General features: G+C 68.7%; 49 protein-coding genes (1 of these 49 running past the window's edge). 20 read left to right on the top strand and 29 right to left on the bottom strand.

Annotated features, from left to right (window positions below):
* Nucleotides 1–34: 34 nt before the first annotated feature.
* The 8 genes from LGM56_RS06090 to LGM56_RS06055 all read right to left on the bottom strand — a co-directional run bounded on the left by LGM56_RS06090 (nt 35) and on the right by LGM56_RS06055 (nt 8029).
* Nucleotides 35–1528, bottom strand: a complete 1494-nt coding sequence (locus LGM56_RS06090) for an efflux transporter outer membrane subunit (protein ID WP_226203527.1) — start codon at nt 1526–1528, stop codon at nt 35–37.
* A 10-nt stretch (nt 1529–1538) separates the two neighbouring features.
* A complete protein-coding gene (locus LGM56_RS06085) occupies nt 1539–2693 on the bottom strand; it encodes an ABC transporter permease (protein WP_226203525.1) in 1155 nt (384 codons plus the stop codon).
* On the bottom strand, nt 2690–3649 hold the full coding sequence (locus LGM56_RS06080; protein WP_226203523.1) for an ABC transporter ATP-binding protein: 960 nt from the start codon (nt 3647–3649) through the stop codon (nt 2690–2692). The genes LGM56_RS06085 and LGM56_RS06080 overlap by 4 nt, the downstream gene beginning before the upstream one ends.
* Nucleotides 3646–4620 (bottom strand): HlyD family secretion protein, encoded by a 975-nt coding sequence (locus tag LGM56_RS06075; protein WP_226203521.1) that lies wholly within the window; start codon nt 4618–4620, stop codon nt 3646–3648. The genes LGM56_RS06080 and LGM56_RS06075 overlap by 4 nt, the downstream gene beginning before the upstream one ends.
* Complete coding sequence (locus LGM56_RS06070; RefSeq protein ID WP_226203519.1) at nt 4617–5324, bottom strand: TetR/AcrR family transcriptional regulator; 708 nt, start codon at nt 5322–5324, stop codon at nt 4617–4619. The genes LGM56_RS06075 and LGM56_RS06070 overlap by 4 nt, the downstream gene beginning before the upstream one ends.
* Nucleotides 5325–5579: 255 nt before the next feature.
* Nucleotides 5580–6002, bottom strand: coding sequence for a cupin domain-containing protein (locus LGM56_RS06065; RefSeq protein WP_226203517.1), 423 nt, complete (start codon nt 6000–6002; stop codon nt 5580–5582).
* A gap of 10 nt (nt 6003–6012) precedes the next feature.
* Entirely contained in the window at nt 6013–6450 is a 438-nt protein-coding gene (locus LGM56_RS06060) for a carboxymuconolactone decarboxylase family protein (protein WP_089497072.1), read from the bottom strand.
* 94 nt (nt 6451–6544) lie between these two features.
* Complete coding sequence (locus tag LGM56_RS06055) at nt 6545–8029, bottom strand: PLP-dependent aminotransferase family protein (RefSeq protein ID WP_226203515.1); 1485 nt, start codon at nt 8027–8029, stop codon at nt 6545–6547.
* Between the two features lie 318 nt (nt 8030–8347).
* Between LGM56_RS06055 and LGM56_RS06050 the strand changes: the two genes are divergently transcribed.
* Nucleotides 8348–9265, top strand: coding sequence for a LysR family transcriptional regulator (locus LGM56_RS06050; RefSeq protein WP_226203513.1), 918 nt, complete (start codon nt 8348–8350; stop codon nt 9263–9265).
* A gap of 176 nt (nt 9266–9441) precedes the next feature.
* The gene (locus LGM56_RS06045; protein ID WP_226203511.1) at nt 9442–10191 is read left to right on the top strand and encodes an SDR family oxidoreductase; all 750 of its coding nucleotides are present in this window, start codon (nt 9442–9444) and stop codon (nt 10189–10191) included.
* Nucleotides 10192–10286: 95 nt separating this feature from the next.
* On the opposite strand, the gene LGM56_RS06040 is transcribed toward LGM56_RS06045, so the two are convergent.
* Nucleotides 10287–11924 (bottom strand): glycoside hydrolase family 32 protein, encoded by a 1638-nt coding sequence (locus LGM56_RS06040; RefSeq protein WP_226203509.1) that lies wholly within the window; start codon nt 11922–11924, stop codon nt 10287–10289.
* A 152-nt stretch (nt 11925–12076) separates the two neighbouring features.
* Nucleotides 12077–13663 (bottom strand): glycoside hydrolase family 68 protein, encoded by a 1587-nt coding sequence (locus LGM56_RS06035; protein ID WP_226203507.1) that lies wholly within the window; start codon nt 13661–13663, stop codon nt 12077–12079.
* A gap of 187 nt (nt 13664–13850) precedes the next feature.
* Here LGM56_RS06035 and LGM56_RS06030 point away from each other — a divergent pair, with 187 nt between their 5' ends.
* The 5 genes from LGM56_RS06030 to LGM56_RS06010 all read left to right on the top strand — a co-directional run bounded on the left by LGM56_RS06030 (nt 13851) and on the right by LGM56_RS06010 (nt 19011).
* Nucleotides 13851–14879 (top strand): substrate-binding domain-containing protein, encoded by a 1029-nt coding sequence (locus LGM56_RS06030; RefSeq protein WP_226203505.1) that lies wholly within the window; start codon nt 13851–13853, stop codon nt 14877–14879.
* Nucleotides 14880–15284: 405 nt separating this feature from the next.
* The gene (locus LGM56_RS06025; protein ID WP_226203503.1) at nt 15285–15971 is read left to right on the top strand and encodes a type 1 glutamine amidotransferase domain-containing protein; all 687 of its coding nucleotides are present in this window, start codon (nt 15285–15287) and stop codon (nt 15969–15971) included.
* A gap of 142 nt (nt 15972–16113) precedes the next feature.
* Complete coding sequence (locus LGM56_RS06020; protein ID WP_166894375.1) at nt 16114–17223, top strand: NADH:flavin oxidoreductase/NADH oxidase; 1110 nt, start codon at nt 16114–16116, stop codon at nt 17221–17223.
* Nucleotides 17224–17351: 128 nt separating this feature from the next.
* The gene (locus LGM56_RS06015; protein ID WP_226203501.1) at nt 17352–18422 is read left to right on the top strand and encodes an AI-2E family transporter; all 1071 of its coding nucleotides are present in this window, start codon (nt 17352–17354) and stop codon (nt 18420–18422) included.
* 214 nt (nt 18423–18636) lie between these two features.
* Nucleotides 18637–19011, top strand: coding sequence for a hypothetical protein (locus LGM56_RS06010; protein ID WP_175239356.1), 375 nt, complete (start codon nt 18637–18639; stop codon nt 19009–19011).
* 27 nt (nt 19012–19038) lie between these two features.
* Here the strand turns inward: LGM56_RS06010 and LGM56_RS06005 are convergent, their stop codons facing one another.
* The gene (locus LGM56_RS06005) at nt 19039–19833 is read right to left on the bottom strand and encodes an SDR family NAD(P)-dependent oxidoreductase (RefSeq protein ID WP_226203499.1); all 795 of its coding nucleotides are present in this window, start codon (nt 19831–19833) and stop codon (nt 19039–19041) included.
* A gap of 175 nt (nt 19834–20008) precedes the next feature.
* On the opposite strand from LGM56_RS06005, the gene LGM56_RS06000 reads away from it, so the two are divergent.
* Nucleotides 20009–20854 carry an AraC family transcriptional regulator gene (locus tag LGM56_RS06000; protein WP_226203497.1) on the top strand — a complete coding sequence of 282 codons (846 nt, stop codon included), beginning with the start codon at nt 20009–20011 and terminating at the stop codon, nt 20852–20854.
* A 10-nt stretch (nt 20855–20864) separates the two neighbouring features.
* On the opposite strand, the gene LGM56_RS05995 is transcribed toward LGM56_RS06000, so the two are convergent.
* The 7 genes from LGM56_RS05995 to LGM56_RS05965 form a co-directional block, all read right to left on the bottom strand.
* Nucleotides 20865–21452: a LysE family translocator gene (locus LGM56_RS05995; protein WP_089442578.1), complete on the bottom strand. Its 588-nt coding sequence runs from the start codon at nt 21450–21452 to the stop codon at nt 20865–20867.
* A gap of 104 nt (nt 21453–21556) precedes the next feature.
* Nucleotides 21557–22996: a heavy metal sensor histidine kinase gene (locus LGM56_RS05990; RefSeq protein ID WP_226203495.1), complete on the bottom strand. Its 1440-nt coding sequence runs from the start codon at nt 22994–22996 to the stop codon at nt 21557–21559.
* Nucleotides 22993–23688, bottom strand: coding sequence for a heavy metal response regulator transcription factor (locus LGM56_RS05985; protein WP_011355331.1), 696 nt, complete (start codon nt 23686–23688; stop codon nt 22993–22995). Before LGM56_RS05985 ends, LGM56_RS05990 begins: the two co-directional genes overlap by 4 nt.
* A gap of 28 nt (nt 23689–23716) precedes the next feature.
* A complete protein-coding gene (locus LGM56_RS05980) occupies nt 23717–25237 on the bottom strand; it encodes an efflux transporter outer membrane subunit (RefSeq protein ID WP_226204201.1) in 1521 nt (506 codons plus the stop codon).
* Nucleotides 25238–25242: 5 nt separating this feature from the next.
* Nucleotides 25243–26472: an efflux RND transporter periplasmic adaptor subunit gene (locus tag LGM56_RS05975; protein ID WP_226203493.1), complete on the bottom strand. Its 1230-nt coding sequence runs from the start codon at nt 26470–26472 to the stop codon at nt 25243–25245.
* Between the two features lie 36 nt (nt 26473–26508).
* Nucleotides 26509–29676, bottom strand: a complete 3168-nt coding sequence (locus tag LGM56_RS05970; protein WP_226203491.1) for an efflux RND transporter permease subunit — start codon at nt 29674–29676, stop codon at nt 26509–26511.
* Nucleotides 29677–29904: 228 nt separating this feature from the next.
* A complete protein-coding gene (locus tag LGM56_RS05965) occupies nt 29905–30660 on the bottom strand; it encodes a Crp/Fnr family transcriptional regulator (RefSeq protein WP_179254899.1) in 756 nt (251 codons plus the stop codon).
* Between the two features lie 168 nt (nt 30661–30828).
* On the opposite strand from LGM56_RS05965, the gene LGM56_RS05960 reads away from it, so the two are divergent.
* On the top strand, nt 30829–32484 hold the full coding sequence (locus LGM56_RS05960; protein WP_226203489.1) for an acyl-CoA synthetase: 1656 nt from the start codon (nt 30829–30831) through the stop codon (nt 32482–32484).
* A 36-nt stretch (nt 32485–32520) separates the two neighbouring features.
* Here the strand turns inward: LGM56_RS05960 and LGM56_RS05955 are convergent, their stop codons facing one another.
* From LGM56_RS05955 to LGM56_RS05940, 4 genes are all read right to left on the bottom strand, one after another.
* A complete protein-coding gene (locus LGM56_RS05955; protein WP_226203487.1) occupies nt 32521–34503 on the bottom strand; it encodes a methyl-accepting chemotaxis protein in 1983 nt (660 codons plus the stop codon).
* A gap of 159 nt (nt 34504–34662) precedes the next feature.
* Entirely contained in the window at nt 34663–35094 is a 432-nt protein-coding gene (locus LGM56_RS05950) for a YqaA family protein (protein ID WP_089497057.1), read from the bottom strand.
* Between the two features lie 69 nt (nt 35095–35163).
* The gene (gene kch / locus LGM56_RS05945; RefSeq protein ID WP_226203485.1) at nt 35164–36339 is read right to left on the bottom strand and encodes a voltage-gated potassium channel protein; all 1176 of its coding nucleotides are present in this window, start codon (nt 36337–36339) and stop codon (nt 35164–35166) included.
* Nucleotides 36340–36461: 122 nt separating this feature from the next.
* The gene (locus tag LGM56_RS05940; protein WP_226203483.1) at nt 36462–37109 is read right to left on the bottom strand and encodes a LysE family translocator; all 648 of its coding nucleotides are present in this window, start codon (nt 37107–37109) and stop codon (nt 36462–36464) included.
* A gap of 285 nt (nt 37110–37394) precedes the next feature.
* Between LGM56_RS05940 and LGM56_RS05935 the strand changes: the two genes are divergently transcribed.
* Nucleotides 37395–37877 (top strand): Lrp/AsnC family transcriptional regulator, encoded by a 483-nt coding sequence (locus tag LGM56_RS05935; RefSeq protein WP_011355315.1) that lies wholly within the window; start codon nt 37395–37397, stop codon nt 37875–37877.
* An 851-nt stretch (nt 37878–38728) separates the two neighbouring features.
* Here the strand turns inward: LGM56_RS05935 and LGM56_RS05930 are convergent.
* Nucleotides 38729–40378 carry an IclR family transcriptional regulator gene (locus tag LGM56_RS05930; protein ID WP_226203480.1) on the bottom strand — a complete coding sequence of 550 codons (1650 nt, stop codon included), beginning with the start codon at nt 40376–40378 and terminating at the stop codon, nt 38729–38731.
* A 177-nt stretch (nt 40379–40555) separates the two neighbouring features.
* Here LGM56_RS05930 and LGM56_RS05925 point away from each other — a divergent pair, with 177 nt between their 5' ends.
* The 3 genes from LGM56_RS05925 (at nt 40556) to LGM56_RS05915 (ending at nt 43734) form a co-directional block, all read left to right on the top strand.
* Nucleotides 40556–41515 (top strand): MBL fold metallo-hydrolase, encoded by a 960-nt coding sequence (locus tag LGM56_RS05925; RefSeq protein WP_089427583.1) that lies wholly within the window; start codon nt 40556–40558, stop codon nt 41513–41515.
* A gap of 179 nt (nt 41516–41694) precedes the next feature.
* The gene (locus LGM56_RS05920) at nt 41695–43044 is read left to right on the top strand and encodes an MFS transporter (protein ID WP_226203478.1); all 1350 of its coding nucleotides are present in this window, start codon (nt 41695–41697) and stop codon (nt 43042–43044) included.
* An 87-nt stretch (nt 43045–43131) separates the two neighbouring features.
* Nucleotides 43132–43734 carry an MFS transporter gene (locus LGM56_RS05915; RefSeq protein ID WP_226203476.1) on the top strand — a complete coding sequence of 201 codons (603 nt, stop codon included), beginning with the start codon at nt 43132–43134 and terminating at the stop codon, nt 43732–43734.
* A gap of 34 nt (nt 43735–43768) precedes the next feature.
* Here LGM56_RS05915 and LGM56_RS05910 read toward each other — a convergent pair whose 3' ends face one another.
* The 3 genes from LGM56_RS05910 to LGM56_RS05900 form a co-directional block, all read right to left on the bottom strand.
* The gene (locus tag LGM56_RS05910) at nt 43769–44065 is read right to left on the bottom strand and encodes a hypothetical protein (protein ID WP_226203474.1); all 297 of its coding nucleotides are present in this window, start codon (nt 44063–44065) and stop codon (nt 43769–43771) included.
* A gap of 114 nt (nt 44066–44179) precedes the next feature.
* Nucleotides 44180–46000, bottom strand: a complete 1821-nt coding sequence (locus LGM56_RS05905; protein ID WP_226203473.1) for a sensor domain-containing diguanylate cyclase — start codon at nt 45998–46000, stop codon at nt 44180–44182.
* A gap of 326 nt (nt 46001–46326) precedes the next feature.
* The gene (locus LGM56_RS05900; protein ID WP_089497050.1) at nt 46327–47127 is read right to left on the bottom strand and encodes an SDR family NAD(P)-dependent oxidoreductase; all 801 of its coding nucleotides are present in this window, start codon (nt 47125–47127) and stop codon (nt 46327–46329) included.
* Between the two features lie 136 nt (nt 47128–47263).
* Here LGM56_RS05900 and LGM56_RS05895 point away from each other — a divergent pair, with 136 nt between their 5' ends.
* Nucleotides 47264–48223 (top strand): GlxA family transcriptional regulator, encoded by a 960-nt coding sequence (locus LGM56_RS05895; protein WP_226203471.1) that lies wholly within the window; start codon nt 47264–47266, stop codon nt 48221–48223.
* 76 nt (nt 48224–48299) lie between these two features.
* Entirely contained in the window at nt 48300–49448 is a 1149-nt protein-coding gene (locus LGM56_RS05890) for an epoxide hydrolase family protein (RefSeq protein WP_226203469.1), read from the top strand.
* Between the two features lie 105 nt (nt 49449–49553).
* On the opposite strand, the gene LGM56_RS05885 is transcribed toward LGM56_RS05890, so the two are convergent.
* Nucleotides 49554–50045, bottom strand: a complete 492-nt coding sequence (locus LGM56_RS05885) for a 2,4'-dihydroxyacetophenone dioxygenase family protein (RefSeq protein WP_226203467.1) — start codon at nt 50043–50045, stop codon at nt 49554–49556.
* Nucleotides 50046–50213: 168 nt separating this feature from the next.
* On the opposite strand from LGM56_RS05885, the gene LGM56_RS05880 reads away from it, so the two are divergent.
* From LGM56_RS05880 to LGM56_RS05870, 3 genes are read left to right on the top strand one after another with little or no spacing between them, the layout of a single operon-like run.
* Nucleotides 50214–50684 carry a MarR family winged helix-turn-helix transcriptional regulator gene (locus LGM56_RS05880; RefSeq protein ID WP_089497046.1) on the top strand — a complete coding sequence of 157 codons (471 nt, stop codon included), beginning with the start codon at nt 50214–50216 and terminating at the stop codon, nt 50682–50684.
* A 45-nt stretch (nt 50685–50729) separates the two neighbouring features.
* On the top strand, nt 50730–51065 hold the full coding sequence (locus LGM56_RS05875) for a hypothetical protein (RefSeq protein ID WP_226203465.1): 336 nt from the start codon (nt 50730–50732) through the stop codon (nt 51063–51065).
* Nucleotides 51062–52300 carry an MFS transporter gene (locus LGM56_RS05870; protein ID WP_226203463.1) on the top strand — a complete coding sequence of 413 codons (1239 nt, stop codon included), beginning with the start codon at nt 51062–51064 and terminating at the stop codon, nt 52298–52300. Before LGM56_RS05875 ends, LGM56_RS05870 begins: the two co-directional genes overlap by 4 nt.
* 90 nt (nt 52301–52390) lie before the next feature.
* On the opposite strand, the gene LGM56_RS05865 is transcribed toward LGM56_RS05870, so the two are convergent.
* Entirely contained in the window at nt 52391–53341 is a 951-nt protein-coding gene (locus LGM56_RS05865; RefSeq protein WP_226203461.1) for a LysR family transcriptional regulator, read from the bottom strand.
* A 105-nt stretch (nt 53342–53446) separates the two neighbouring features.
* Between LGM56_RS05865 and LGM56_RS05860 the strand changes: the two genes are divergently transcribed.
* On the top strand, nt 53447–54802 hold the full coding sequence (locus LGM56_RS05860) for an aspartate aminotransferase family protein (protein WP_089497042.1): 1356 nt from the start codon (nt 53447–53449) through the stop codon (nt 54800–54802).
* 49 nt (nt 54803–54851) lie between these two features.
* Nucleotides 54852–56369, top strand: a complete 1518-nt coding sequence (locus tag LGM56_RS05855) for a CoA-acylating methylmalonate-semialdehyde dehydrogenase (protein WP_226203458.1) — start codon at nt 54852–54854, stop codon at nt 56367–56369.
* 156 nt (nt 56370–56525) lie between these two features.
* Here LGM56_RS05855 and LGM56_RS05850 read toward each other — a convergent pair whose 3' ends face one another.
* A protein-coding gene (locus LGM56_RS05850; RefSeq protein WP_089427567.1) for a hypothetical protein crosses the window boundary here: on the bottom strand, nt 56526–56593 show its final stretch. Its footprint extends 307 nt past the window's final position; only the last 68 of its 375 coding nucleotides appear in the window; the start codon falls outside the window, past its right edge — the gene reads right to left on this strand; the stop codon is at nt 56526–56528.

Here is a 56593-nt window from a genome sequence, read left to right as displayed (position 1 = left end):
CAGCATCCGGCCCGTGCCAATGTCGTCCATCCGATCACTCCGCCGCGTCATCCGTCCAGCTTCCCGCCAGCGCCTGAAACAGCGCCGCCGTATCGGCGAGCCGGTCGGCCTGCGCGCGCGTCCGGTCGAGCGCCGTCTGCAGCGCCTGCCGCTGCGCGTCGAGCAGGTCGAACGTGCTGATCCCGCCCGCCGCGTAACGGGCGCCGGCAATCCGGTTGCTGGCCGCCGCTTCCTGCGCGGCGGTGTCTCTCGCCTGCAATGTCGCCGCGTCGTGCTCGACCGCGCGCATTGCGTCGGCTACCTGCTGGAGCGCCTCGAGCACGGTTTCCCGGTAGCTCGCGAACGCCGCTTCGTATGCCGCTTCGGCCGCACGTTTCTTCGCGCGCAGTTCACCGCCGTGAAAGAGCGGTTGCGTCAGCCCGAGGCCGACATTCCACACATTGAGCCCGCTCACGAGATCCGCGATGCGCGTGCGCTCCGAGCCGATTCCCGCCGAAATCGACAAGCGCGGATACAGGTTCGCGGTGGCCACGCCGACGTTCGCGCTCGCCTGGTGCAGCAGGGCCTGGGCTGCGCGGATGTCGGGGCGTTCGCGTGCGAGCGTCGATGGCAGCGCGACGGGCAGTGTGCGCGGCAGTACGAGCGTATCGAGCGTGAGATCGGGCAGCACGGCATCCGACGGCGGCACGCCGAGCAGGATTGCGAGCCGGTGGCCGGCCTGAGCGAGGCGGGCCTCGAGCGGTGGCAGCGACGCCCGCGTCTGCGCGACCAGCGCGCGCTGCGCATGCACGTCGGCCAGCGAAACACCACCCGCCGCGAAACGCATTTCGACGATGCGCAACTGCCGCGCCTGTGCGTCGATCAGTTGCCCCGTGAGCGCGACCTGCTGCGCGAGCGACGCGCGCAGGATCGCGGTCGCGACGACGTTGCCCGCGAGCGTCAGGCGCGCGGCGTCAAGCGTGTACGCCTGGTAGTCGACTTGCGCGCGCAGTGCTTCGAGCGCACGCCGGTTGCCGCCGAACACGTCGAGCACGTATGACACGCTCACCGACGCGTCATACAGCGTGAACGGCCCCGGGCTGGGCACATTGGCGGGCAGGCCGAACGCGGTCGTATCGACTTGCTCGCGCGTGGCCGACAGGCTCGCATCGACTTTCGGCAACATCGTCGCGCCGGCTTCGGCCGCATGGTTCTGCCGCGCTTCGTCGAGTCGCGCACGGGCCTCGGCAAGCGTCGGGCTGGTGTGCCACGCGGTATCGACGAGGCGGTTCAGCGGTTCGGAGCCGAACTGCGTCCACCAGTGCCGCGGGGTATGCGTGGCCGATGCGAACGTCTGCGCATCGCCGGTCGGTCCGGCGGCAGAGGCCGTCGTCGCGGGCGCCTCGCCGCGCGTGTAGCGCTGCGTGGCGGGCGCATCCGCCGCGTGGAAATCCGGCCCGACCGCGCATCCGGCGGCGAGCAGCGCAACGGCGATCAGCATGCAACCGCGGGCGGCGGCGTGGAAGGGGCGACGCGAAGCCTGTTTCATTGTGCGGCACCTAGTCGAGCGTACGCCGGTAGAAGCGCAGCGCGACGCCCATCACGACAACGGTGAACAGCGCGACCGGCCACACCGACGGCCACAGGTCGCTCCAGCCGTTGCCTTTCAGCAGGATGCCGCGCACGAGGCGGTTGAAGTAGGTGAGCGGCAGCAGGTTGCCGATGAATTGCGCCCACTTCGGCATCCCGGCGAACGGGAACATGAAGCCCGACAGCAGGATGTTCGGCAGAAAATAGAACACCGCGAGCTGCATCGCCTGCAACTGGTTCTGCGCGAGCGACGACAGCGTGATGCCGACCGTCAGGTTCGCGGCGATGAACAGCAGCGCGGACAGGTAGATCGCGAACACGCCGCCGACGAACGGCACGTTGAACACGAAGCGCGCCGCGGCGACGATGATCGACACCTGGATCAGCCCGATCAGCACGTACGGGACGATCTTGCCCGTCATCACCTCGAGCGGCCGCACCGGTGTGGCGAGCAGGTTCTCCATCGTGCCGCGCTCGCGTTCGCGCGTGATCGCGAGGCCCGTCATCATCACCATCGTCATCGTCAGGATCACGCCCATCAGGCCCGGCACGACGTTGTACTGCGTGATGCCCTCGGGGTTGTACAGCCGGTGCAGCACGATGTCGAACGCGGCCGGGCGGCCGTTCAGGTAGGCGAGCGGGCCCGTCAGGTCCTTGTCGGCGACGGGCTGCACGAGGCCCGGCAGCGCGCCGATCGCCGACGCGGTCGCGACGGGATCGGTCGCATCCGCCTCGACGAGCAGCGACGGACGCTCGCCGCGCAGCAGCCGCCGCGAGAAATCGGCCGGCACGCTCAGCACGAACTGCACGTCGCCGCGGGCGAGCGCATGCCGGCCGGCCGCCTCGTCGGGCAGCGTCGCGACGATGTCGAAGTACGCGGAATTACGCATCGCGGCGACGAAGCTGCGCGCGAACGGGCTCGCATCGGCGACGATCACCGCCGTGGGCAGGTGTTTCGGATCGGTGTTGATCGCGAAGCCGAACAGCGTGAGCTGGATGATCGGCACGCCGACGATCATCGCGAACGTCACGCGGTCGCGCCGCAGCTGCAGGAATTCCTTCAGCACGATGCTCCACCAGCGGGCGACCGAGAACGAATCGCGCAAGCGCGCCCACGCGTTCATGACGACGCTCCGCCGGGCGGCCCGGATGCGCGGCCCATCATGTAGATGAAGACGTCCTCGAGCCCGGTGTCGATCGGCGCGACCCGCAGCGCGGCAGGCCCGTCGGCTTGCGCCGCGACCTGCGCGAGCGTCGCGTCGAGCCGGGCGGGATCGCGGCCGCTCACGTGCAGCGCCGAGCCGAATACGACCGTCTGGTCGACGCCCGGCATCGTGCGCAGCCGCGCGGACAGTTCGCTCAGATGCGCACCGGTGATCGCGCGGGTCACGAGCCCCTGCGACGCGACGATCTCCGCCGACGTGCCCTGCGCGAGCAGCTCGCCGTACGCGATGTACGCCAGCTTGTGGCAGCGCTCGGCCTCGTCCATGTAGTGCGTGCTGACGAGCACCGAGATCCCTTGCGCGGCCAGCCGGTGCAGTTCTTCCCAGAAGTCGCGGCGCGCGGCCGGATCGACGCCGGCCGTCGGTTCGTCGAGCAGCAGCAGCGCCGGCTCGTGCAGCATGCAGGCGGCCAGCGCGAGGCGCTGCTTCCAGCCGCCCGACAGCGCGCCGGTGAGCTGGTCCGCGCGGCTCGCGAGGCCGAGCCCGTCGAGTGCGCGCGCGACGGCCGCCTTGCGGTCGGGCATCCCGTACACGCGGGCGACGAAGTCGAGGTTCTCGCGGATCGACAGGTCTTCCCAGTACGAGAAGCGCTGCGTCATGTAGCCGACGCGCCGCTTGATCTGCGCGCTGTCGCGCACGATGTCGTAGCCGAGGCAGGTGCCGCTGCCCGAATCAGGCGTGAGCAGCCCGCACATCATCCGGATCGACGTGGTCTTGCCGCTGCCGTTCGGCCCGAGAAAGCCGAAGATCTCGCCGCGCGCGACGCGCAGCGACACGTCCTTCACGACGTGCTTGTCGCCGAAATGCTTGTTCAGGCGATCGACGTCGATCGCGTACGGTGCGGGCGGCGCGGTCATGGCACCCTCACGGCGACGGGCTGGCCCGGATGAAGCTTCGACGCGTCGACGACGGCCGGGCGCGCCTCGATCATGAACACGAGCTTGGTCCGGCTCTCGTTGCTGTAGATCACGGGCGGCGTGTATTCGGCCTCGCTCGACACGTAGGTGATGCGCGCGGGCACGTCGGCCGCACAGCCGTCGCAGTGGATCGCGACCGTGCGCCCCGGCGTGAGCGATGCGATCGCGGCCTCCGGCACGAAGAAGCGCACCTTCAGGTTTTGCGGCGGCAGTATCTGCACGACCGGATTGCCGGCCTGCACCCATTCGCCGACGCGGTACAGCGTGTCGTACACGCGCCCGGCGGCGGGTGCGGCGACGCGCTTCTGGTCGAGCTTCCATTGCGCCTCGGCGACCGCCGCCTGTGCGGCATCGACCTGCGCGGCCTGTGCGGCGACCTGCTGCGCGCGGCCCGGCAGGCGCGCGACGTCGACCTGTTTCCGCAGTTCGCGCCTCTGCGCGGCGGTCGTTTGCGCGGACGTGCGCGAATCGTCGAGCTGCTGTTTCGACAGGCCGCCGGCGGCGTACTGGCTTTCATCGCGCGCGAGTTGCGCGGCGGCTCGCGCGGCCTGCGCGGTGGACTGCGCGAGCTGCGCCTGCGTGACCGCGATTTCCGGCGGGCGCTTGCCCGTTTGCAGGTCGGCAAGCTGGGCGCGGGCGGCTGCAAGCTGGTGCTGCGCCTGCAGCAGCGCGGCCGTTTCGCTGACGGCTTCGAGCGAGAAGGCCGGCGCGCCGGCGGCGAGGGTCTGGCCGCGCGCGACCGACAACTGCGTCAGCGTGCCCGATTGCGACGACGACAGGTACACGAATTCGCCTTCGACGTAGCCCTGGTAGGTCGTGCCGTGGCTCGCTTGCCGTCCGCAACCGGCGAGCAGTGCGAGGGCGGCGACGGCAGTGGCCAGCGCGAGCGACCGCGCGCGGGGCGCGTTCATGACGGCCTCCGCGGCGAGGGCGAGCGGGCCCGTGCGCGCGGCGCGGCGGCCGGCGGCTGCATGCCCGACCCGAGCAGTGCGCGGACGTGCCGGTGCAGCACGTCGCGGTCGATCGGTGGCAGGCCGCCGCGCGCGCTTTGCCACAGCTTTGCGGTCGCGAGCGGCAGCATCACCAGCGCGATGATCGAATGAAACAGGAACGCCGGTTCGAGCGCGGGGTTCAGCGTGCCGGCCTGCTGCGCGCCGCGGATGCGTTCGGCGAAGCGCCCGACATGTTCGAGCGGAATGCGCCGAACCATCCGCTCGCGCAGCAATCCGCCCTCATGGACGATCTCGCGCAGCCAGATCGACGGCAGCCACGGCATGCGGTGCGTGACGTCGAAGAAGCGGTCGACGAGTTCGGCGACCAGCGCGAACGGATCGTTTTCGATCTGCGGCTCGGTCGGTCGCCACACGAACGCGATGACCTGCGCGAGCCGTTCCTCGACGATCGCGTCGAGCAGTTGCTCGCGATTCGTGAAGTAGTAGTGAACCATCGCCGACGTGACACCGGTGGCGGCGGCGATCTGCGCGACGGTCGTCGCGGCGATGCCGCGCTCGGCGAACAGCTGCATCGCGACGTCGAGCATGTGGTCGCGCAGGTCGAAATCGTCGACCGACGGGCGGCGCCCGCGCGGCCTGGTGACGGTGGATTTCGCGTTCATGAAATCGACGCTAATTGATGAGTTAGTTAATTTCAAGGGAGGGTTTCCGCCCGAGTTGATGGCGATCAGGCGAGCGTCGAAGGGGGACGCGGGTGGGCGAGGAGGCGACGTGACGCGGCACGGTACGGCAAGCCGGTGGCGGAGTGTAGGGAGCAGCTAATGGAGAAACCGGAGGCGTGGCGGCCCCACGGTATGGAAAACCGGTCGCGAAGCGGGGGCGCGTGCCTGGACGATCGCACGCCCCCCGGAAAGCGGTTACTGATCGATCGGCGACGTCAGCGGCACGTGTTCGCCGGTCAGCCCGAATACGACGAGTTGAGCCGGCTCGGTCGCGCTCGCGTTGCGCGACACCGTGTGGCGCGAGCCGGGCGCTTCATACCAGCCTTCGCCGGCGCGGTAGCGGAGCAGCGGGCCGCCGTTCACCTGCGACAGCACTTCGCCTTTCGACACGACCGCGAACACCGAGCCGAGGTGCCGATGGGCTTCGGAAGCCTGGCCGGGCGCGTAGTCGACGGTCGCGACGACCGCGAGCTTGCCGGGCGCTTCGGGCACGGCCTGCTGCAGGATCATGTGCACGTTGTCGCCGGCGTCGTGCGCCCGGGCGGCGGCCGGCAGCAGCGCGACGCCGGCCGCGAGCAAGGCGCACAGTGCGGCGCGACGGAGCGTGGCGTCCCTCATCGTCGTCTCCTTACTCCGGCATCTTGCGGAACGCAATCGCGAAGCGGTTCCACGAGTTGATCGTCGCGATCAGCATCGACAGGTCGAACAGCTCCTCGTCGGTGAAATGCGGCTTCACGGCTTCCCACACGGCGTCGGGCACGTGGTTGCTGGCAACCAGCGTCAGCGCCTCGGTCCATTCCAGCGCCGCGCGTTCGCGCTCGGTGAAGAACGGCGTCTCGCGCCACGTGACGACGGTGGCCAGGCGGCGGTCGGTTTCGCCGCCGTTGCGCGCGTCGGTCGTGTGCATGTCGACGCAGAACGCGCAGCCGTTGATCTGCGACGCGCGCAGCCGGACGAGTTCGGCGAGCGGCTTCTCGATCGAGCTCTTCGCGAGGAATTCCTCGGCGTTGCGCATCACCTTGATCGCATTCGGGCTGGCAGTGTAGAAGTTCAGGCGCGGTTGCATGGCAGATCCTTTTTCGGTTGGAGCGCGCGGTGGCGCGACAGGACCCACTTTAAGACGCATGCTGGCCTGCTTGAATGGCCAATTTCCGGTAAATTCAGGTAACCAGTGCCGAGCCGCCAATGGCGTCCGAACCCAGCAGGCCGGCCAGCGTCGCCAGCGCCGTGTCGATGCGCAGCGTGTCGATCCCGCCATAGCCGAACAGCAGCCCCGCACGCACCGGCACGCCGACGTGGAACGACGAGATGCCGTACAGGCCGATGTCCTGCGTGCGGGCCGCGCGGACCAGCGCCGCTTCGTCGAGCCCCGGCTTCAGGTAGGCCGCGAGGTGAATGCCGGCGGTCGGCACGATCGCGTCGAACCACGGCGCGAGTGCGCCGCGCAGATGCGCGATCAGCATCTTGCGGCGCGCATCGTAGTGCTTCTGCACGCGCTTCAGGTGCCGCGCGAAATCGCCTTCGAGCATGAAGCGCGCGAGCGCCGCCTGCGTCAGCGTGCAGGTGTGCCAGTCGACGATCTGCTTCGCCTTGGTCAGTGCGCCGCGCAGCGCGCGCGGCGGAATCGCGTAGCCGATCCGCAGCTCCGGAAAGATCGTCTTCGAAAACGTGCCGACGTACGCGACGAGGCCCGTGCGGTCGAGGCTCTTCAGCGATTCCACCGGCCGGCCCTCGAAGCGGAACTCGCCGTCGTAGTCGTCCTCGATGATCACCGCGCGGCGGCGCTGCGCCCATTCGAGCAGCGCGACGCGCCGGTCCAGCGTCATCGGCATCCCGAGCGGGAACTGATGCGACGGCGTGACGTAGACGAGGCGCGCGTCGTCGGGCAGCCGTTCCGTCACCAGGCCCTGCGCGTCGACCGGCACGCCGATCACCGTCGCGCCGAGCGACGCGAACGCGGCGCGGGCGGGCGGATAGCCGGGATCCTCGACTGCCACCACATCGCCCGGCCGCACGACGACGCGGGCGATCAGGTCGAGCGCCTGTTGCGCGCCTTGCGTGACGAGCACGTCGTCCCAGCCGCACGCGACCGCGCGGCTGAACGCGACGTAGCGCGCGATCGCGCCGCGCAATTGCGGATCGCCGGCCGGGTCGTGGTACTGGGCGGGGCCGCGCATCTGCTGACGCAGCGCGTGATGCAGGCAGCGCCGCCACGCGTCGAACGGGAACAGCGCCTTGTCGGTCATGCCGCCGCGAAAGTCGAAGCCCGGTGTGTCCTGCGGCGCGGGCATCGCGAGCGCGTCGGGCAGGTCGTCCCACAGTGCACGCGCGTCGACCGCGTCGATGCGCGGCGTGTATTCGACGAGGGAGGGCGCCGACATGGCCGCGGCGTGCGGCACGCGCGCGAGGCCGTCGGCGACGAACGTGCCGTCGCCCGCGCGCGTGGTCAGGTAACCCTCGGCGACGAGACGCTCGAATGCGTCGAGCGTGGTCTTGCGCGATACGCCGAGCTGTTTCGCGAGGTCGCGCGTCGACGGCAGCCGCGCGCCGCCGGCGAGCCGCCCGTCGACGATCGCGGTGCGCAGTTGCCGGAAGATCTGCCCCGTCAGGTCGTGACGGCCTTCGATGCGGATCGCGATGTCCATCGCAGTGGTTACCTCGATTGCTGAAATTTCGTGCCGATCAGAATACCGGAGGCGACGAAAGAATGGGCGGTTCCGCGCGACGTGACGGCTTCGCGGGTTTCGCTCGATGCACGAACCGGCCGCACGGTGCAAGGCATCCCGGCAGGGCGACGCGGGCGGCCGGCGAACCGGTGCATCGCGCAACGCCGGCCCGGGGGCATTCGTCAGGGGTAACGGGCATCGTCAGACGACGCGGCCCCGTCGCGCGATTGGACCTCGGCCCGCCGCTGCCTTACGATCCACGACAGATCCACGACAACCCCACACCGGAGCGTGCCCATGCTGTCCGAAGACGAACTTGCGCTGCTCGACGCGATCCGCGCCACCGGCAGCCTGTCGCGCGCGGCCGCGCGGCTCGGCAAGGCGCCGTCGACGGTGTCGCACGCGGCGCGCCAGCTCGAAACGCGCTTCGACGCGCTGCTGTTCGACCGCCGCGGCTACCGGCTGCAGCTCACGCCGGCCGGCCAGTTACTGACCGACGAAGCGGCGCGGCTGGCGCTGGACGTCGCGCGGCTGACGCAGCGCGTGCGGCAGGTCGCGAGCGGCTGGGAAGACCGGCTGTGGATCGTCAGCGACGAGGTGCTGGAGTTCGACACGCTGTTGCCGGTGGTCCGCGCGTTCGATGCGCTCGACTCGGGCGTGTCGCTGCGTTTCACGCACGAAGTGCTCGGCGGGACCTGGGAAGCGCTGCGCGACGGGCGCGCGGACCTGGTGATCGGCGCGACCAACGAGCCGCCGGCGATTCCCGGTTTCAAGTGGTTCGAGCTGGGCGCGATGGAGTGGGTGTTCGCGGTGTCGCCGCGCCATCCGCTGGCCGCCGTGAGCGGCGCGCTGACGCGGGACGCGATCGGCGCCCACCGGGCCGTCGTCGTCGCCGATTCGTCGCGGCGCGCGGCCGGCCGCGCGTATGGCCTGCTCGGCGGGCAACCCGTGCTGGCGGTGCCGTCGATGCGCGCGAAGATCCTCGCGCAGCGCGACGGGCTCGGCGTCGGCTGGGTGCCGCGCCGGCGCGTGGCGTCGCTGCTCGCGCGCGGCGAACTCGTGGAAAGGCAGACGGCCGATCCGCGCGAGCCGAACCGGCTGTATGTCGCATGGCACGGCGACCGGGACGGCCGCGCGCTGCAATGGTGGCTCGAGCAATTGCGCGAACCGCGGCTCGCGCAGCGCCTGCTCGACGGCATCGACGTAGCTGGCTGACGCGGCGCGGAACAGGACGGAAGAGGACGGAAGAGGACGCGACAAGGCGTTCGAATCCACCCGCCCAAACACGTTCGACGATTTCGAACATGTTCGTCACGCCCGTCGTACGGCATGACCGGGCGCCGCGCGCATCCTGTGTTCACGGTCAACTCACCGGTTCACAGGAGAACATCATGCAACGCTTCGAAGGAAAGACGGTCCTCGTCACGGGTGGCAACAGCGGTATCGGCCTGGCAGCCGCCAAGGCATTCGCGGCAGAAGGCGCGCGCGTCATCATCACCGGGCGCGATGCGCAGACGCTCGAGGCCGCGCGGCAAACGCTCGGCGAAGGCGCGCTGGCGATCCGCAACGAGGCCGGCAGCGTCGCGTCGGCCCGCGCGCTGGCCGATGCGATCGCGTCGGCGGGGGCGCGGCTCGACGCCGTGTTCATCAACGCGGGCGTCGCGAAGCTCGCGCCGTTCGCCGACAGCGACGAGGCCATGTGGGATCTCGTGTTCAACACCAACGTGAAGGGCGCGTATTTCCAGATCCAGTCGCTGGTGCCGCTGCTGAACCGCGGCGCGTCGATCGTGATCAACGGCTCGATCAACGCGCACATCGGGATGCCCGGCTCGTCGGTGTATGCGGCGAGCAAGGCGGCTGTCAATTCGTTCGCGAAGACGCTGTCGGCGGAGTTGCTGCCGCACGGCGTGCGCGTGAACGTCGTGAGCCCCGGGCCCGTGCAGACGCCGCTCTACGGCAAGCTCGGATTTGACGCGGCCACGCTCGACGCAACGGCCGAGAAGATCAAGGGCCTCGTCCCGGTCGGCCGGTTCGGCACGCCGGACGAGATCGCGTCGACGGTGCTGCACCTCAGCGCGCCGGAATCCGCGTTCATCGTCGGGGCGGAGATCATCGCGTCGGGCGGAATGGGCTTGCTCTGATCGGGCGGCTCAGGCGGGGACTGCAACCGGCCGGCGAGATGCCGGGCGGGCAGCCCCCGTCACATGCAGGACCGATGGCCGTCCGCCCATCGCATCTATCGCGCCGCACAGGCGTGATGGCTGTCACCACCGGCTTCGAGCTGCGTCACCGTGAGCCCGGAGAACGTCGCGCGGCCGTGTTCGGCGAACACGGCGACGCGGTCCGCATCGAGCGGCGGGAAGATCAGGTCGGTGAGCGCGACACGGCCGCCGTTCGCGAACACTTCCATCGAACCGCGATCGACGACGATCTCGAGCCGCAACTGCCCATGCTCGAGCGGCAGGTCCACGATGTGCTCTTTGCTGAACGTGTCGGCGAAATGGGCTTCGCCGGACTGCGAGCGGTCCAGCGTCAGCGTGCGCTTTGCCGTGTCGTACACGATCCGGGTGCCGACCGCGCCATCCGCCGAGCGCCGGACGATCAGGCCGGCACGCGCCGCATGCTGCGGTGCGAGCGTGACCGTGATGCGCTGGACGACGCCGCGCGTCGCGGCCGACAGCGCACGTGTCGTGGAATCGACCGCGAGGTCGCCTTCATGCACGGCGGGCCTGCGGTCCGCCCAGGCGTCGAACGCGGCGGCCGGTGCGACGACGAGCGTCGGTTCGCCGTCGATCGTTTTCAGCGACAGTTCGCGCGGCAGCGTCATCGCGCCGCGCCACGGCGTGGTCGGCGCTTTCGCCGCGTAATCCCAGTTGCTCATCCACGCGATCGCGACCGGCCGTGAGCCGGGCGCGCCCGAGAAGGTGCCGGCTGCGTAGAAGTCCGCGCCATGGTCGACCCAGCGGAATTGCGCGGGATCGGAGCCGGCGGGCGCAATGCGGTCCGGCACAAACGTGCGGCCGTCGAAGTCGCCGACGAAGTACATCGCGCCGGAGCCGCCGGCGATCGACCACGGATTGACGTTGACGATCATGACCCAGCGGATGCGGGCGGGGTCGCCGTCGAGCGGCAGCGGCACGAGGTCGGGCATTTCCCACAGCGCGCCGTCGTGCGGCACGCCCGGCCGCGTGAAGTCGCTCAGGAAATTCCAGTGGATCAGGTCGTCCGAGCGATAGAGCTTCACGACGTGCGCGTCGGCGACGACCGTCGTCATCAGCCAGTAGCCGCCCGGCGCATACCACGACACTTTCGGATCGCGAAATTGCTTCGATTCCGGATCGAGCGTCAGCACCGGACTGTGTGCGTACGGCTGCCAGGTCGCGCCGTGATCGAGGCTGTACGCCAGCGACTGCGCCTGGACGCCCGGCGCGTGACCGGAGCCCGCCTGGTACACGCTCGTATAAAGCGCGACGAGCGGCGTGTGGCCCGGTTGGCCCAGGCCGGACGTGTCGAGCGTGTCGGCGACGATCGAGCCGGAGAAGATTTCCTCCGTCGCGTTCGCGTGCATCGCGACCGGCTGCTCGCGCCAGTGGACGAGATCGGTGCTCGTCGCGTGGCCCCACGACATGTTGCCCCAGTCGCGGCCGAGCGGATTGTATTGATAGAACAGGTGATAGCGCCCGTTGTCGTAGACGAGCCCGTTCGGGTCGTTCATCCAGTTGCGCTGGGGCGTGTAGTGGAGCGCGGGCCGCCATTGCGGCGTGTCATGTTCGGCCGGTACGTTGCAGGACGCGGCTGCGACCTGGGCGCAGGCCACGCAGGCGAGCAGCAACCGGGCGATCCGGACGGAAAAGCGGAAAGACGTCGATATCATGCGGGGTCCCGTGCGCCGCCGTGCAAAGCGGGAAAGGAGGGCACAGCCGCTTTCAACGGCGGCGTGCGCGATGGATGGAAGAAAAAAGAGGAGGTGCGCACGCGACACGCGCGATACGCGCCTCCTTAACCCCGTGCCTTTACCGGCGTGCGTTATTGTTGGTTATCCTGATTGCCCTGGCTGTTGCCGCCGCCGGTCGCGGGCCGGTTCGCGGGAATATCGCCGTAGCCGCCGAGCCCGCCGCGTCCATAGGCGCGATCGACCGCCGTCGACGTGCCGTTGATGTTGACCTTCACCGTCGGCGCGAGCGTGCCGCCGCGGCGCGCGCCGATCGCATCGATGAACGACTCGACGAGCCCGCCCGGCATCACGTAGTGCGAATACGACTGGAATTCGCGCGGATTCTGGTTCGGATCCTGCGAATACGGCGCGCCGGCCGGCGCGGAGAAGTCCGTCGGGTTGCCGAGCACGAGGCCGCTGCCGCCGTTCAGCGGCAGGAAGTCGCTGCGGATGCCGTTGCCGACGAAGCCGTACACGCCGTCCGGCCCGTCGACGCCGGCCGCCATCGTCGTGCGGTGGCTGATCGTGAACAGGTAGTACTTGCCGTCCTTCAGGTAGATCTGCGGGCGCTCGGTCTGGTCGTCGACGCAGTTCGCCGACAGGATCGGCGGCAGGAACTTCCACTCGGTCAATTGCGGGTTCGTTGCGATCGCGAGGCCGACATTGGCCTTTTGATACACTGCGCCCGAATTCATCACCGCGTTGAGATCTTCCTTGTACGGATCGTTCGGCGCGTAGCCGAGATCCGCGTTGGTGCAGGTGCGTGCGCCGCGCGGGCCGCCCGTGTTGCCCTCGAAGACCATGTAGGTCTTGCCCGGGTGCGCGGGATCGGTGAACACGAACGGGTCACGGAACGAGAAGTAGGTGTTCTGCTGGCCGGACTGGTAGTAGTTGCCGTCCGGTTGCAGCAGCGCCTTGTGATCGTCGAAGCCGCTGAACCAGACGTGCGTGGCGTCGGCGTGGATATGGCCGTCGGCGCGCGTGATGATCGCCTGCGGCGGCGTGATGTCGGCGCCGCCGGGCGCCGAGCGGTTGAACGACGTCGCGGTGTAGTAGAGGCTGACGTTGTCACCGTGCGTGAGCCGCGCGGAGCCCGACCATTCGGCGTTGTTGGTCATCGGCGCGGTGCCGAACACCTTGGCGCTGGCGCCGTCCGGGAACAGGTGGCCGCCCCAGGTCCAGCCGCCGTTCGCGGGGCGCTGCGACGCGGGGATGCCCGCGCGACGGTAGAAGAAGCCGATGCGCGCATGGACGTGACGGTCGTCGAACGTGTAGCCCGCATGCGGATCGGCGGTGAGCGAGAAGATCACCTCCCAGCCCTTGTAGCTGAGCTGGTTCGCACGCAGGTCGGCCAGCGGCCACGTGTCCCACACCCACACGTTCGAGTTGATCAGCGGGAAATCCTGCGGGATGTCCGGCATCGTCAGCGCTTGCGGCAGCGAGTTCTTGTCGGCGCCGGCGGTATGCGACTGCGCGACGATCTGACGGATGTCCGCCCGCGTCCAGCGCATCGTGAAGTTGCCTTCGGGATCGTAGGCCTGCTGCGTATGGGGCGTGGGCAGGGGCGCGCCCGTGCCGCCGGACTGCGCATGCGCGACGGACGCGAAGGCGGCGAGTGCGCCGCCAGCGAGGAACAAGCGTTGGGCCGCCGTCGGGCGGAAAAAGGAAAAGTATGTCATCTCGTCGTCGTTTCCTGGGAAAGTGAAAGTGAACGGCTGAGTGGGCATCGATGTCCAAACCGGTTTGGATGCTATTTAAAACCGGTTTGGAACGCAAAAGATATTTATTTGACGGTAATCGTTACCAATTGGAAATAATTACCCGGTCGGCGCGTCCCGCACGTCGGGCGGCCGGGCGGATCGGCGAATGCGAGGAACGACGGTGAAGGTGAATCTGAAGGCGCTCTCGGACGCGCTCGGGCTGTCGCGGACGACGGTCAGCCGCGCGCTGAACGGTTACGACGACGTCAGCGAGGCGACGCGCGAGCGCGTGGCGCGGGCTGCGCGGGAAATGGGCTATGTGGCGGATCCGACCGCGCGCCGGCTCGCGACCGGGCGGGCGGACGTGATCGGGATCGTCTACCCGTTCGGCGCGGGCGATCTCGGCGATCCGCGTTTCGGCGAGGTCGTCGCGGGCATCACCGAGCGGCTCGCGGAACGCAACCTCGATTTCATCATCGCGTCGGCGCGACCGAACGCGGAACTGGACACCTATCGGCGCATCGTCGACGGCAAGCTTGTCGACGGGCTGATCGTCGCGCGCACACGGGTCGACGATCCGCGCATCGCGTACTTGCAAGCGAGCGCGTTTCCGTACGTGGCCTATGGCCGGACGCAGGTGGCCGAGCCATATGCGTGGTTCGATTTCGACAACGAGGCCGGCGCGCGGGACGCGGTGCGCCGGCTGACGGCGTTCGGGCACCGGCGCATTGCGATGATCAGCGCGCCGCTGGCGCTGAATTTCGCCGCGCAGCGCCGAGCAGGCTATCTGTCGGCCCTGCGCGAAGCCGGTGTCGAGCCGGATCCGGCGCTGATGGTCGAGTGTCCGTTTACGCACGACGGCGGGTGGCAGGCGGCGCGGGCGCTGCTCGCGCGCACCGAGCGGCCGACGGCGCTGCTGGTCGACAACAATATCGCGGGCGGCGGCGCGTTTCGGGCGCTCGTGGACAGCGGGCTGCGCCTGGGCGAGGACATGTCGCTGATCGTCTACGACGGCGTGCCGCCGAACCTCGCGCATCCGTATCGCGTGACGTCGGTCGTGCAGCCGACCGGCCACGCGTCGGGGCGCGCACTGGCGGAACTGATGCTGCGGCTGCTGGGCGACGGGGTTCGCGAGCAGCGGCTCGAAGCACCGGCGATCGAGGCGGGTGACACGGACGGCCCGTTGCGCGGCTAGCCGCGGCGGCGCAGGTGAGGGCGCGAGCGACGGCAGGTGCCGGCGGATCGCGCTCCACCGAAAAGGCCATGACGAAGGCAGGGGTTACTAGACGACCGGTCTAATCCGGGGCTATCATCCGTTCCCATGAATGCGACGACGTTCGCGGCGCAGGCAACGAAGACGCGAAAATGCCATTTGAATGCCATTTCGCGCTGCGATGCTGATGGTGCAGCGAGACGCCGTCGTTTCATTTCGAATTGTTCTAGACGACTGGTCTAATAGGCGCAAGCCGCATTCGGATACACGGGTCGCACGTTGACGCGTCACAGCTGACTAACCCACAGGCGTGCCGCGCCCACCAGCCGGATTTGCCGGTCGAGCGGCCCCGTTCCCGTCATCCATTTTTCGAAGGAGTGTCCGATCATGAAGATTCTGGTTGTCCTGACCTCGCACGACACGCTCGGCGACACCGGCAAGAAAACCGGCTTCTGGCTCGAGGAACTGGCCGCGCCGTACTACACGTTCAAGGATGCGGGCGTCGAGCTGACGCTCGCGTCGCCGAAGGGCGGCCAGCCGCCGCTCGATCCGAAAAGCAGTGACCCGACGGCCCAGACCGACGCGACGCGCCGCTTCGACGCCGATGCGGCGGCCAAGGCTGAACTCGCGTCGACGCGCAAGCTGGCCGACGTGTCCGTGGACGACTACGACGCCGTGTTCTACCCGGGCGGCCATGGCCCGCTGTGGGATCTCGCCGAGGATCTGCATTCGATCGGCCTGATCGAGCGCGCGCTGGCGACCGGCAAGCCGGTCGCGGCCGTGTGCCACGCGCCGGGCGTGCTGCGTCACGTGAAGAACCCGCAGACCGGCGAATCGGTCGTGCGCGGCAAGCGTGTGACGGGCTTCACCAACAGCGAGGAAGCGGCCGTCGAACTGACGGAAGTCGTGCCGTTCCTCGTCGAGGACATGCTGAAGACCAACGGCGCGGAGTTCGAGCGCAGCGCCGACTGGGCGCCGCATGTCGTCACCGACGGGCTGCTGATCACGGGGCAGAACCCCGCGTCGTCGGAGCCTGCCGCCGAGGCGCTGCTCGCGCAGCTCGGCCGCCGTTGAGCCATGGGCGCCGGCCCGGCTGGCGCCATCCCGTATCCGTCGCCGGGCGCAGGCCGGCCCGTCGACGGCCTGAATCGATCCGTCGTGCACGTTGCATGACGCGTTTCCCGTCGTTTTGCAGAACCAAGCAAAGGAGCCGTGGATGTCTGCCCTGTTCGAACCGTTCAAACTCAAGGATGTCACGCTGCGCAACCGCATCGCGGTGCCGCCGATGTGCCAGTACGTCGCCGAGGACGGCGTCGTCAACGACTGGCATCACGTGCATCTGGCCGGCATCGCGCGCGGCGGTGCGGGCCTCGTGATCGCCGAGGCGACGGCCGTGTCGCCGGAAGGGCGCATCACGCCGGGCTGCGCGGGGCTGTGGAACGATGCGCAGGCCGAAGCGTTCGCGCCGTCGGTCGCGGCGATCAAGGCGGCCGGCGCGGTGCCCGGCATCCAGATCGCGCACGCGGGCCGCAAGGCGAGCGCGAACCGTCCGTGGGAAGGCGACGACCATATCGCCGACGGCGATCCGCGCGGCTGGCAAACCATCGCGCCGTCGGCCGTGCCGTTCGGCGCGCATCTGCCGAAGACGCCGCGCGCGATGACGCGCGACGACATCGCACGCGTGCAGGCCGACTTCGTTGCGTCGGCGAAGCGCGCGCGCGACCTGGGCTTCGAGTGGCTCGAGCTGCACTTCGCGCACGGCTATCTCGGCCAGAGCTTCTTCTCGGTGCATGCGAACCAGCGTGACGACGAATACGGCGGCTCGGCCGAGAACCGCGGCCGCTTCCTCGTCGAGACGCTGGCGGCCGTGCGCAAGGTGTGGCCGGAGCATCTGCCGCTGACCGCGCGCTTCGGCGTGATCGAGTACGACGGCCGCGACGAGGAGACGCTCGCCGAGTCGATCGCGCTCACGCAGCGGCTGAAGCGGGAAGGGCTCGACATGCTGAGCGTGTCGATCGGTTTCTCGACGCCCGACGCGCAGATCCCGTGGGGCCCGGCGTTCCTCGCGCCGATCGCCGAGCGCGTGCGTCGCGAGGCCGGGCTGCCGGTGTCGTCCGCGTGGGGGATCGACACGCCGCAACTGGCGAACCGCGTGGTGGCGGAGGAGCAGCTCGATCTCGTGATGGTCGGCCGCGCGCATCTGGCCGACCCGCACTGGCCGTACTACGCGGCCAAGCAACTTGGCGTCGAGCGTCCGTCGTGGACGCTGCCCGCGCCGTACGCACACTGGCTCGAGCGTTACCGGAGCGCCGACAAGGTGGCCTGAGCGGGCGGGATGTCGGGGCGGCGCGCGCATCCCATGCGCCGCCGATCCGGCGCCGATGGATAGAATGGCGGTTCGCGCAGGCCGGTTGCCTGCGCGAACCGCCATTTTTTCTTTTCGACAGAGGTGCCATGGCCGCACATGTCCCGTCGTCTCCCGAGCCCGCCGTACGGCCGCGCACGCAGCAGGTTTCCCGCGCCGTGCTGGTTGCGGCGCTGCTGGTCATCGCGCTGTGGGTGATCCGCGATTTCATTCCCGCCATCGCGTGGGCCTGCGTGATCGCCATCGCGATGTGGCCGATGCTGAAGCGCTTCGAATCGCACCGGCTGTTCCGCAACCGCCCGACGCTCACCGCGGTCGTCATCACGGCGGCGATCTCGTTGCTGGTCGTGCTGCCGGTGGCCGTCGCGGCGACCCAGGCGATCGGCCAGGTGCATGACCTGCGCGAGTGGCTGCGCACGATCCAGGAAAACGGCATCCCGGTGCCGGACGTGGTCGCGAGGCTGCCTTACGGCGCGGCGCAGATCACCGAATGGTGGCAGGCCAACCTCGCCCATCCGCTGCATGCGGCCACCGCGATGCACGGCGTCAACAGCGAGAAATTCCTCGCGTTCGGCCGGCAGTTCGGCACGAAGCTCGCGCACGCGCTGCTCGAATTCGGCTTCATGCTCGTCACGCTGTTCGTGATCCTGCGCGCCGGCCACAAGCTGTCGGGGGCATTGCTGCAGGGCGCGCGGCGCGCGTTCGGGCGCAGCGGCGCGGAGCTGATCGAGCGGATGGTCGCGGCCGTGTTCGGCACGGTGACGGGGCTCGTCGTCGTCGGGCTCGGCGAGGGCGCGCTGCTCGGTATCGCGTATGCGCTGGCCGGTGTCCCGCATGCGGCGCTGCTCGGCCTCGTCACGGCCATCGCCGCGATGCTGCCGTTCTGCGCGCCCGTCGTGTTCTGCGGCGCGGCACTCTGGCTGTTCGTGCAGGGCGCGACCATGTGGGCCATCGTGGTGGCCGTGCTCGGGTTCGTCGTCGTGTTCGTCGCCGAGCACTTCGTGCGGCCGGTGCTGATCGGCAGTTCCGCGCGGCTGCCGTTCCTGCTCGTGCTGTTCGGCATCCTCGGCGGCGCCGAGACGTTCGGCCTGATCGGGCTGTTCGTCGGCCCCGCGCTGATGACGGTGCTGACGATGCTGTGGGCCGAGTGGATTGCGTGACGATGTGCGCCGGGGCGGCGGCATGAAGCGCCGGTACCGATGCGTGTTCAAGCGCGCATCGGCCGCCGCGACGGGCGCCGATCAGCCGGGTGCCGGAGCATGCAATGCAAGGATTCGGATAAAGATCTCTACATTTCTTTTCGATCCGGACCCAAAGGTCGAGTAGCATGGCGCTTTCGATCACGCCGGCATGGCGCAGCAGATTTCACCAAGCATGCGATTGATTTCGATGTCCCGTCCCGCAGCGACGCTGTCGCTGGCCGCCAGCTGCCTGATGTTGCACGGTTGCGCGTGGTTCGACGCGTGGCTGCCATTCTCGTATTCGCGCACGCCGCTCGCGAGGGCCGCGTCGCGGCACGGCGCGACGCGCGCCGATGTCGTCCGGGCCGCCGGCAATCCGCGCAGCGTGTGGATGGTCCGCAACGGCAACGGCGTCTGCTACAACTACTTCATCGAGCACGGCAACGATCACCGCGAGTATTTCGTCGTGTTCGACCGGGCCGGCGTCGTCACGCAATCCGGCTTCGATTCCTGCATGAACGCCGACCGCAAGGGCACGCTCCAGCCGGGCAAGGCCGCGTCGCGCTAGCGCGGCGGCGGCCTTGCCCGCCTGCCGTCAGGCGATCGTGTCGACCACGCCGCCGTCCACCCGCAACGCGGCGCCCGTCGTCGCCGACGCGAGCGGCGAGCACACGTAGACGACCAGGTTCGCGACTTCCTCCGGCGTCGCCGGGCGCTGGATGATCGAGCTCGAGCGGTGGTTGCGCACGAAATCCACGGCCACGTCCTCGACGCTGCGGCCGGTTTCGTCGGCCGTTTCCTTCAGCAGCGCCCGCACGCCGTCCGACATCGTCGGCCCCGGCAGCACCGAGTTGACCGTCACGTTCGTGCCGGCCGCGAGTTTCGCGAGGCCACGGGCGATCGACAGCTGCGCGGTTTTCGTGAAACCGTAGTGAATCATGTCGACCGGGATGTTCAGGCCGGATTCCGACGAAATGAACACGACGCGCCCGGCGTTGCGTTCGATCATCCCCTTCAGGTAATGCCGCGCGAGGCGCACGCCGGACATCACGTTCATCTGGAAGTAATGTTCCCATTCGGCGTCGTCGATGTCGAAGAACGCCTTCAGGCCGTAGATGCCCGCGTTGTTGACGAGGATGTCGGCCGCGCTCGTGTGCTGCGTGACGCGCGCAACGCCGGCGGCATCGGACAGGTCGGCCGCGACGCCGTCGAAGTCCGCATCCGGGAGGGTGGCGCGCAGGTGCTTGAGCGCGGACTGCACCGACGCATCGCTGCGGCCGTTGACGACGACGCGCGCGCCGGCGCGCGCGAGCCCTTCGGCGATCGCGAGCCCGATGCCGGCGGTGGAGGCGGTGACGACCGCGGTCTTGCCTTTCAGATCGATATGCATGTGCGTGACGGGAGAGGAATGAACGGAATCGCTGCGAGTGCCGCGGCGGACGGAATTCAAAGCTTAGGCGAAACGGCGCGATCCGGTATTGAAGCTGCAATCCGCCGCTCCGGTTGCGCGGCGCCGCACAGTCTTGTACGGTGAGCGTTCGCCATCCGAACCGGGAGCCCGCCGCGTGAGCCGTACCGCCAACCGATCCGTCGTCCCGTCGCCGTTCTGGCGTGACGCCGCGCTGCCGTTCATCGAGGCGCGCACCGTCGACGACGGCCGCACGATCTGTTACGCGAAGCACACGCATGACACGTTTTCGGTGGGGGCGATCATCGGCGGCACGAGCACCTACGTGAACGGCGCGACGAACGCGCACGTCGGGCGCGGCGTGCTCGTGATCATCGATCCGGAACAGGTGCATGCGTGCAATCCGTATGGCCCCGACGCATGGGCGTACCGGATGGTCTATGTCGACGTGCCGTGGCTCGCGCGGCTTCAACATTCGCTGGGCCGCGATCCGAACGGCGATTTTCACGGCTTTTCGCAGAAATTGACGGAGCGGCACGACCTGTTCGCGCAATTTGGCGGCTTCTACCGCACGCTCGTCACATCCGGCGTCGATCCCCTCGGCAAGGAGAGCGCGGCGGTCGAGTTCTTCACGGCGCTGCACGGCGCGCTCGATCGCGACCTGCCCGGCCCGCGCGCCGGGGACGACAACGCCCGGCTCGCGCGCGCGGCCGACTACATCGCCGCGCATTGCCGCGAGGGCGTCACGCTCGATGCGATCTGCGCGGCGGCCGATCTGTCGCCGTCATACCTGATCCGCGCGTTCAACGCCCGCTACGGGATGACGCCGCATGCGTTCCTGATCGATCGTCGCGTGCAGTACGGCCGCACGGAGCTGCGCCGCGGCCGGCCGATCGCCGACGTCGCGCTGGACGCGGGCTTCGCCGACCAGGCGCATTTCCAGCGCGCGTTCCGGCGGATCGCGGCGGCGACGCCCGGGCAATACCGCAGCGCGACGAACTGAACGGCACGCGCTACACGTCGAGCAGGAACAGGGCGCTGCCCGCGAGCAGCAGCGCCATCAGCCGGTTGAACACGCGCATGTGCCGCGCGTTCGCCAGCCGGTGCCGCAGCGACGCGCCCGCATACGACCAGCACGCGATCGACGCGAAACAGATCACCAGATACAGCGCGGCGAACTGCCAGACCTGCGTGCGGTCGCCATCGGCCGCATACGCGCCCATCGCGGCCACGCACGCGAGCCACGCCTTCGGATTCAGCCACTGCATCGCCGCGCCGGCGGCCGCGGACGGGCCGGCCACGTCCGGGTCGGCCGACAGCCGGCCGTCGTCGAGCGCGAGCCGCAGCGCCATATACAGCAGGAACGCGATCCCCGACCACTGCGTGGCGGTCGTCAGCACCGGCCAGCGCGCGAGCGCCGCGTGCAGCCCGAGGCCGATCAGCAGGAACAGCGCGACGAAGCCGAGCGTCGCGCCGGCCGCATAGCGCAGGCTCGCGCCGAGGCCGTGGCGGGCGCCGGCACTGAGCGCGACGATGTTGACGGGGCCGGGGGTGATCGACGAGGCGAGCGCGAACGCGGCCATCGAAACCAGCATGCTCATTGGGTGTCTCCATGCGAAAGGTCGAAAGTCGCATCGAGACTACGGACGCCGCACGGGCCCGTATTGAAGAAAACTGCCCTCGTCAGGCGGCCGCGCGGCCGCCGTCAGTGCAGCGCGCTCGGCGCGTGCGCCGGCCGGGTCTCGTGGCGGTCGGCCGGGGGCAGCGGGCCGCCGGCGCAGGGTTTCGTCGATACCGAGAAGCCGAACGTGTTGATGCCGCCCGAGCACGCGACGAATACGCTGCCGCCGTGCATCTCGGCGACGGCCTTGACGATCGACAGCCCGAGCCCGTGGTTCTCCTTGCTGTTCGCGCGCGCTTCCTCGAGCCGGTAGAAGCGCTCGAACACGTGCGAGCGCCGGGCGGGGTCGATCGGCTCGCCGGGGTTCGCGACGGACATTTCGACGAGCGTGTCACGGCGCACGATCGTCACGCTGACCGTCGCGCCGGGCGCCGAATGCTGGATCGCGTTGATCAGCAGGTTCGTCATCGCGCGGCGGAACAGCGACGGATCGACGGCCGCGCGCGCATCGCCATGCAGCTCGGCGCGCAACTGCGCTTCGTCCAGCGGGATTTCGAGGAAGTCGAGCATGCGCCGCACTTCGTCGGCGAGCGACACGTCCTTCAGGTCGGTCGCGCGTTCGCCGCGGTCGCTGCGCGACAGGAACAGCATGTCGTTGATGATCACGCGCAGCCGCTCGAATTCCTCGAGGTTCGACTGCAGCGTCCGCTCCATCCGCTCGACCGTGCGGTCGCGGCTCGTCAGCGCGACCTGGGTCTGGCCGATCAGGATGCTGATCGGCGTGCGCAGCTCGTGCGCGACGTCCGCGTTGAACGCCTCGAGCCGCGCGTAGGTTTGCTGGATGCGGTCGAGCGCACCGTTGAACGATGTGGCGAGGTCGCGCAGCTCGGGCGGCAGCGCGTTGGTCTGCAGCCGCTGGCGGCGGTTCGCGAGGCTGATTGCCGAGGCGTCCTGCGACAGCCGGTCGAGCGGCGCGAGCCCGAAGCGGGCCACCGCGCGGCTCAGCAGCAACGTGATGATCGTCGCGATCGTGATCAGCCCGGCAAGCGTCCAGCCGAAGCGGCGCAGCATCCGCTGCGTGCGCTCGCACGAGCTGGCGACGATCAGCTTCAGCGGCGGCCGCTCGCCGTTACCGGCCACCGTGACGGTCTTCGTCATCACGTCGTAGGTGCTGTGGTTCAGCGCGTAGCGCTGGAACGCGCCGAACGGCGCGCCGACGGGCATGCCGTCGACGGGCGTGCCGAAGCGGAAATCCGGGTTCGGGCTGTCGACCTGGTAGTGCGTGGAGCCGTCGGGCGGTTCGAGGTCGGCGAGCTTTTCCTGCATGAGGCGCCCGCGCATGGCCGTGGTCGCATGCGACACGATCATCTCGGCCACCTTGGTGCGCGTGTCGAGCGTCGCGCGCAGCTCGGCGAACAGCTGGCGCTCCATCATCACGAACAGCCCGCAGCCCACCAGCGTGAACACGAGCAGCGACACGATGCCGAACATCGCCGACAGCCGCAGGACGATCGAGCGTTTCATGCGGGCCTCTCGGTGTCGCCGTCCTCACGCGCCTCGAGGACGTAGCCCATGCCGCGGATCGTGTGCAGCAGCTTGTCCGTGAACGGGCCGTCGAGTTTCGCGCGCAGGCGCTTGATTGCCGTTTCGACGACGTTCGCGTTGCTGTCGAAGTTCACGTCCCACACGAGTTCGGCGATGGTCGTCTTCGACAGCACTTCGCCGCTGCGCCGCGCGAGCACGCCGAGCAGCTGGAATTCCTGCGCGGTCAGGTCGAGCCGCGTGCCGTCGCGGGTCGCGCGGCGGCCGATCAGGTCGACGCGCAGGTCGCCGATCGAGATCAGCGTCGATTCCTGCACGCGCGCGCGGCGCGTCAGCGCGCGCAGCCGCTCGATCAGCTCGAGGAACGAGAACGGCTTGGTCAGGTAGTCGTCGGCGCCGCCGCGCAAGCCCCGCACGCGGTCGTCGACGCGGTCGCGCGCGGTCAGCATGATGACGGGCGTCTGCTTCTGCGCGCGCAGTGCACGCAGCACGCCGAAGCCGTCCAGCTTCGGCAGCATCACGTCGAGCACGACCACGTCGTAGTCGAATTCGACGGCTTTCCACGCGCCGTCCTCGCCGTCGAGCGCGGTGTCGACGACCCAGCCTTCCTCGGTCAGGCCGCTCTTCAGGTATTCAACGACTTTCGGTTCGTCTTCGACGATCAGGACTTTCATGTTCGAATCCGTTGTCCGGGTAATCCGGTTAAGGGCTCGGGTGCGCCGGGGCCGGGGCTGGCACCGGCGCCGCTGTGGCGACCTCGGCCGGCGCGGGGCCGCCCGCGGCTTGGCCATCCCAGCCGCCGCCCAGCGCCTTCGCGAGAAACACGACGAGCGCCGCGCGCTGGCCCTGGATCTGCACGGCCTGCCGCTCGCTCGTCAGCAATTGCTGCTGGGCCGTCAGCACGTCGATGAACGGCGTCAGGCCGCCCGCGTAGCGATCCTGCGCGAGCGACACGAGCTTGCGCGCGTCGTCGACGGCCGCGGCGGCCTGCTGCGCGGCGTCGGCGAGCACCGATAGCCCCGTGACCGCATTCTGCACCTCCTGGAACGCGGTGAGTACGGTCTGCCGGTAGCTGGCCTGCGCGGCGACATAGCCGGCCTGCGCGAAATCGACGCCGGCTTTCAGCTTGCCGCCTTCGAACAGCGGCTGGCTGAGCGACCCGCCGACCGACCACAGCAACGCCGGCACGGCGAACAGGCCGGCGAAGCGCGTCGCGTCCCAGCCGATATCGGGCGACAGCGTGATGCGCGGGAAATACGCGGCGCGCGCGACGCCGATCTGCGCATTCGCGGCGGCCATCGCGCGCTCGGCCGACGCGACGTCGGGGCGCCGCTGCAGTACGTCGCTCGGCAGGCCGGTCGGCAGCGCCGGCGCGTTGATCGGCACGACGCGCGGCGCGATCGAGAAGGCGGGGGCCGGCGTGCCGACCAGCGTCGCGATCGCGGTTTCGACCTGCACGCGCTGCTGGAGCAGCAACTGCGCCTGCGTGCGCGTCGCGTCGAGCTGCGCGCGCTGCTGCAGCAGGTCGAGGCCCGACACCGCACCGAGGTCGTGGCGCGCGCTCACGTAGTCGAGCGCCTTCTGCTGCAGGTCGATCGAGCGCTTGACGACGTCGATCTCGGTGTCGAATTCGCGCAGCGCGAAATAGCTCGACGCGAGATTGGCGGTCAGCACCAGGCGCGCGTTCGCGAAATCGTCGCCGGCCTGCTCGGTGGTCGCCTGCGCCGATTCGACGCTGCGCCGCACGCGGCCGAACAGGTCGAGTTCGTAGCTGACGGCCGCGCCGACCTGGATCTCGTTCTGCACGGTCGACATGCTTTTCGTCGCGTAATTGGTTTGAGGCCGGTCGGCGGAGATCTTGAAGCGCTGGCCGCTCGCGTTCAGGCCGACGGCCGGATACTGCGCCGAGGCGACCGACGCGAGCGTCGCCTTCGCCTGGTCGTAGCGCGCGGCGACGGCTTTCAGGTTCTGGTTGTTGCGCAGCGCGTCGGCTTCCAGCGCATCGAGCTGCGGATCGCCGAACGCGGTCCACCATGCCGGGTCGAGCGGCGCGCGGGCCGGCGCGGCCGGATGCCAGTACGCATCCGCCGGGTCGAGCCGCCACGCGGCCGGCGTGTCGACGTCGGGCCGCCTGTAATCGGGGCCGACCGTGCAGCCGGCGAGCGCGGCGGCGAGCGCAACCGACGTGATGGAGACGGCGGCGGGCCGCCGGCGGACGCGCAGCGCGATCACGACTTCGCCTCCGCGGCGCCGGAGGCCGGCTTCGCGGCCGGCGCCGTGACGATCACCGGGTCGCCGTTCGCGAGCGCGTCGCTCGGGTTCGTGACGAGGCGGTCGTTCGGCGTGAGCGGGCCGTCGACCTCGAGCGTCTGCCCGATCGTGCGCACGACCGTCACCTGCTTCAGCCGCACCCGGCCGTTCGCATCGACGGTGGCGACCGTCGGGCCCTCGGCGCGGAACAGCAACGTATTGGCCGGCACCTGCAGGCGGCCGACCGGCGTCATCGGCAGCGTCGCCTGCACGTACGCGCCGGGCAGCAGCTTGCCGTCCGGGTTCGGCAGCGTGATCTCGATCTGCAGCGAGCGCGTCGCGACGTCGATCGCCTCCGACGTGCGCGTGACCGTCCCGTCGAAGGTCCGGCCCGGCAGCTCGGCCTGCGCGACGCTCACGTGCTGGCCGACCTTCACCTGCTGCGCGTACGCCTGCGGCACCTGCACGTAGAGGCGCAGCCGGTCGGCCTGCACGACCGTGAACAGCGAGCGGCCCGCGTTGCCGGAACTGACGAGATCGCCGACGTCGACGTTGCGCTGCGTGACGATCCCGTCGATCGGCGCGGCGATCCGCTGGAAGCCTTTCAGCTCGGTGAGGCGGCGCATGTTCGCATCGGCCGCGGCGAGGTTCGCGGTGCCCTGGTTGAACGCGCCTTGCCGGTCGTCAAGTTCCTGCTGCGAGACGGCATCGCGCTGGCGCAATTGCTGCGCGCGGTCGAACGACGTCTTTGCGAGCGCGAGTGCGGCTTGCGCCTGCTGGCGCTGCGCGGTGGCCTGCGCGAGTTCCTGGTTCAGCTCGGGCGTGTCGAGTTCGGCGAGCGTCTGGCCCTGCTTCACGTGCGCGCCGATGTCGGCCTGCCAGCGCAGCACGTAGCCGCTTGCGCGGGCATAGATCGGCGCCTCGACGAAACCGCGCAGCGTGCCGGGCAGCGTCAGCTTGCCGCCGGTGGCCGCATCGACCGGATGCGCGACGGTCACGTACTGGCGCGTGTTCTGCTCGGCGACCGCGTCGAGCCGGTTGTGGTTCAGCACGTTGACGACGACCGTGCGCGCCGCGCCGGCGGCCAGCAGCACGCCGATCACGATCAGGACGATTTTCCCGCGTCGCGACACCGACGACCGTGTCGGCAGGTGCATGCCGTGTTCGTCCACCTGGATGCCGACGGCGCTGTGATGTTTCTCTTCCATGAATTCAACCAAATCAACCGGGTAGTGGGACGAAAGTCAGTGGCCGGCCTGGCGCGCACGCCGGCGGGCCAGCCGCGCATGCACGCCGCCGAACACCAGCGGCACGAACAGCAGGGTCGACACGGTCGCGAACAGCAGCCCGCCGATCACCGCGCGGCCGAGCGGCGCATTCTGCTCGGCGCCTTCGCCGAGGCCGAGCGCCATCGGCACCATCCCGATGATCATCGCGAGCGCCGTCATCAGCACCGGCCGGATCCGTGTCGCGCCGGCTTCCAGCGCGGCCGTGAGCGGCGGCGCGCCGTCCGCGAGGCGCTGGCGCGCGAACGACACGACCAGGATGCTGTTCGCGGTCGCGACGCCCACCGTCATGATCGCGCCCGTCAGCGCGGGCACGCTCAGGTGCGTGCCGGTGATGAACAGCATCCAGACGATGCCGGCGAGCGCGGCCGGCATCGCGCTGATGATGATCAGCGGGTCGAGCCACGACTGGAAATTGACGACGATCAGCAGGTAGACCAGCACGATCGCCATCGCGACGCCCGCGCCGAGGCCGATATACGACGTGCGCATCGTCTCGATCTGGCCGCGCATCGTCAGCTCGGTGCCGCGCGGCAGCGTCGCGCGCGCACCGGACACGATGCGGTCGATCTCGCCGGCCACCGCGCCGAGGTCGCGGCCTTCGACGCTCACGTACACGTCGATCGCCGGGCGGATGTTGTAGTGCGTGATCACGGCCGGATTCGCGGTGCTGCGCACCTGCACGAGGTTGCCGAGCAGTTGCAGCGGCATGCCCGTGCGGCCGCTCGCCGAGATCGGCGTGCCGAGCAGGTCGTCGACCGATGAAATGTTGTATTGCGGGGTCTGGATCTGCAGCGGGTACTGGACCCCGGTGCGCGGGTTGATCCAGAACGACGGCGTGGTCTGAGAACTGCCGGACAGCGAGATCAGCATGTTCTGCGCGACGTTCTGCGCGGAGAGATTGAGCTGCTGCATGCGCGTACGGTCCATGTCGGCCAGCAGGGTCGGTTCGTCGTTACGTTGCAGCACGTGCACGTCGACGGCGCCGGGGATTTGCCTGATCTTTTTCATCAGGCTGCTCGCGATAGTCATGTTACTCGCGAGATCGTTGCCGAGCACCTGCAGGTCGATCGCGGCCGGTTGGCCGAAGTTGAGGATCTGCGTGATGATGTCCGACGGCTGGAAGAAGAACTCGACGCCCGGGAAGCGCTCGGGCAGTATTTTGCGCAGCGCCTGCACGTAGTGCTGGGTCGCGCGGTGGCCGGGCTTCAGCGCGATCAGCAGTTCGCCGTCGAGCGTGCCGATCGTGCCCGCGTTGCTGTACGACAGGTTGATGCCGCTCACCGGCAGGCCGAGGTTGTCGACGAGCGCGCCGAGTTCGTCGGGCGGCACGGTCTCGCGGATCACACGCTCGACCTGATCGGCGAGGCGCGCGGTTTCCTCGATCCGGTAGCCGGTCGGCGCGCGCATGTGCAGCCGGATGTTGCCGGAATCCGCATTCGGGAAGAAGTCGCGGCCGAGCACGAACACGAGGCCCGTCGACAGCACGCAGAAGCCGAGGAAGCACATCGCGTAGAAGCGGCGGCGCACCAGCAGGATGCTGAGCAGCACGATGTACCACGCCCGCAGCCGCTCGAACGCCGCGTTGAACGCGTGATGGATGCGCGCGAAGCGCGACGTCGCATGGTCGGCGCCGGTGCCCGCTTGCTGCGGGCGAAACAGCAGCATCGCGAGCGTCGGCACCAGCGTGCGCGACAGCACGTACGACGCGAGCATCGCGAACACGACCGCTTCCGCGAGCGGCACGAACAGGAAGCGCGCGACGCCCGTCAGGAAGAACATCGGCACGAACACGATGCAGATGCACAGCGTCGACACGAACGCGGGCACCGCGATCTCGCCCGCGCCTTCGAGGATCGCGTCGTGCAGGTTGGTACCGAGATGCAGGTGCCGCTCGATGTTCTCGATCGTGACGGTCGCATCGTCCACCAGGATCCCGACCGCGAGCGCGAGCCCGCCGAGCGTCATGATGTTGATGGTCTCGCCGAGCGCGGACAGCGCGATCAGCGACGTGAAGATCGACAGTGGAATCGAGATCGCGATGATCAGCGTGCTGCGCCAGTTGCCGAGGAACAGCAGGATCATCATCGCGGTCAGCACGGCGGCGATCAGCGCCTCGTGAATCACGCCCTGGACGGCCGCGTTGACGAACACCGACTGGTCGAACAGCGGCGTGATCGTGAGCCCTTCGGGCAGCGTCGGGATCACCTTCGGCAGCAGCGCCTTCAGGTCCGACACGACCTTGAGCGTCGACGCATCGCCGCTTTTCAGGATCGAGATGAGCACGCCGCGCTGGCCGTTCTGGCGCACGACGTTGGTCTGCGGCGCGAAGCCGTCTCGCACCGACGCCACCTCGCGCAGGTAGGTCGTCGCGCCGTTGATGGTCTGGACCGGCAGGCTGCTGATGTCGGCGACGGTGTCGGCCGACGCGTTCGTGTCGATCCGGTATTCGGTCTGGCCCATCTTCGCGGTGCCGGTCGGCAGCACGAGGTTCTGCGCGTTGACCGCGTTGACGATGTCGGCGGGCGTGAGCCCCTTCGCCTGCAGCGCCTGCGGATCGAGGTCGATGGCGACCACGCGCGTGCGGCCGCCGTACGGGAACGGGATCTGCACGCCCGGCACCGTGATCAGCTGCGGGCGCAGGAAGTTGAGCGCGATGTCGGCGAGCGACTGTTCGCTGAGCGTCTTGCTCGACAGCCCGAGCTGGATCACCGGGATGCTCGACGCCGAATAGGTGATCACGAGCGGCGGCGTCGCGCCCTGCGGCATCTGCCGTACGATCGCCTGCGCGGACGAGACCGTCTGCGCGATCGCCGTCTGCACGTTCGCGCCCGGCTGCAGGAACACCTTCACGACCGCGATGCCGGGCAACGACGTCGATTCGACGTGCTGGATGTTGTTGACGGTCGTCGTCAGGATCCGCTCATGCACGGACGTGATGCGGTTCGTCATCTCGGTCGCGGAGAAGCCGCTGTAATTCCAGATGACGCTGATCACGGGAATGTTGATCGCGGGCAGCACGTCGACCGGCGTGCGCATCAGCGCAAGCGGGGTGGCCAGCACGATCATGATGGCCATCACGATGAACGTGTAGGGGCGCTTGAGCGCGAGATTGACGATCCACATGGAGGCGGCGGGACGGGCGGTGATCAGGCGTGGGTAAAGGGCACCCGAATGATAGGCGTCGGCGTGGAACGGGTTACTGTCGCGAAACTGGCGGAATTGTCAGGTGGGGGCGGGGCGGCCGATTGCCGATTCAGCTGAGGAAACGCCGCGCGGCGCGATGGCCGGAAAACGGCTGCGATACCGGATGGGCGTGCTGCTTCGATGGCGATTCCGTTCATCGGCGCGCGCTCAGATCTGCTCCATCCCGACGCGCGCGAGCGCCCCGAGATCGACGACGTCGATCTGGTTGTACGCGAGCCGCAGCGCGCCGAGCTTCTCGAGCTGCTGCAGCGCCTGGTTGATGCGCTGTCGCGATACGCCGACGAGCATCCCCAGTTCCTCCTGCGAGATCGACAGCGACGGGCCGGTGTCCGGGTACAGGTCGGGGTTGAAGAGTTGCGCGAGCGCCTGCGCGACGCGCGCATCGACATCCAGCAGCCGGCTGTTCTGGATCGACGCGATGAACTCGCCCATCCGGTTGTTCAACTGGTGGATCACGAAGCGCGTGAACGGCAGGCTCGTGTCGAGCAGCGCATGGAACGTGTCGACCGGCACGAACAGCACGGTCGAGCGCTGGATCGCGACGACCTCGTACTTGCGCAGCTCGCGCTTGATCACGCTGCCTTCGCCGAACCAGCCGCCCGACGGCACGCCGGAGAACGTGCAGCCGCGCCCCGACGCATTGAAGATCGCGAGCTTCAGCAGCCCGCGGTGCACGCCGATCCAGTATTCGGATGGCGCGAGCCGATGCGCGATCACGTCGCCGGCCTCGCAGTGCTCGACGCGCGACTGCGCGAGCACTAGCGCCTGGTGCTCGGGCGCGAGCGTGCGGAACCACGCGCACTGGCCGAACAGCGTGGCCAGCGCCGGCAGCGGGCCCGGTTCGGGCAGCGCGTCGGCGGGATGAGCGGGCGCGTCGGGCGGGGCAACGAGAGGGTCGTGCATGGGTGCGGGTTTGCGAGGATAGGGATAACGCGCAGCGCGTGAAAGGCACTCTGTCGTTTCGATGACAGACGGCTCACAATAGCGCCCGTTAGGCTGTCGGCAATTGAACCACATCAAAACGATCCGGGGTGGATGGGCCCCGGTCGACAGGACACGGGAGACAGGATCATGACGCAGATGTTCGAGGCCGGACTCGGCCGCCGCGACGCGAATTACGTGCCGCTCACCCCGATCGACTTCCTGGTCAGGACGGCCGAAGTCTACGGCGAGCGCCTCGCGATCGTGCACGGCGACGTGCGGCGCACCTGGGGCGAGACCTACACGCGCGCGAAGCAACTGGCGAGCGCGCTCGCGCGGCTCGGCGTCGAACGTGGCGACACGGTCGCGGCGATGCTGCCGAACATTCCGGCGATGGTCGAGGCGCACTTCGGCGTGCCGATGGCCGGCGCGGTGCTGAACACGATCAACACGCGGCTCGACGTGTCGTCGGTGCTGTTCATGCTGCGTCATGGCGAGGCGAAGGTGCTGATCGTCGACACCGAATACGCGGAGTTCGCGCATCGCGCGGCGCTCGAGGTGCCGGGCCTGAAAATCGTCAGCGTGGCCGACGCGATGCCGGCCGACCCCGCGCGTTTCGCGGGCGCGACCGACTACGAGGCGCTCGTCGCGAGCGGCGACGCCGGCTACGCGTGGACGCCGCCCGCCGACGAATGGGAGGCGATCGCGCTGAACTACACGTCCGGCACGACCGGCGACCCGAAGGGCGTCGTCTACCACCATCGCGGCGCGTATCTCGCGGCGGTCAGCAACCTCCTCGAATGGGACATGCCGAAGCACGCCGTCTACCTGTGGACGCTGCCGATGTTCCACTGCAACGGCTGGTGCTTCCCGTGGGCCGTCGCGGCGCGCGCGGGCGTGAACGTCTGCCTGCGCAAGTTCGATGCGAAGACGGTGTTCGACCTGATCCGCCGCGAACGCATCACGCACTATTGCGGCGCGCCGATCGTGCAGAGCGCGATCGCGAACGCTCCGGCCGAATTCCGTGAAGGCATCGATCACACGGTGCACGCGATGGTCGCGGGCGCGGCGCCCGCGCCGGCCGTGATCGCGAAGATGAAGGAGATCGGCTTCGACCTGCTGCACGTGTACGGGCTGACCGAGGTCTACGGCCCGGCGACCGTGTGCGCGAAGCAGTCGCACTGGGAGACACTGAGCGACGACGAGCGTGCGCGGCTCAATGCGCGCCAGGGCGTGCGCTATCACCTGGAAGCGGGCGCGACGGTGCTCGATCCCGACACGATGGCGCCGGTGCCGGCCGACGGCGAGACGCTCGGCGAGATCATGTTCCGCGGCAACATCTGCATGAAGGGCTACCTGAAGAACCCGAAGGCGACCGACGACGCGTTCCACGGCGGCTGGTTCCATACCGGCGATCTCGCGGTGCTGATGCCGGACGGCTATATCCGGATCAAGGATCGCAAGAAGGACATCATCATCTCGGGCGGCGAGAACATCTCGAGCATCGAGGTCGAGGATGCGCTGTACCGGCACCCCGCGGTGGCGGTCGCGGCCGTCGTCGCGATGCCCGACCCGAAGTGGGGCGAGGTGCCGTGCGCGTTCGTCGAGCTGCGCGAAGGCGCGAGCGTGACCGAGGCGGAGATCGTCGCGCATTGCAAGGCGCTGCTGGCGGGCTTCAAGGTGCCGAAGGCCGTGCGGTTCGGCGAACTGCCGAAAACATCGACCGGCAAGATCCAGAAGTTCCAGCTGCGCAACGCGGTGGGATCGGACAAGGCGATCGATCTGGCGGGCGACGACAAGAAGTAGGCGATGGGCCGGCCGTCGCCGGCCATCCGTGCTTCGTCACGCACTCCGCTCGAGCCGGAACACGCTGACCGCGTCCGACAGGTGAGCGGCCTGGTCGCGCAGCGCGACGGCCGCGCGTTCGGCATCCGAGATCAGCATCGCGTTCTGCTGCGTCGCGTCGCCGATCTGCGTGACGGCCAGGTTCACCTGCTCGATACCGGTCGACTGTTCGCGCGACGCGGCGCTGATCTCGCCGATCAGCGTGCTGACCTGGTCGACGCGCGCGACGATGTCGCGCATCGTGCCGCGTGCGGCCTCCGCGATCCGGTAGCCCTGTTCGACGGTCGTCGACGATTCGGCGCTCAGTGCGTCGATCTCCTTGACCGCGGCCGCGCTGCGCTGCGCGAGTGCGCGCACCTCGGCCGCGACCACCGCGAAGCCCTTGCCGTGTTCGCCCGCGCGCGCGGCCTCGACGGCCGCGTTCAGCGCGAGGATGTTGGTCTGGAACGCGATGCCTTCGATCGCGCCCGTGATCTCGGCGATCCGGCGCGTCGCGCGGCCGATGTCGTCCATCGTCGCGACCACGCGCTGCACCGCGGCGTCGCCGTTCGTCGCGGCGGCCGACGCGTCCGCGACCAGCGCATTGGCTTGCGCCGCGTGCTCGGCACTCTGCTGCACGGCGGCGGTGATCTGTTCCATGCTGGCGGCCGTCTGTTCGACGCTGCTCGCCTGCGTCGCGATCCGCGCGGCGATGTCGCTGCTGCCGGCGGCAATGTCGACCGTGCCGCGCGCGATGTCGGCGGAGCTGTTGCGCACCTGCGCGACGATCCGCGCGAGGCCGTCGCCGATCCCGTCGACCGCCTGCACGAGCCGGCCGATCTCGTCGTCGCCCGCCTGGCCGCGCGTGGCCGCGCCATCCCGGATGCGCACGCTGAGATCGCCCGCCGCATAGCGTTCGGAGGCCCGTGCCGCCGCATCGAGCGGCCGGCTCACGACGCGGCGTACCACGATGACGAACAGCGTCGCGAACGCCGCGACGAGCACGGCGCCGATCATCAGGAAGCGGTTGCGGGTGGCGCGCATGGTGGCGAGCAGTTCGTCGTCGAGCGCGATGCCGCCGACGAGCCATTGCCACTGCGGAATCGTCGTGAACGACACGAATTTCGCGGTCGGGCCGCCGTCGTGCGCGGCCGGGTCGGTCGACGTGTACGCGAGCCGCCCCTGGCCGGTTGCGAGCATCTGCGCGTACGGCGCGCGCGTGTCGTCGGCACGTTGGCCGTCGGCATCCGGGTGCACGACGAAGGTGCCGCGCGACGGGCCCTGCGACGCATCGATCACGAAGTAGTAGCCGTTGTCGCCGATCTTCAGCGAGCGGATGCCGTCCTCGACGAGCTTGAGTTCGGCGCCGATGTCGAGGCCGACGAACAGCGCGCCGATCACGCGGCCGGTCGCATCGGTCACCGGCTTGTACTGCGTGATGTACGGCCGGCCGAACAGCTTCGCGAGGCCCGTGTAGCTGCGTCCGGCGACGAGCGGTGCGTACGCGGGGCCGGCACGGTCGAGTTTCGTCCCGACGGCACGCGCGCCGTCCTGCTTCTTCAGCGACGTCGTGATGCGCACGAAATCGTCGCCGTCGCGCGCGAAGATCGTCGCGATCGCGCCGCTTTTCTTCAGGAACTGGTCGGGAATCGAATAGTCGAGGTCGAGCGGCTGGCCGCCCGCGAGCAGGGTCGGCGCGGCGACGCCGCCGATGTCGACGGTGCGCGCCGGGTCGAGCGAGAAATCGGGCGGCAGGAAGCTCGCGAACAGCGACATCGAGCGGTTCGCTTCGGCCGACAGCGCCTTGTCGAACAGGTCGACCATCGCGCGGATCGACTGTTCCTTGTCGACGATCCGCATGTGTGCTTCTTCAGCCAGCTGCTGGCCGGCGAAATGAGCGAGTGTCCACGCGAACACGGTAAACAGCACGGCGACGAGTGCGCACGCCAGCGCCGCGAGACGCGCGCCGACGCTCACCCGGCCCAATTGAGTCAATCTCATGGAACATCCTGAGTGGGGAGGGAGAGGGGGCGGAACGCACGCGTCACCGCTAGTCGACTGGTTAATACGGCAACTTCGGCGAAATCTTTAGCAGCGCGTCGTCGATGGCGGCGCCGGCAAGTGCGGCCATCGCGCGGGTGGACGACGGGAAGCGGGGTGTCAGTGCGTCACGAGCCACGCGATCGCGAGATACCGCGCGACCTTCGCGACGGTCACGATCGCGAGGAACGACGGCAGCGGCTCGCGCAGCACGCCGGCGATCATCGTCAGCGGATCGCCGATCACGGGCGCCCAGCTCAGCAGCAGCGACCAGCGGCCGTAGCGCGCATACCAGCGCTCGGCGCGCGCGAGCGCGGCGGGCTTGACGGGAAACCAGCGGCGTTCGCGGAAGTGCTCGATGCCGCGCCCGAGCGCCCAGTTGATTACCGAGCCGGCGACGTTGCCGATGCTCGCGACGAGCACGAGCGCCCACACGGGTTCGCGCCCGGCGAGCAGCAGGCCGGCGAGCACGGCTTCGGACTGGAGCGGGAACAGGGTCGCGGCGACCATCGACACGGCGAACAGGCCGCCGTAAGTGAACAATTCGGACATCGCGCGATTGTACCGGGCACGCACCGGCCAATCCGGGGCACCGGGTCACACGGTCATGCGGTCATGCGGTCATGCGGCGTCGGCCGTGCCGAACAGCAGGTGCGAGATCAGCGACTTGTCGACGGGTTCGTCGTTGAGCGTGCTGGCCAGCAGTTCGCCCGCCAGTTGCTGAGGCGAGAACACCATGTCGGGCTTCAGCAGGCGCAGCCGTTCGAGGTTGCGCTGCTGGTTCACGAGCGCGACCGTGCGCACCGTCGGTGCGATCTCGCGGATCGCGAGGATGATGAAGGCGTTCTCGGCATCGTCGGAGCGCAGCGCGAGCACCGCCCGCGCGGTCGCCGCGCCGGCGCGTTCCAGCACCGCGTGGTCGGTCGCATCGCCGACGATCAGGTCGGTCGCGGCCGGATAGTTGTGCTCGACGCCGGCCGGCACGACGACGGTCACCGCGTAGCCGCGCTTGCGCAGCCCGTCGTGCACCGCATGCGCGACGGGTGTCGCGCCGACGATCAGGTAATGATGCTTGCGGATCACGTTCGAAATGCCTCCCTTGACGATCCGTTTCAGATTGCCGCCGATCACGGGGCCGACGACCGCGCTGATCGACGTCGCGAACACCGTGATGCCGAGGACGATCACCGACGCGGTGAACAGGCGGGCGGTCGGCGCATGCGGAACGATGTCGCCGTAGCCCACCGTCGACATCGACACGATCGAGAAATAGACGGCCGTGGCGAGATCGTGGACGGGCGGCGTGAATTCGTCGCCGAGATACAGCACGCCGAAGGTCGCGTAGATCAGCAGCGACACGATGCTCAGCAACGCGAACAGGCTGCTCGCGGCGACGCTCGCGCGGTCGAAGTGCCGCCAGTAATACAGCAGCGCGACGACCAGCACGGCCGTATAGACGAACACCGCGTGGCTGCGGTAGCCGCCGAGCACGCTGATCGCGGCGGCCGCGACCAGCAGCAGGATCGACAGCACCCACGCGACGCGGGCGCGCAGCACGATGCCGATGGCCATCGTCGCGAGGCCGGCCGCGACGACCACTTGCGGCAACACGACGAGCCCGGCGTTGTCGACGAGGTTCAGCGCATCGGCGAGCCACGCGTGATGCACGCCGAGCCTGGCATGCTCGATGACGGGGCGCAGCACCATGAGCGCGTCGAGCGCGAGGAGGAGAGCGAGATACCAGTGCAGGCCGATCGGCGCGAACAGGCGCCGCAGGCGGGAAGTGAGGAGCTTCATCCAGTCGCCCGGCTGGCCGGGCATGTCCAACGAAACAGCCGCTACCCTAAAGCATTCGGCAATCGGCTGCTTTTTCGAGGGGCGTGGCGGCGGCCGCGATGAAGCCGGCCGCCCGGCCGCTGTCAGTTCCAGCCGACCATGATCGCGCCCATTCCGACGAGCAGCCCGCCCGTCACGCGGTTCATCGCGCGCATCCGTGCGGGCCGCTGCAGCGCGCGGCTCAGCCGGTGCGAGAACAGCGCCATCGACGCGACGCCGCCCGCGAACAGCACCGCGAACGTCGCCGCGAGCAGCAGGAACTGCTGGTTCAGGCTCCAGTCGGCGCCGGGGCTGATGAACTGCGGGAAGAACGACGGGAAGAACAGCAGCGTCTTCGGATTGAGGCCCGAGGTTGCCACGCCGCGCCAGAACAGCGCGCGGTGCGAGTCGGTGTCCGGCGTGGCCGTTCCGGCCGGCCCGGCCGAGGCGGCGGGTGCGCCGGCCGGCGTGCGGCTGAGCCATTGCTTGCAGCCGAGCCAGACGAGGTAGGCCGCGCCGGCCCAGCGCAGCACGGTCAGCGCGCGCTCGTCGAGATGCACGAGCGAATTCAGGCACAGCGCGGTCAGCGCGAGTTGCAGCAGCACGGCGAGCGTGCCGCCCCAGACGCACGGCAGCGCGCGGCGCCAGCCGGCGCGGAGCGCCTGGTTCATGGTGAGGAGGTTGACGGGGCCGGGGGCGTAGACGAGAACGGCGGAAGCCGCGAGAAACGACAGGTAAAGCCTGAACGACATGACGGGTAGGGCAGGAACAGGATCACGGGCGCCGAGGCCGCGCGGCCGGATAGGCGCGCGGACGGCGGGGAATCGCATGCCTGCCGGCCGGCACCGCAACTCGTGATTGCGGCTGTGCGTCCCGGTGCGAAGGGGTTGTCGCGGGGAACGTGCCGGACAGCAGGCATGGGTAAAAATATATCAAGGGGCCGGATTAAAAGGCTTCCGCTTTTCCACACAAACCGACACAAATCCGGAATGTCGTTCGGATAGAATCCCGGTTTTCAGGAGAAGATTCCTTTTGCCATGGCCGCACGTGAACGCTCGCCGAAAACGCTCGACAGCCAGGACCGCAAGATCCTCGGCGCACTGCAGAAAAATGCGCGTCTGTCGAACGCCGAACTGGCCGAACAGATCGGCATGTCGACCACCGCATGCTGGAACCGCACGCGGCAACTGGAGGTGGACGGCTACATCGACGGTTACGTCGCGCTCGTCAATCAGCGCAAGCTGGGCTATGCGGACATCGTGATTCTCGAAGTCACGCTCGATCGCCACGAGGACGATGCGCTCGCGCGCTTCGGCGAGGAACTCGCCGCGCTGCCCGAGGTGCTCGAGGCCTATCTCGTGTCGGGCGAGTACGACTACTGGATCAAGGTCGCGGTGGACGGCACGGCCGGTTACGAGCGGTTCCTGCGCGAAAAGCTGTACAAGATTTCGAGCATTCGTCACAGCCGCTCGATGTTCGCGCTGCGCTGCATGAAGGACGTGCCGTCGATTCAGGTGTGATGGGGGCGGGGAAGCGGGTGCGGCCGTCGTTGAAACGACGGCGCATTGGGGCCGCGCATGTGCGCGGAGCAAGCCGGCAATCGGGAGAGGGGCCAGGCAGAGGCGCGGTTCGGCGCCGGGGTCTGCAACGCGGATGAATCTTCTGTCCGTGGTGATCCGTCGGACTTACGCGCTGGCGAGATAACTGTTGCCTGCCCGGGCAACCGGCAGACAAAACCGCGCCGAGGTTGATCGGCGCCGGCATCGGCTTTAAAGCAACTGCAGAGCGACTTCAACGCGCGCCTGAAACAGCGCGCGCATCCAACGGGACTACCCGGCCTGTTTCCGACGACTTGCCTTGCAACCCGTTGCTCGACGCCGCGGCCTCATGGCGCGCGTCCGGGCAAGCGGATCAGGCAGGGTTTCGTGGGGCCAACCGGCTGGCGGCCGGCCATTCCGCGCTCAGTGCGGCAGGCGTGCGTGTGCTTCAGCGATGATTTCGCAGTTCTCGAGGTGGAGTGCCCAAGCTTCTGCGATCAGCTCGCCCATACGTGCGAGCCAGCCAGCGGATTCGGTGGAACGGTCGGAAAGGTTAGACGTTTGCATGACGAAGCCCCGTATAGGTGGCGAGTTAGGGATAACCCTAATCATAGCGAAACACCTCCGCTTTGTGAAATGCGATTTCGTTATATGAGAATTCCTGACAGTTTGTGTTGCCGCGATGCAACATGAATGACGGTCGCGCACGGCTTCATATCGATGTCACTTGATACGGCCATCCCGCCCCGGAAAGGCCCCGCGCGCAGGCGTGACGAGGTTGCGCCTCGCGGCGCGGTCTGGCAGAGGGGAGAAGAAGAGGAAAAAGGGGACGGCTATCCGCCGATCCACCCGAACCGCCACGACAGCCGTCGCGTCGCGGCGAGCAACGCCTGCGCGAGATCGCTGTCCGGCCCGCGCGGAAAGCCGCGCGACGAACCGATGATCGCGATCACGAGCCGGATGCTGCCGGTGTGATCGAACACGGGCGCGGCGACCGTCCCGATGCCCGGCACCGGCGCGTCGAACGCGAAATCGAGTTCGTCCGCGCGGATCGTCGCGAGCCGCGCGCGGAAGGCCGTGTCGACCGGCGCTGCGGCGCGGCCCGCGAGGCGCACGGGCTCGTTGGCGAGCAGGTCGGCCAGCACGTCGTCGGACATGCCGGCCGCGAAGATCCGGCCGATCGCCGTATTGACGAGCGACATCACCGTGCCGACCTGCAGGCTCACGTGCTGCGGCCGCGCCGACTCTTCGAGGCGGATTACGGTCGGGCCGAGCGGCCCGAGCGTCGCGGCCGCCACGCTCATGTCGGTCGCGCCGGCCAGCGCGACGATCTCGGCTTCCGCGTCGCGGGTCGGCGACACGCGCTGCATCGCGATCAGGCCGAGCGCCTGCCCGAGCGGGCCGCCGCCGAAGCAGCCGGCGTCGTCGCGGCTCAGCAGGCCGATCTTCTGCAGGCTGACGAGATGCGGAAAGGCCTTCGCGGCCGGCATGCCGGCGGCCGCCGCGAGATCGCGCAGCGGCAGCGCGCGGCCCGCCGACACCAGCGCGAGCAGCAGCTCGCCGGTGCTGTCGAGCGCATTGATTCCGCGCTGCGCTTTCGCATCGTCGGCCAGTGCGGGCGGCACGCGCGGGGCTGTCGGCGCCGAGGTGGAAGCCGGCGGAGGGGCACCGTGCGCCGCGCCGAGCGATGCGGTTGCCTGAAGAGCCGCGTCGCGTAACGCCGCCGCGATCGGGCCGTCCCAGTCGACGTCGATCGAGCCGGTCGAACCGATCACCGTCAACGCGAGTTGCAGCGTGCCTTGCGCGTCGAACACCGGCACGCACATCGCGCTGACGCCGGGGCTCGGCAGGTCGACGCCGCGCTCGATACCGCGTGCGCGGATCGCGTCGAGTTCCGCCTGCGGCACGCCGGCGTCCGGCGCGGGCTGCTCGGCGCCCGCGAGCGTGGCGCCCGCGCCTGCCTGGCTGGCCGCCATCGCGTCGAGTTGCGCGGGCTCGCCGAACGCGCGGAACACGCGGCCGGTGGCCGTCGTGTCGAGCGACATCACCGAGCCCACATGCAGGTTCACGTGCAGCGGATAGCCGCCGTGCTCGATGCGCACGATCGTCGGCCCGAGCACGCCCGGCACCGACAGCGCGACGCTCAGGCCGACCGCTTCCGCGAGCCGCGCCGCGTGCGGCAGCGCCGCGCGATAGGCCGGCTGGCGCTCGATCGACATCAGCCCGAGCCGCAGCGACAACGGGCCCGGCTCGTAGTTGCCGGTGAGCGCATCGCGTTTCACGAGCGCGAGCCGCGTCAGGCTGACGAGATAGGTGTGCGCCTGCGCGGTCGACAGATCGGCCGCCGCGGCCAGCTCGGACAGGCCGAGCGGCTTGCGCCGGCGCGCGAGCGCATCGAGCAGCCGGCCGCCGACCTCGACACTCTGGATCCCGCGCTGCGCCTTGGGCGGCGCGTCGTCTGCGCTGACTTCGTGGTTCTGCACGCGATGATTCTTCCGTTGACGAAACCCCGCATGGTATCCGACGCCATTTATCGCGCCAGCCCGCAGGTTTACCCGTATTAAACAATAGCAAGTGACTTTGCCATTGACAAATATTCGGCGCAGGACGAAGATCCGCTCACTCCCCTCAACACATGGCTCGCAGCCACGGAACGCAACATGGCCAAAGCATTCGCCTCCCAAGCCGATCTGGAAGAGAAGAAAGTCACCTGGACGAAGCTGTCCGAGAACGCGTACGCGTACACCGCCGAAGGCGACCCGAACTCGGGTGTGATCATCGGCGACGACAGCGTGCTGATCGTCGACACGACCGCGACGCCCGCGATGGCGCAGGACCTGATCGCGAAGATCCGCAGCGTGACCGACAAGCCGATCAAGCACGTGGTGCTGTCGCATTACCACGCGGTGCGCGTGCTCGGCGCGTCCGCGTATTTCGACGAAGGTGCGCAGCACGTGATCGCGAGCCGCGGCACGTACGAGATGATCGTCGAGCGCGGCGAGGCCGACATGAAGTCGGAGATCGAGCGTTTCCCGCGCCTGTTCGCGGGTGTCGAGACGGTGCCCGGCCTGACCTGGCCGACGCTCGTGTTCGAGCGCGAGATCACGCTGTTCCTCGGCAAGCTCGAAGTGAAGATCATGCACGTCGGCTCGGGCCACACGAAGGGCGACACGATCGTCTGGATCCCGTCGCAGAAAGTGCTGTTCTCGGGCGACCTCGTCGAATACGACGCTGCGTGCTACTGCGGCGACGCGCAGCTCGAACAATGGCCGGCCACGCTCGAGGCGCTGCGCGCGCTCGGCGCCGAGAAGCTCGTGCCGGGCCGCGGCCCCGCGCTGCTGAACCCGGCCGACGTGAACAAGGGCCTCGACTACACGAAGGATTTCGTCACGACGCTGCTCGCGCAGGGCCGCAAGGCCGTCGAGCAGAAGCTCGACCTGAAGGCGTCGATGGCGCTCACGCGTGAAGCGATGGATCCGAAGTTCGGCCACGTGTTCATCTACGAGCACTGTCTGCCGTTCGACGTGTCGCGTGCCTTCGACGAAGCGAGCGGCATCACGCATCCGCGCATCTGGACCGCGCAGCGCGACAAGGAAATGTGGGCCGCGCTGCAGGACTGAGCGGCTTGCACAGGCGGGGTGTCCGGCAGGGCGCTCCGCCTTTTTTCTGACGCGGCGACGGGCCACGGCTTCCCGCCGGCTTTCCGTCCGCCGTATCCGATCTCACAAGAAAGCAGGGCGCACGTACGCCCTGGGAGACGGCTGCGCGCGCGAATCGCGCAGCCTGTTTGGAGAGAGACATGCCCCAATCGCTTCCCGCCGAAGCGGCGCTCGCGCACGCGAGCGCTTCGGTTTCCGCTGCCGCCGCCACGGACGACGCGCTGCTGTTCCGCAAGATCGCGTGGCGAATCGTGCCGTTCCTGTTCCTCTGCTACGTCATCTCGTTCCTCGACCGGATCAACATCGGCTTCGCGCAGTTGCAGATGAAGCACGATCTCGGCTTCAGCGACGCGATGTACGGCCTCGGCGCCGCGGTGTTCTACGTCGGCTACGTGTTCTGCGAAGTGCCGAGCAACCTGCTGCTCGCGCGTTTCGGCGCGCGCCGCACCTTCACGCGGATCATGCTGCTGTGGGGCATCGCGTCGACCGGGATGATGTTCGTGTCGCAGCCGTCGCATTTCTACGTGCTGCGCTTCCTGCTCGGCGTGTTCGAAGCGGGCTTCTTTCCCGGCATCGTGCTGTACCTGACCTACTGGTTCCCCGCGAACCGGCGCGCGGCCGCGATCTCGGTGTTCTTCGCGGGCGTCGCGGTGGCCGGCGTGCTCGGCGGCCTGATGTCGGGCTGGATCATGCGCGACATGAGCGGCGTGCTCGGGCTGCACGGCTGGCAATGGATGTTCGCGATCGAAGGTGCGCCGGCGATCCTGCTCGCGTTCGCCGCGTTCACGTTGCTGGTCGACCGGCCGCAGGACGCCACGTGGCTCACGTCCGATGAGAAGGCGCGGGTCGCCGCGCTGTGCGCCGATGGCCGCGGCCACGGCAACGCGCACGACGGGCGCAGCCTCATGGCGGCACTCGCGAACCCGCGCGTGTACCTGTTCGCGTTCATCTATTTCTCGCTGACCTGCGCGTCGCTGACGCTCAACTTCTGGATGCCGCTGATGATCCGCGACTTCGGCGTGACCGACGTCGTGGCCGTGAGCCTGTACACGGTCGTGCCGAACGCGGTCGGCGCGGTGGGGCTGATCCTGATCGCGCGTCGTTCGGACCGCACCGGCGAGCGCCGCAAGCACTTCGCGTGCTGCACGATCGGCGGCGGGCTCGCGCTCGCGGCGCTGACGCTGCACCTGCACAGCTTCGCCGCGATGCTCGCGTGCCTGTCGGTCGCGGCGACGCTGATCTTCGCCGCATTGCCGATCTTCTGGGCGGTGCCGACCCGCTACCTGTCGGGCAACGCCGCCGCGGCCGGGATCGCGCTGATCAGCAGCATCGGGATCACGAGCGGGATCGTCAGCCCGTGGGTGATCGGGATGATCCGCACGCGCACCGGCAGCATGGATCTCGCCGTGTATCTGCTGGCCGCGCTGCTGGTGGCGAGCGGCGTTGCGCTGATGCTCGGCGTGAAGGGCGAAGGCGCGCGGCGCGACTGATCGAGCAACGGCCGGTCGCCGCTCACGGGCGGCGGCGACCGGCACGCCGTGTGAACCCCGCACCCGAATCCAGCGAGGAGACGATCGATGTCAGCCCCTCTTCAAGCGGACGCCGCGCGTGCCGTCGCGTCCGGTATCGCTTCAACGGACGACGACGCACTGTACCGCCGCATCGGCGCGCGAATCGTGCCGTTCCTGTTCCCCTGCTACATCGTGTCGATCCTCGATCGCAGCAACATCGGCTTCGCGCAGTTGCAGATGCGGCAGGATCTCGGTCTGACCGACGCGATGTACAGCCTCGGCGCGGTGCTGTTCTTCGTCGGCTATGTCTTGTTCGAGGTGCCGAGCAACGCGCTGCTGCGCCGCTTCGGCGCGCGCCGCACGTTTGCGCGGATCATGTTCCTGTGGGGCGCGGTGTCGGTCGCGGCGATGCTGATTTTCGCCGCGCATCCGGTGTTCTGGGCCGTGCCGTCCGTGTATTTCTCCGGCGCGGGCGCGGCCGGCGGGATCGCGCTGATCAGCAGCATCGGCGTGTCGAGCGGGATGATCACGCCGTGGCTCGTCGGGCTGATCCGCACCCGAACCGGCAGCATGGACCTGGCGATGCTGATGATCGCGGCGCTGCTGGCCCCGTGCGCGGTCGCGATGCTGCCGGGTGTGCGGGCGGCGCCGCGTGCGGAATCGGCGTGACGCGGGCGGCGGCGGTGCGGTTCGGCGGTGTGGTTCAGTGGAGGGACATAAACAGCCCGGGCAGGACGATCAGGCCGTGCAGCGCCAGCGCCCAGTTGATCGTGCCGCCGCGCGCCTGCTGGTCGATCGACAGGCACGCGATTGCCGCCATGACGCCGATGACCGACAGGCCTGCCGCCCAGAAGAGCGCGGTGATGAACACGCGAAGGCCCATGTACGGATCGTCCATCGAACTGGCGAACCCATAGCCGAACAGCAGCGCCAGCAGCTCGATGAGCGCGACGGCGAGAAGACCTGTCGCGAGACGCGCGGTCAGTTTGGAATTGTCCATGGCAAATCGTGGTCAGTAGGGCCCGGAGCGCTAGCCTACACGATCGGTCCCGAATATGTCGCTCAATGGAGGCGGCGGGACGCCAGGCGGGGGCGGACGTCGCGCGCCCGAACGCTACGCCCGATACACCTCGATCCGGTTGCGGCCGCGCTCCTTCGCGAGATAGAGCGCCTTGTCGGCGCGCGACAGCGGCTGGTAGGCGCCGAAGTCCGACGCCCGCATCGCGTCGATGCCGATGCTGACGGTCAGCGTGACCTGCTGGCCATCGTGCATGAGCCGCGCCTGCATCGCGCGTTGCTGCACGCGCTGCGCGAAGGCCAGCGCGCGGTCGAGATCCGCACCCGGCAGCACGATCGCGAATTCCTCCCCGCCGACGCGTCCGACGATGCCGTCCGGCCCGGTTTCCGCGAGCAGCAGCCGCGCGAAATGCCGGAGCGCGCGGTCGCCGACCGGGTGGCCCCAGCGGTCGTTCAGCGCCTTGAAGTGATCGAGATCGAGCATCAGCACCGCGGCGGCCTGGCCGGTCGTACGCACGGCGCGCAGCGCGGCCTCGCTTTGCCGCATGAACGCATGGCGGTTCGACAGCTGCGTCAGGTGGTCGGTGGTCGCCATCCGGTGCAGTTCGGCCTCGATGTGCTTGCGGTCGGTCGCGTCGGTGATGAAGCCGTGCCACACGGTGCCGCCGTCGGCCGTGCGCTGCGGCCGCGCATCGCCTTCGCGCCAGCGCAGGCCCTGGCCCGGCAGCAGCACGCGATATTCGAGGCGCCACGGCGTCAGTCGCACCGCCGAGTCGTGCAGCGACAGCCGGTAGGCGACCAGGTCGGCCGGATGGATGCGCGTCTCGACCGTCTCCGCGCTGCCGGCGAGCTGCTCGGGCGTCAGCTCGTAGATGTCGGCGACACCCGCGCTCGCGTAGGAAAAGAAGCGGCGCCCGTCGGGCGCCTGCCGCAGCTGGAACACGAGCCCGGGAACCTGGTCGGTGAGATCGGTGACGAGCGCGGCCGAGTCGCGCAATCGCGCGGCGAGCTCGCGCAGCGCGGTGATGTCCGTGGTCGTCCCGACCATCCGGAGCGCGCGGCCGCGGCTGTCGCGGTCGATCACCTTGCCGCGGCTGCAGATCCATTTGTATGAGCCGTCCTTGCAGCGGATGCGGTGCTCGACCGCGTAATGGTCGGTGCGCTGCTCGAAGTGCGCGAGCATCGCGGCCTTCACGTCGGCGACGTCGTCCGGATGCAGCCGTTCGTACGCATCCTCGATCCGGGTGCTGAGCTCGTGCGGCGCGTAGCCGAGCAGCGCCTTCCAGGCCGGCGAGTAATGGATCTCGCCGGTTTCCACGTTGCGATCCCACACACCGGTGCCGCTTTCGGTGAGCGCGAGCGTGGTCAGCGCGCTGTGTTCCTCGACGGTGCCGAGGCGTTCGCGCAAGGTAACCGTTTCGATCGCGCGGGCAAGCGTGCTTGCAGCCAGTGCGGCGAGGTCGCGCAGCGTCGCGCGTTGCGTCGCGTCGAGCACCGGGGGCTTGTCGTCCACGACGCACAGCATGCCGAATGTCGTGCCATCGGGCGCGGTGAGTTCGCTGGCCGCGACGACCCGCAGCGCGCGACGCGGGCCGTCGTTGCGTTGCCCGTTGGCGTGCGTGCTACGCGGGACGAAGCGCGAATCGGCGGCCGGCGTCGGCTCGGCTTCGGGCAGCAAGGCATCGGCGGGCAGCGGGTCGGGAAGCCGATCGGGCAATGCTCCGTCGGCGGCCAGCACGCGTGGCGCACCGGCGTCGGTGCGCGCGATGAACGCGCCGGCCGCACCGACATGCGCACGCGCGACACGGCAGATGGTGTCCAGTTCCGGCAGGGGTGGGAGCGCGGGCAGACGGTCGGCCGACCCGCGTGCGGAGGCCGGCGCGTCGCCGGTCTCGGTGATGAACATACGGGCCTGCATGATCGAATTCCGCAACGGACGATTGCCCTCGTGATCGGACGAATGCCGGTCGAACGAGGTCGCTTGGGGACTGCAATCGCAGAGCTTACTGTTGCGCGGAATGCGTGGCAAGCGAACCGGAATCGTCGGTCCGCGCGCGACATTTACGCCGACCGGGAAGCAATCCGACACGTCTTCCCGCAGACGAATTCATCGATCCGCATCGGTCCGGAAACGTGCCGCGGAACCGCGGATGATTGCGGGCGACTCGCCACGTATCACCGTGTTCCGCGGCACCTCCCGGGTTCGACGTGCCTGTTGCTTTCGACCTGCGGGATGCCGCGTGGTCAGCCTGCCGTCGAATAGCGCGGCGCGGGCGTGTCGGCCGACAGGTGCGGCGCCATCGTGCGGCGCGCGGCCTCGTACGCGGCCCATTCGTCACCCGCGTGCAGCGACGGGATCGTCACGAGTTCGCCGCGATCGAAGCCGACCAGCGCCGCGTCGACCATGTCGGTCGCCGACATCACGATTTCCTTCGGCAGGTGCTCGAGCGGCAGGCCGCCCGTTTGCCAGAAATCGGTGGCGGTCGCGCCGGGCAGCACGGCCTGCACCTGCACGCCCTTGTCGGCGAGTTCGTGATGCAGCGACTGGCTGAACGCGAGCACGAACGCCTTGCTGCCGCCGTACACGCCGTTCAGCGTTTCCGGCGAGATCGCGACGATCGACGAAATGTTGATCACCGCGCCGTTGCCGCGGGCGACGAAGCCGGGCACCGCCGCATAGGTGAGGCGCGTGAGCGCGGTCACGTTGAGGTCGATCATCCGCGTCATCGCATCGACGTCGCTGTCGAGCAGCGGCGTGTGCGTGCCGATGCCCGCGTTGTTCACGAGCAGCGTGATGCTCGCATCCTGCTTCAGCTTCGCTTCGACGGCGGCGAGCGCGGCGCGGTCGTTGAGGTCGGCGTCGATGATCTCGACGCTGCGCTGCGTGTCGTTCGTGATGCGGTCGGCGAGGGCGGCCAGGCGGTCGCGGTTGCGCGCGACCAGGATCAGGTCGTAGCCGCGGCGCGCGAGGCGGTCCGCGTAGACGGCGCCGATGCCCGACGAGGCCCCGGTAATGAGGGCGGTACCGCGATGTGCTTGCGTCATGATGTGCTCCGTTTCGAGGGAAATGGCCGGATGGCGTGAAGTCATTCTGGTCTCGAATCGTTGCGACACAAATGACGTAGATGGGTATGATTCAGGACATCGGGCCGACCTATTCGCCCGGGACGGGAGAACTCACATGCACCGCATCGGCTTTCTGATCAGCGACGGCTTCCAGATCATGGCGCTCGCCGCGCAATCGGTGTTCGAGTACGCGAACATGGGGATGAGCGAGCCGTTCTACGGGATGGCCATCTATTCGGTCGACGGCGGCGACGTGCGCTCGTCGCTTGGGCTGCCGGTCGCCACGCACGCGCTGCGCGGGCGGATCGCCGTCGATACGTGGATCGTCGCGGGCGTCAACGATCCGCTCGCTTCGCCGGCGCCGGCCGGCGTCGTGACGTTCCTGCGCCGCACCCAGGCACGCGCGCGGCGGATCGCCGGCATCTGCACCGGCGCGTTCGTGCTGGCCGAAGCCGGGCTGCTTGCGCAGCGCCGCGCGACGACGCACTGGGCGTTCGGCCGCGACATGCAGCGGTGCTATCCGGAGATCCGCGTCGAGGACGACCGGATCTACATCGTCGACGGCCCGATCTGGACGTCGGCCGGGATGACGGCCGGCCTCGACCTCGCACTCGCGATGGTGGAAAAGGATCTCGGCGCCGATGCCGCCCGCTCGGTCGCGCACAAGCTCGTGATGCACCAGCGGCGCGCCGGTGGCCAGTCGCAGCATTCCGAAATGCTGGAACTCGCACCGAAATCCGACCGGATCCAGAACGCGCTGAACTACGCGCGGCAGAATCTCGGCCGCGCGCTGACCGTCGAGGATCTCGCCGAAGCCGTCCACCTGAGCCCGCGCCAGTTCAGCCGCGTGTTCACGCTCGAAACGGGGCAGTCGCCGGCGAAGGCGATCGAGCGGCTGCGGCTGGAGGGGGCGCGACTGATGATCGAGCAAAGCCGCCACTCGCTCGACGTGATCGCGAAGGAAAACGGGTTTCGCGACCGCCGGCACATGCGCGAGGCGTTCGTGCGCGGGTTCGGCGTCCCGCCGCAGGCGATGCGGCGCGACGCGCGTGCGGACGAGCGGGAAGCGGGCTGATGCTCGCGGGCGCGGGACGCCAGCGAAGGTCGGAAAAATCGCGCAGAATCTCCGGCACGTTTCGCGAGGAGACACCATGCACGCCGAGCCGTTCGAGATTGCGATACCCGATCACGCGCTGGATGACCTGCGTCGGCGCCTGCGCGCCCGCCGCCCGCCGTTGCTCACGCCCGCCGAGCCGTGGCAGCAGGGTGTGGACGGCGCGTGGCTGCGCGAGCTGACCGACTACTGGGCCGAGCGCTTCGACTGGCGCGCGGTGGAGCGTGCGCTGAACCGGTTGCCGCAGTTCGTCGCGGACGCAGGCGGGCAGCGCGTGCACTTCATCCATCGGCGTGGGGCGGGATCGAAACCTTATCCGCTCGTCATCACGCACGGCTGGCCGGGCTCCGTGTTCGAATTTGCCGCACTGATCGAGCGCCTGTGCGATCCGGCGGCATTCGGCGGCGATCCTGACGACGCGTTCGATGTCGTCGTCCCGTCGCTGCCCGGCTTCCTGTTCTCGCCCGCGCCAACGGCACCCGGCATGTCGGCATGGCAGGTCGCCGACTGCTGGGCGGCGTTGATGTCCGGCCTCGGCTATCAACGCTTCGGCGCACAAGGCGGCGATCTCGGCGCAGGCGTGTCGATTGCGCTCGGCGCGCGGCATGCCGACCGGGTGGACGGTATCCATCTGAACTACCTGCCCGGCAGCTACGAACCTCCGGCCGACGCGGCCGTGCCGCTGACCGACGACGAACGGGCCTTCGTGACGCAGCGCGGCGAGTGGGCCGCGCTGGAAGGCGGATACGCGCATGTGCACATGACGAAGCCGCAGACGCTGGCCGTCGCGCTCAACGATTCGCCGGCCGGACTGGCCGCCTGGATCGCCGAGAAATTCCGCGCGTGGAGCGATTGCGACGGCGACGTCGCACGGCGGTTTTCGCACGACGATCTGCTGACCGGCATCTCGCTCTACTGGTTCACCGGCTGCATCGGCTCATCCATGCAGATGTATTGGGAAAACCGCCTGCAGCCCATGCGCTTCGCGGCCGGGCAACGCGTGACGGTGCCCGTCGCGTTCGCGCGCTTTCCGAAGGAAATCGGCCGTCCGCCGCGCAGCTGGCTCGAACGCGGGTTCGACGTCGTGCAGTGGACCGACATGCCGAGCGGCGGCCATTTCGCGGCGATGGAAGAGCCGGATCGGCTGGCCGACGACATTCGGACATTTTTCCGGCGCTTTCGGTGACGATCGGGGCGGCCGGCGAAGCGCACCGGCGGCCATCCAGTCGACAAGGAACGCGAGCGCCACGCGGATCGTGACGCGACGGCGGCGCCTGCCTTAGCGCCTGCCTTAGCGCGTGACGAACGGCGCGGCGTCGTTCGGCGCCGTACGCGCATGCTTGCGCTGGCGCAGCAGCGCGACACGGCAGTTCTCGCGCGCGGTCTCGCGGCCGTCGTCGTCGAGCAGCACGAGATCGCCGCGCATCACGTTGAGCGTGATCACGTCCTCACCCGGCGCACCGAGCGTTTCCGGCGTATGCACCGAGCCGGCCGGTTCGAGCACCGTCGAGCCGGCCTGCGCCACCCAGTCGTATTCGCGATAGCGCCACGCGCCCTGCAACGTATGGACGAACACCTCGCCTTCATGACGGTGGCGCGGCAGCGTGCCGCCGGCCGGCATCTTCAGCAGCGCGGTGAGCGTGTCTTCGGCCGCATTGATATGCAGGTACTTGATCGCCAGCCCCGGCAGGTCGGCGCTCATCGGCAGCCACGGCAGCGCGTCGCCGGGCAGGCACGAGATCGGCGGCAGGTCGGTGGAGAGCGGGGCGGACGGCTGCGTCATGGCGGGCGGCAGAGCGGAAATGGGGAGCCCGCATTATCGCAGAGCCGGCTCACGCAGCCGAACGGGACATGTCGCATCGAATCGAGCGCACGCGACGACGCGATCCTTACAGCTTGAAATATGCAGCTAAACTGTACAGTTTTCCTGTATATCTGATATCTTGAATTCATGAACACGCCATTGCCTCCCTCCGAAGCGCTCCCGCTGGCCGGCCTTGCCGGCGAACTTCGCATCTCGGTCGGCAAGCTGATGCGGCGGATGCGGGAGCAAATCCACCCGAACGACCTCACGTCATCGCAGAAGTCGGTGCTGTTGCGGCTCGACCGCGACGGCCCCGCGACCGTGTCGGCGCTCGCACGTGCCGAAAGCGTGCGACCGCAGTCGATGCGCGTGACGGTCGCGACGCTCGAGACGCTCGGCGCCGTCAGCGGCGAGCCCGATCCCACCGACGGCCGGCAGACGCTGATCGCGCTCACGCCCGCTTTCCGCAAGGTGCTGCAAGCGAACCGCGCGGCCAAGGACGACTGGCTGTTCCGTGCGTTGCACGCGCAACTGTCGGCGGCGGAGCAGGCCGAGCTCGCGGCGGCCGTGAAGCTGCTGCAGCGGCTCGCCGAATTCCAGGAGCCGGCGCGTCCGTAAACCCGTAAACCGCCTCGCCCCGTTTGCCGCAAGGACAGCCTAAACATGAACTTCCCGCATCTCGTGTCGTATTTCTTCGGCGGTGCGTTTCTCGCGAACGTCGTGCCGCATCTCGTCAGCGGGTTGCGCGGCGAGCCGTTCCAGACCCCGTTCGCGAATCCGCCCGGGCGTGGGTTGTCGTCGTCCACGGTGAATGTGTTGTGGGGCGTCGCGAACCTCGTGATTGCCTACGTGCTGGTGTGCAGGGTCGGCGACTTCGATCTCCGCGTCACGGCCGACGCGGCGGCGTTCGGCCTCGGCATCCTCGCGCTCGGCCTGTTCCTCGCGCGGCGCTTCGGTGAGCTGCACGGCGGCAACGAGCCCGACCGGGAGCGGCCATGAACGTGCCGGCGGCGGGCGTCTTCCGCTCGCTGCGCAGCTTCAACTATCGCGTGTGGGCGATCGGCTCGCTGGTGTCGAACATCGGCACGTGGATCCAGCGCACCGCGCAGGACTGGCTCGTCCTCACGCAGCTCACGCATCACGACGCGTCGGCCGTCGGGATCGTGATGTCGCTGCAGTTCGGCCCGCAGCTTCTGCTGCTGCCGTGGACGGGCTACGCGGCCGACCGTTTCGACCAGCGCAAGCTGCTGATGGCGACCCAGGCGCTGATGGGCGGGCTCGCGCTCCTGCTGGGGCTGCTGACGGTGACCGGCGTCGCGCAGCTGTGGCACGTGTATCTGTTCGCGTTCCTGTTCGGCTGTGCGTCGGCGTTCGATGCGCCGGTGCGGCAGACGTTCGTTGCCGAGCTGGTCGCCGATCGGGAGCTGGCGAACGCCGTCGCGCTCAACTCGACGTCGTTCAACGCGGCGCGGATGATCGGGCCGGCGGCGGCCGGCTTCATCATCGCGTCGGTCGGCACCGGCTGGGCGTTCCTGCTCAACGGGCTCAGCTTCGTCGCGGTGCTGGCGTCGCTGTCGATGCTGCGTGACGACGAACTACGTGCGCATGCGCGGGCCGACCGCACGCGCGGGAGCCTGCTCGACGGGTTCCGCTATGTATGGCAGCGCCCGGACCTGAAGGCGATCCTCGTGATGCTGTTCCTGATCGGCACGTTCGGGCTCAATTTCCAGCTGTTCATCTCGACGATGGCGGCCAGCGTGTTTCATGTCGACGCGCGTGGCTTCGGCGTGCTGTCGTCGATGATGGCCGTCGGCACGATCACCGGTGCGCTGCTCGCGGCGCGCCGCGACCGGCCGCGTTTCCGGCATCTGTGGATCGGCGCGGCGCTGTTCGGGCTCGGCTGCACGCTGGCCGCGCTGGCGCCGGGATATTGGCTGTTCGCCGCCGCGCTCGTGCTGACCGGGATCGCGGCGATCACCTTCATGAACTCGACCAACAGCCTCGTGCAGCTGTCGACCGAGCCGGCGATGCGTGGGCGTGTGATGGCGCTGCGCCTCGCGGTGGCGCTCGGCGGCACGCCGATCGGCGCGCCGGTGGCTGGCTGGGTCGCGAATCATCTCGGCCCGCGCTGGGCGCTCGGCGTCGGCGCGATGTCCGGTTTTGCCGCGGCGCTCGTCGCGACGCATTTCATGAAGCGGATGCGTGCACAGGCGGGCACGGGCGACGGCGCTTGACCGGCAGTGAAACCGACGTAGGCTACCCGACCGTTCAGCCGTTCAGCCGTTCAGCCGTTCAGCCACTCAGCCACTCAGCCACGACGGCCGTTAAGCGACCGGCCGCGCCGCAGCATGCGCGGCCTCAAGGCACGACTGAAACAGCAACGCAGCCCGCGACGGCCGCGGCGAGCGCCGCAGCAGGCTCACGAACCGGCACCGGTAATTGAACCGATGCGGCGCGATCGGCTGCATCAGCCCCTTGTTTTCGAAGCTTTCCGCGTAATGGTCGGGGAGGAAGCCGAGATAGCGGCCGGACAGGATCAGCGTCGCGATCGACTCCTGATCCGACGCGGTCGCGCTGCGCGTGAGCTTCGCGCGATGGCTCAGCTCCATGTTCGGCGAATGGAAGCCGAGGCCCGCGAACGCATGGTTGCCGATCGTCGTCCACGTGAGCTTGCCGTGCGGCGCATCGTAGAGCGGATGCTGGCGGCCGCAGTAGAGCAGCATCCGTTCGTCGAACAGCTCCGAATACACGAGGCTGCCCGAGTTGCGGTGCGCGGGAATGATCCCGACCTGATAGCTGCCGTCGATGATCCCGCGCTCGACCTCGTTGATCGACGCGACATGCAGGTTCAGCGCGACGTCGGGCGCTTCGTCGGCGAACTGGCGGATCGCGTCGCCGAGCCGTGCGTTCGCGTTGGTGGCCGTCTTGTCGAATACCGCGATGTGCAGTTCGCCGCCCATCCGGTCGTGAATGCCGTCGATCCTGCTGCGAAATGCTTCCATCGACGCGAGCAGCCGCAACGTCTCCTCGTACACCGTCTGGCCCTCGGGCGTCAGCGTGAAGCCCGCGCGGCCGCGCCGGCACAGCACGAGGCCGAGGCGCGTTTCCAGATCCTTCACGTGCCGGCTGATGGTCGAGATGCCGATATTCAGTTCCAGTTCGGCCGCGGCCATCCCGCCGCACTGCACGACGCCCTTGAAGACCCGCAGCAGGCGGAGATCCATGTCGCTGAGCTGCCCGAGCAGCGCGCGACTCTTCGGTTGCTTTGCTTGCATAGATGCGCAAGTGAACATTGATATTGCGATATTCAAAAGACTAATTGGCCTCCCGACAATGCGCAATATCAACATAAGGAGGAGGGGCGCCCCGCGCCGACCGACATGACCGACATCACCACCGCCCAGCACGACGAAACCACCCTCCGCACCGACGCCGCGTGGCTCGACGCGCACTGGATGCCGTTCACGGCCAACCGCCAGTTCAAGGCCGATCCGCGCCTGATCGTGTCGGGCAAGGGCGCGTATTACACGGACGCCGAAGGCCGCAAGATCTTCGACGGCCTGTCGGGTCTCTGGTGCACGGGCCTCGGTCACGGCCGCACGGAAATCGTCGAAGCCGTGAGCCGCCAGGTCGCGCAGCTCGACTACGCGCCGGCATTCCAGTTCGGCCATCCGAAATCGTTCGAGCTCGCGAACAAGATCAAGGACCTGACGCCGGCCGGCCTCGACTACGTGTTCTTCACGGGTTCGGGCTCGGAAGCGGCCGATACGTCGCTGAAGCTGGCCCGCGCTTACTGGCGCGCGAAGGGCAAGGGCACGAAGACGCGCCTGATCGGCCGCGAGAAGGGCTATCACGGCGTGAACTTCGGCGGCATCTCGGTCGGCGGGATCGGGCCGAACCGCAAGCTGTTCGGCCAGGGCCTCGACGCCGACTTCCTGCCGCATACGCAACTCGCCGAAAACAAGTTCTCGCGCGGCATGCCCGAGCACGGCGCCGAGCTGGCCGACCGCCTGCTCGAGCTGATCGCGCTGCACGACGCATCGAACATCGCGGCCGTGATCGTCGAGCCGTTCTCCGGTTCGGCGGGCGTGGTCGTGCCGCCGAAGGGCTATCTGAAGCGCCTGCGCGATATCTGTACCGCGCACGACATCCTGCTGATTTTCGACGAAGTCATCACGGGCTTCGGCCGGGCCGGCGCGATGACGGGCGCCGACGCGTTCGGCGTGGTGCCGGACATCATGAACTTCGCGAAGCAGGTGACGAACGGCGTGCAGCCGCTCGGCGGCGTGATCGCGACGAAGGAAATCTACGACACGTTCATGGCCGCGGGCGGCCCCGAGTACATGCTCGAGTTCCCGCACGGCTATACGTATTCGGCGCACCCGGTGGCCTGCGCGGCCGGCGTCGCGGCGCTCGACCTGCTGGTGAAGGAAGACGCGGTGGCCCGCGTGCGCGATCTCGCGCCGCATTTCGAGGCCGCTGTGCATGGGCTGAAGGGCCAGCGCCACATCACGGACATCCGCAACTACGGGCTGGCTGCCGGCCTGACGATCGCGGCGCTGCCGGGCGAGCCGGCCCGGCGCCCGTACGAGATCGCGATGCGCTGCTGGGCGAAGGGCTTCTACGTGCGCTACGGCGGCGACACGATCCAGCTGGCGCCCCCGTTCATCTCGGAGAAGCGCGAGATCGACAACCTGGTCAACGCGCTGTCCGACGCGCTGAACGAAGTGGACTGAGCCGCGGCTTGCCCCGAGCGATATCCGAATTCACGAAAGAGTCAGATACATGAAACACGACAGCAACGTAACGTCCACCGTCGGCCACCTGATCGACGGCAAGCGCGTCGACGGCGGCAGCCGCGTCCAGCCGGTGTTCGACCCGGCCACCGGCGAATCGCACAAGAGCGTCGCGCTCGCCGACAAGCTGACCGTCGAAGCCGCGATCGCGTCCGCGCAGGCCGCGTTCCCGGCCTGGCGCAATACGCCGCCGCTGAAGCGCGCCCGCGTGATGAGCCGCTTCAAGACGCTGCTCGAGGAGCACGCCGACGAGCTGTGCGCGCTGATCACCGCCGAGCACGGCAAGGTGCTCGCCGATGCGATGGGCGAGCTGCAGCGCGGGATCGAGAACGTCGAATACGCGACCTACGTGCCCGAACTGCTGAAGGGCGAGCACAGCAAGAACGTCGGCCCCGCGATCGATTCGTGGAGCGAGTTCCAGGCGCTCGGCGTTGCGGCCGGCATCACGCCGTTCAACTTCCCGGTGATGGTGCCGCTGTGGATGTGGCCGATGGCGGTCGCGTGCGGCAACACGTTCGTGCTGAAGCCGTCGGAGCGCACGCCGTCGTCGACGCTGCGCATGGCCGAGCTCGCGCTCGAAGCGGGCCTGCCGCCGGGCGTGCTGAACGTCGTGAACGGCGACAAGGAAGCGGTCGACACGCTGCTGACCGACCCGCGCGTGAAGGCGGTGAGCTTCGTCGGCTCGACGCCGATCGCCGAATACATCTATTCGACCGGCTGCGCGCACGGCAAGCGCGTGCAGGCGCTCGGCGGCGCGAAGAACTTCGCGGTCGTGATGCCGGACGCCGACATCGGCAACGCGGTGAACGCGCTGATGGGCGCCGCGTACGGTTCGTGCGGCGAGCGCTGCATGGCGATTCCGCTGGTCGTCGCGATCGGCGACGAGACGGGCGACCAGGTCGTCGCGGGCCTGAAAGCCGAAATCGAGAAGATGAAGGTCGGCCCGGGCAACGGCGCGGGCGTCGACATGGGCCCGCTCGTCACGCAGCAGCATTTCGAGAAGGTGACGGGCTTCGTCGAAGCCGGTGTGGCAGCGGGCGCGACGCTCGTCGTCGATGGCCGCGGCGTGAAGGTCGACGGCCACGACGGCGGCTATTACCTCGGCCCGTGCCTGTTCGACAACGTGAAGCCCGGCATGCCGATCTACCAGCATGAGATCTTCGGGCCCGTGCTCGGCGTGATCCGCCTGAAGTCGCTCGACGAGGCGATGGCGCTGATCGACGCGCACGAGTACGGCAACGGCACGTGCCTGTTCACGCGCGACGGCGAGGCCGCGCGCTACTTCGGCGACAACATCCAGATCGGCATGGTCGGCATCAACGTGCCGCTGCCGGTGCCGGTCGCGTACCACTCGTTCGGCGGCTGGAAGCGTTCGCTGTTCGGCGATTTGCACGCGTACGGCCCGGACGCCGTGCGCTTCTACACGAAGCGCAAGACGATCACGCAGCGCTGGCCGTCGGCCGGCGTGCGCGAAGGCACCGTGTTCAGCTTCCCGTCGCACCGCTGACGCGCCACCCGGCTGCATGCGTCGTCCGCCTGCCTGACGGCAGGCAACGCCATGCAATGCGGCCGGCGTGACCGCGACAAGGCCCGCCCGGATCGACGATCCGCGCGGGCTTTTTTTGCGCCCGCGCGGCGCGCGCGGAAGACGGCGGACGGACGGTTACGGCGCCACCACGTGCCACATGTTCTTGAAGTTGTCGCCGTTGCGGTCGCCCTGTTTCATGTCCT

The organism is Burkholderia sp. AU38729 (assembly GCF_020419725.1).
Classification (GTDB): Bacteria; Pseudomonadota; Gammaproteobacteria; order Burkholderiales; family Burkholderiaceae; genus Burkholderia.
This window is presented reverse-complemented; position numbering and strand designations above follow the sequence as displayed.

What these genes read in the sequence shown, in the direction of transcription:
- LGM56_RS06085 (WP_226203525.1), bottom strand. Translation starts at nt 2,693, where the DNA reads ATGAACGCGTGGGCGCGCTTGCGCGATTCGTTCTCGGTCGCCCGCTGG.
- LGM56_RS06070 (WP_226203519.1), bottom strand. Translation starts at nt 5,324, where the DNA reads ATGAACGCGAAATCCACCGTCACCAGGCCGCGCGGGCGCCGCCCGTCG.
- LGM56_RS06045 (WP_226203511.1), top strand. Translation starts at nt 9,442, where the DNA reads ATGCAACGCTTCGAAGGAAAGACGGTCCTCGTCACGGGTGGCAACAGC.
- LGM56_RS06090 (WP_226203527.1), bottom strand. Translation starts at nt 1,528, where the DNA reads ATGAAACAGGCTTCGCGTCGCCCCTTCCACGCCGCCGCCCGCGGTTGC.
- LGM56_RS05925 (WP_089427583.1), top strand. Translation starts at nt 40,556, where the DNA reads ATGGCCAAAGCATTCGCCTCCCAAGCCGATCTGGAAGAGAAGAAAGTC.
- LGM56_RS05985 (WP_011355331.1), bottom strand. Translation starts at nt 23,688, where the DNA reads ATGAAAGTCCTGATCGTCGAAGACGAACCGAAAGTCGTTGAATACCTG.
- LGM56_RS06020 (WP_166894375.1), top strand. Translation starts at nt 16,114, where the DNA reads ATGTCTGCCCTGTTCGAACCGTTCAAACTCAAGGATGTCACGCTGCGC.
- LGM56_RS05935 (WP_011355315.1), top strand. Translation starts at nt 37,395, where the DNA reads ATGGCCGCACGTGAACGCTCGCCGAAAACGCTCGACAGCCAGGACCGC.
- LGM56_RS05920 (WP_226203478.1), top strand. Translation starts at nt 41,695, where the DNA reads ATGCCCCAATCGCTTCCCGCCGAAGCGGCGCTCGCGCACGCGAGCGCT.
- LGM56_RS06050 (WP_226203513.1), top strand. Translation starts at nt 8,348, where the DNA reads ATGCTGTCCGAAGACGAACTTGCGCTGCTCGACGCGATCCGCGCCACC.
- LGM56_RS05885 (WP_226203467.1), bottom strand. Translation starts at nt 50,045, where the DNA reads ATGACGCAGCCGTCCGCCCCGCTCTCCACCGACCTGCCGCCGATCTCG.
- LGM56_RS06030 (WP_226203505.1), top strand. Translation starts at nt 13,851, where the DNA reads ATGCGAGGAACGACGGTGAAGGTGAATCTGAAGGCGCTCTCGGACGCG.
- LGM56_RS05955 (WP_226203487.1), bottom strand. Translation starts at nt 34,503, where the DNA reads ATGAGATTGACTCAATTGGGCCGGGTGAGCGTCGGCGCGCGTCTCGCG.
- LGM56_RS05940 (WP_226203483.1), bottom strand. Translation starts at nt 37,109, where the DNA reads ATGTCGTTCAGGCTTTACCTGTCGTTTCTCGCGGCTTCCGCCGTTCTC.
- LGM56_RS05905 (WP_226203473.1), bottom strand. Translation starts at nt 46,000, where the DNA reads ATGCAGGCCCGTATGTTCATCACCGAGACCGGCGACGCGCCGGCCTCC.
- LGM56_RS05990 (WP_226203495.1), bottom strand. Translation starts at nt 22,996, where the DNA reads ATGAAACGCTCGATCGTCCTGCGGCTGTCGGCGATGTTCGGCATCGTG.
- LGM56_RS06080 (WP_226203523.1), bottom strand. Translation starts at nt 3,649, where the DNA reads ATGACCGCGCCGCCCGCACCGTACGCGATCGACGTCGATCGCCTGAAC.
- LGM56_RS05865 (WP_226203461.1), bottom strand. Translation starts at nt 53,341, where the DNA reads ATGCAAGCAAAGCAACCGAAGAGTCGCGCGCTGCTCGGGCAGCTCAGC.
- LGM56_RS06015 (WP_226203501.1), top strand. Translation starts at nt 17,352, where the DNA reads ATGGCCGCACATGTCCCGTCGTCTCCCGAGCCCGCCGTACGGCCGCGC.
- LGM56_RS06065 (WP_226203517.1), bottom strand. Translation starts at nt 6,002, where the DNA reads ATGAGGGACGCCACGCTCCGTCGCGCCGCACTGTGCGCCTTGCTCGCG.
- kch (WP_226203485.1), bottom strand. Translation starts at nt 36,339, where the DNA reads ATGAAGCTCCTCACTTCCCGCCTGCGGCGCCTGTTCGCGCCGATCGGC.
- LGM56_RS05880 (WP_089497046.1), top strand. Translation starts at nt 50,214, where the DNA reads ATGAACACGCCATTGCCTCCCTCCGAAGCGCTCCCGCTGGCCGGCCTT.
- LGM56_RS05900 (WP_089497050.1), bottom strand. Translation starts at nt 47,127, where the DNA reads ATGACGCAAGCACATCGCGGTACCGCCCTCATTACCGGGGCCTCGTCG.
- LGM56_RS05875 (WP_226203465.1), top strand. Translation starts at nt 50,730, where the DNA reads ATGAACTTCCCGCATCTCGTGTCGTATTTCTTCGGCGGTGCGTTTCTC.
- LGM56_RS06025 (WP_226203503.1), top strand. Translation starts at nt 15,285, where the DNA reads ATGAAGATTCTGGTTGTCCTGACCTCGCACGACACGCTCGGCGACACC.
- LGM56_RS05960 (WP_226203489.1), top strand. Translation starts at nt 30,829, where the DNA reads ATGACGCAGATGTTCGAGGCCGGACTCGGCCGCCGCGACGCGAATTAC.
- LGM56_RS06040 (WP_226203509.1), bottom strand. Translation starts at nt 11,924, where the DNA reads ATGATATCGACGTCTTTCCGCTTTTCCGTCCGGATCGCCCGGTTGCTG.
- LGM56_RS05965 (WP_179254899.1), bottom strand. Translation starts at nt 30,660, where the DNA reads ATGCACGACCCTCTCGTTGCCCCGCCCGACGCGCCCGCTCATCCCGCC.
- LGM56_RS05890 (WP_226203469.1), top strand. Translation starts at nt 48,300, where the DNA reads ATGCACGCCGAGCCGTTCGAGATTGCGATACCCGATCACGCGCTGGAT.
- LGM56_RS06005 (WP_226203499.1), bottom strand. Translation starts at nt 19,833, where the DNA reads ATGCATATCGATCTGAAAGGCAAGACCGCGGTCGTCACCGCCTCCACC.
- LGM56_RS05895 (WP_226203471.1), top strand. Translation starts at nt 47,264, where the DNA reads ATGCACCGCATCGGCTTTCTGATCAGCGACGGCTTCCAGATCATGGCG.
- LGM56_RS05950 (WP_089497057.1), bottom strand. Translation starts at nt 35,094, where the DNA reads ATGTCCGAATTGTTCACTTACGGCGGCCTGTTCGCCGTGTCGATGGTC.
- LGM56_RS06060 (WP_089497072.1), bottom strand. Translation starts at nt 6,450, where the DNA reads ATGCAACCGCGCCTGAACTTCTACACTGCCAGCCCGAATGCGATCAAG.
- LGM56_RS05975 (WP_226203493.1), bottom strand. Translation starts at nt 26,472, where the DNA reads ATGGAAGAGAAACATCACAGCGCCGTCGGCATCCAGGTGGACGAACAC.
- LGM56_RS05915 (WP_226203476.1), top strand. Translation starts at nt 43,132, where the DNA reads ATGTCAGCCCCTCTTCAAGCGGACGCCGCGCGTGCCGTCGCGTCCGGT.
- LGM56_RS05870 (WP_226203463.1), top strand. Translation starts at nt 51,062, where the DNA reads ATGAACGTGCCGGCGGCGGGCGTCTTCCGCTCGCTGCGCAGCTTCAAC.
- LGM56_RS06035 (WP_226203507.1), bottom strand. Translation starts at nt 13,663, where the DNA reads ATGACATACTTTTCCTTTTTCCGCCCGACGGCGGCCCAACGCTTGTTC.
- LGM56_RS05855 (WP_226203458.1), top strand. Translation starts at nt 54,852, where the DNA reads ATGAAACACGACAGCAACGTAACGTCCACCGTCGGCCACCTGATCGAC.
- LGM56_RS06010 (WP_175239356.1), top strand. Translation starts at nt 18,637, where the DNA reads ATGCGATTGATTTCGATGTCCCGTCCCGCAGCGACGCTGTCGCTGGCC.
- LGM56_RS05910 (WP_226203474.1), bottom strand. Translation starts at nt 44,065, where the DNA reads ATGGACAATTCCAAACTGACCGCGCGTCTCGCGACAGGTCTTCTCGCC.
- LGM56_RS05860 (WP_089497042.1), top strand. Translation starts at nt 53,447, where the DNA reads ATGACCGACATCACCACCGCCCAGCACGACGAAACCACCCTCCGCACC.
- LGM56_RS05995 (WP_089442578.1), bottom strand. Translation starts at nt 21,452, where the DNA reads ATGAGCATGCTGGTTTCGATGGCCGCGTTCGCGCTCGCCTCGTCGATC.
- LGM56_RS05970 (WP_226203491.1), bottom strand. Translation starts at nt 29,676, where the DNA reads ATGTGGATCGTCAATCTCGCGCTCAAGCGCCCCTACACGTTCATCGTG.
- LGM56_RS06055 (WP_226203515.1), bottom strand. Translation starts at nt 8,029, where the DNA reads ATGGACATCGCGATCCGCATCGAAGGCCGTCACGACCTGACGGGGCAG.
- LGM56_RS06075 (WP_226203521.1), bottom strand. Translation starts at nt 4,620, where the DNA reads ATGAACGCGCCCCGCGCGCGGTCGCTCGCGCTGGCCACTGCCGTCGCC.